A 57,671-nucleotide genomic window follows, 5' to 3' on the forward strand; every position below is an offset into this window, starting at 1 on the left:
GCCGCTATAGAGAACGAAGGCGCCGAAGGCTTAAAGTGGAAAATAGTTCCGGCGAAAGGCAGTTTATATAAACATCAAAGAAGATGAGGGCTCTAGGGCCCTCATCTAATTCCAGAAGCACTTATTTCCATTAAAATTTGAATCCCAATGACAGGTATATTCTCCAGGGATTGCGTTCAAATCCATTGGTTCTAGCAACAGCAAAATTAACTGGTCCCAGAAAGGACATGTAACCCAGTTTCGCACCATAACCCAACAGATAATCTTTAGAGCTCATATTAAAAGGATTAAAAGCTTTATTCTGCCAACCGATGTTGATATGCGGGGCAAGAAAAAAGTTCCAGCTTAGGTTGTATTGTAAAGCCAGGCCAAAAGAAGTGACATTCGCAATGGCAAACTCACCACTTTTTAATCCTATAAAATTTGATTGGCCCAACTCCTGACGAGCTTCTATTCCACCTATAGCGAATTTTGCATTTTCATAAGTGTAGGCTGAGTCTATACCGTGTTTGGCAGAATAGCTAAATCCCCAGAACACAGAAGAATTCAAAGAAAGCTTTGAACTGATCTTTTTGACAAAATTCTCATTCACGGAGAACTTGAGAATATTTCCCGGAAGTCCCTGTGATGGATTTAGATATTGATAAACAGCTTGTCCTTTATCATCATTGGGATCGGGAGCTATTGTTCTTAGGCTATTATTCACCATATATTTAACCTGCAGTGCCAAGGCATTTCCAGACCTTGGGAAATAGATGTTATCAAGGTTATTTTGTTTAAAAAGAAAGGTAAAAGCCTCGTTGTTGTGTTTATAGAGTGTACGGACATCGACTCCTTCATCAAAAATCCGTTTAAAGATATTTGGTCCCCGTTTCACTACCTCATTTTCTTTACTTAGCCCAATAGAAACGAAGCTCGATCTCCCCAGACTGTACCCGAGAGAAATCTCGGTAGCCATGGTATTGTTGAAATAATTTTCATCAGAAATTATTTTGTAAAGAACTGAATGATTCTGCAAGGCCTGATAATTAAAGTTCATCTTAAGCCAAAAGCGATTGGTTTCACTGAAAAACTTATAATAATCGATCCTTGCCTTGAAGCGTTCGGAAAGATCTACTGTAGCCAATATTCTGGATTTACTGAACAAAACGTTCCTATATGTATAATTAAGGATCAAACCTGCTGATTGCTCAGTATCATAGTGTACTGCAGCCTTAAACATTCCTGGCTTTCCTTGTTTCAACCTCACATTCATTGTTAGTGCTGAATCTCCTTTATTCTCAAAAGTATAAAATACCTTATCAAAAAACTGCGTTCCATAGATATCTCTAATGCCCTCCTTTACCGCTTCTACTTTCAGTTCCTCCCCTGAATGAAGACCTAAGCGAGAAGCAGCAAATTGTTCCAATACTGGAACGTCTAAAGGCTGGCCTTTATCATTTTGATAAGTGATCTTTGTGACTGGTAAATGTGGATCCTTTAAATCAAAGTTATTTTTTTCCAATGGATACTTTTTCTGCTCTTCTGCAATACGGATCAGTTCAGGCAGATATTTTCGGGCCTGTTTTTCACCGATTTCCAGGATCTCTTTATTCTGAAAAAAATCTGCAGTGGAATAGTTCAACAATGCCTGGGTGAAGTCTACAAACACATCGGTCATTTGTTGCTGCTTTTTTGAATCATCGACAGATCGAAAGGCGTGTGTCTGATAGATCAGCTTCATTGGGTTTTCTATCTCCTTTTCAGTAAATAAGCGAAATCCTGTATAGCCTCCAATAACAACTTCAGCCCCCATATCTTTCACTTCCTGAACCGGAAAATTACGGTCAAGTCCCCCATCTACCAAGAGTCGTCCGTCAATGTAAACGGGAGCAAAAGCAGCAGGAATTGCCAGAGTAGCTCTAATGGCCAAAGGCAGAGATCCCTTATTTTGCAATATCAGTCCTCCATTTACAATATCTGAAGAAGTAATCGTGATTGGAATCGGAAGTTTATTAAAATCAGTAATGTGCTTTGCCGAAAAAGTCAAAGTATTGAGTACCTCAGAAATGTATTGTCCATCAATTAGAGCCCCTGGCAGTCGTGGCATCACGCCCAAAACCGGAAATTCAATCATGTAATTACCATACTCCTGTTTTTCTTCAATATTGATTTGGTTTAATGGCACTTTATTACTCAATACCCTGCGCCAGTTTATTCCCAATGCAATTTTTTTCAGGGTGTCAGGGGAATAGCCCATTGCGTACAATCCCCCGAAGATTCCCCCTGCGCTGGTTCCTGAAATATAGTCAATCTTGATTCCTAATGAATCAATCAATCTTAAAAGCCCAATATGAGCCATCCCTTTTGCTCCTCCCCCACTAAGCGCTAAGCCCACCTTAGGACGGCGTCCCTGCCCCTCCTTTATTTTAGTTTGAGCGTAACAGTTGCCATTTATCATCAATAACAGCACTATGATAGAAAATAAGTAGCAGGCATCTTTTTTGTGTAACATCTGTGTATAGAATCTATTTTTAATTGTTTGTATTTGTCTTTCATCTTTCCGATCCAGTCATTACTAGTGGATCAGTAATGGTAAAGCTGTTCAAATCATGAGTTTTATTTTGATCGGGATACGTTTTACTTCATTGTTAGGGAATCATCAGTTGTAATCAGGTTATAGTAATTCTGTTCTTCGTCTATTAATGTTGCCAGCCTGCACCCACTTACTGAGGGGCTTATCATATAAATTCGGAATTGAGTATGGGGTCTGATTAATATTTTAGAAGTAAAACCCTCCAAAGCTGTACAGCCGGAGCATAAAATCAGTAGTAATGGAAGAGAATAAATTTTCATTAATACGTGCCAATATCACCTGATTAAAAACCTGTTAAGCATTAAGGCTAGAAGCAAGGACGAAAGTAACCAAACCCATAAACAGAGATGAAATCATCGCAGTTCTATCCTTTCTGCGGCCTTTGATGCTTATTCAGGTGGCGCAAATTAATACAATAAACATGCGGGTACGGAAAAAGTAACGCCAACTGACTAAAATTAATCTTGAACCCTCAATTTTAAGCCGTCGAAATCACCACCATTTCCAATTTAATGACAACATTCATTTCACGAAAGCAAAAAGACAGTTGAGGTATAATTTTGGAAAGCTGAATTAATTTTCACGAATACCATTTCCGGATTGATCTAACTTTACTTCTACAAGCTCAAGAAGCAAATAGACAGATAACTTTAACATCATGAAAAGATTCACCAGATTTAGGATGTTTTACATTAATAAAGCACTACCACTGGTTGCAAGTTTTTTCATTCTTGCTATGGTCAGCTCCTGCAAAAAAAGTCAACCTCAATATACACAAATTTTCTTCCAGATTACCGCTGAGGTAAAATCCCTGGCCGGGGTCAGTAAGGAGACATTTTTTAAAGCCACTTATACTAAGCACGACAAAAAGTTTGCTTATAGCTTTCGTCTGGATAAAATGGAATTAATTGAACAGGTTAATCTTCAGCATGGGTACTCCAGGCAACCAGGAAGCGCAACTATCAACTTATTCAAGAAGTCCAGCGTTCACGCCAATTTAGTTGAAGGTGAGGTTCTACTCAGTCCCGAATCGGAAGATGCTTTAATTAATGGAAATTTATATGTTAATTTTTCACCTTCAAAACTCACTGAAGGTGAAAGTCTGGGAAAGCTTATCTATTATACCAATGAACAAATTGACATGATTAGAAAGAAATTCAATTGGTAAGCCGATCTGATTTTCAGTTCGATACCTTAATGTGTCTTACCAGATCATGAAAATATACTGGCGTCCAAATATCTAATACTGATGGATTGGCAATAAATCTGGTGATATCTGCCTTTACTCTATCCATATTCACCGCATCTATTTTAGCATGCAGGAGTTCCATTAATTCGGGAACAGTCATACTCTCTTTGTTCCAATCCCCACTGTCCTGCGCCCTTAACACAAAATGGTTTCTGTTCAATGGGATTCCCTTTTTGATATACCATTCCATGTCATACCAATCTCTACCTTTTACATTGTCTACCCATTTTCTAAAAAGCAGGGCGTGCATTTTTCCCGCAAAGAGATCAGGAGCAGTAAAGCATTTGACATAAAAAGAGAAAGGATTTAAAAGTAATTTTTCTTCAGTTTCAAATCCCAACGATGGTTCTTTATCCACTTCCAGCTTAATCTTAATATTGGCCACCTCATCAATTCCTTTTTGCGGCAAGATTCCTTCCAATACCAGCTCTTTCCAAATGGTTTCTGATTTTAAAAAAGCGGAATCGATATTACTTTCTTTAGTTTTCTTCTTCTCCTTAACGGAGACCTTCATCCCCTGGGATTCAAATTCGTTCAGAATAGAATCCAGGTATTTTTCCAGAGAAAAATCAGGAGCTACCTTCAAAAGTGAAAAATCCAGGTCTTCAGAAAAACGATCCAAACCGTAGAATATCCGAAGCGCTGTTCCTCCATAAAATGCCGCTTTTTCAAAAAAGCCAGCGCGTTGCAGCCCTGCTAATGCAATTTCCTGCATAATTTCCCGCAACGCCTGTGCGGCTTCCTCCCTATTTGAAGGACGATACGATTCCAGCCACTCTTTTATCATAAGTTTTCAATCATTTTTATTACCATCAATATACTCTCTTTTTTAGGCGCCTCATCGCCCCACAGGCTCATCAAGCTCAGATTCAGGTTTCTCAAATTTTCTTCATCCATTCGCAAGTCTCCAATAAGATAATTTTCTACGGCTTTAACACTTCTTAAGATGAGCCCTGTGGTCGTTACGATTTTATCCAGCAACGCTTTTTCCGGCGAAGCGACCATTGCAAATTGGTCTGTAGCTAATTCCAATCTTTGGACACCAAAAGTATAATAAGGAAGAGGCAAGCGGTTGTAGCTGAATGTCCCCAGTGGAGTTTTAAAGCTTCGTGCTGCTTTAGTCGTCATGGAGGCATAGGCAAAAACCCGTTCAGGAATCAACCCATAATAGGATAATGCCGAATCTACAGAAATATAGCTTGGTCCTAAAAGGTGATTGGCCACCAGGAAAGGTTCTGGTTTTAGGTTGGTGCGTAACTTTGGTCCAATCATATACATCCCCCTTTTCAAAGCGATCAATACCCCAGAACTCAATAACTCATGAATCTTGTCATTCGGTCTTTTATAGCCCGGCAATAAAGACAGCAGTAGCTGATGTGTTATTGGTTGTGTAGCATAAGACCTTATTGCTTCTATTGCGCCCATACACAAATGTAGTATTTAAATAGGATAATCGGCAAATATCCGATTATCCTATTTAAATTAAACAATAAGCATACCTGTTATATAAAAAGAGAGAAACCTATTCGGAAGAATAGTCAAACATGTACAAATACAATAAGATAATCGGTTTATTTCCGATTATCCTATAAATATTAAACAAAAAAAAGAATTATTTTAACTCCCCAGTATAAAAATGCGAGGTCAACTTGAGTCAGAAGATCCACGAGGAAGTCCAAAATTAAAAACTGCTATGTAATAAAACTATTGGGTCTTTCCAGGAGATTACAGATCCTCAGTCATCACTGTAATAACATCTATGTGAAAAATAACACGAACCTTCAAAAGGGTAGATAACAGATAATCTTGACGGGCATTTTCAATTCGATCTATTTGTTCCCAATCAATGTCACACTTATTTGCCAATTGCAATTGTGTCCATTTATGTTTCAGCCGTAGTGTTTTAACATTTCTCCCTATTTTATGGTATCTGCTATAGAACTGTTCTTTCATTTTGAGCGTTAAAATCGGATAAATAAAATATTAGTTTACATCAAATTTATCACAAATAAGAAAACAACCTATGTCGACACCAGTTGAATAACAGAAAAATCTGGCACATCTATGCCCCAGAAGGCATCCACCTTGCTCCCCAACATCCAAAATTAAAACATCCCATTTTCCTGGAAAACATCAACTACTACTTTAATTATAAAGCCCCTCTTAATGGTTTATGGCAGATTAGTTAAAATACGCCCTACCGTCTCAAAGGTGAGCTAGGATAAAGGGCTACAAATATTTACTTCAAACCTACAGTTCATAGTTTCGAAGAGACTAATGTCGATTTAGATGGAAGAATAGCTTTACTAACTGATAAAATTCATTTTCGTGTATTACATACAAAAAAATCAAATAATCTACATTGGAGATAGATATTCATTCTCGGGAGCTGGTGCGAATTAAGACTCTAATCTCCAGGAATAATAACGAATCTATAATTGGATAAAAAGGCAAAACACTCTAAACAAACATGATCGAGTATTTTACATAAATTCAAGCCCTGGCTTTTTTTCTATTCTCCATCCATCGTCAAATAATGAAAAATACGCCTTAACGGTATCGGTTTGATCTAATTTTCCGCGAATGAACTCAACAAATGGTGTTATATTTTTATACTGAATGGTGTATTCAGCGATAGCACTTTTATTTTCATTCAGCATTTTAATGCCAGTTACTTCTCCTAAAACTATATCTGCAATTTTAACTCTCTGAACTTGATGCTCACGATCTTTTGCCGATGTTTCAAGTAGAAATGGTTTAGATTTTTCTGTGAATACAATTATTGGTCTATCATCAATTAGCGTAAGCTTCCGATTTAAAGTGATGTAGCCGTTTTTTTCCAGATTAGTCGCCATGATTTTTCTAGCATGTGCAGGATCACCGGCATAAATGTCCTCATCATATATCTTAGGATATTTTTTTTCTTTTTGGATCAGTTCAAAGGCCTTTTCTCTGTCAAGTTCTTTTGAGGAACAACCAACAAAAACAACGCAGAGTACTATTAGAAAAAGATTCTTCATAAAAGAGCGTTTTAGTTATCAATCTTAATGCGAATTGATAATTCACATAGTTTTGTAAAGGAAGCAATAAGAAATACTAGTTTTTATCCCAAATAAAGCACCTTGATTCAAATTTACTAAAACTCTCTTAATATTTCACCACCACATACAGCTGATAATAAATAACTTAAAAAACATAGACTAGATCTATTAATATAGAATCTACCTTTAAACTCCTTAGATATATAATATGAATTATTGCTATTTGATTGCAGATTTCTTTAGTCTTTCTGCTTTCTGCTTTTTATCATATTCCAACTGAGCAGTTTCAGCTATTGAAGGGCCCTCAGGCCACTTAATTGTAGGAATCAAAAAATCTTGCAGATTAGTTTTTGTCAATTCAGCAATCTTGTAAAGATTTTCAGTTTTGGGCTGAATTTCATTAGTTACCCATCTAGATACAGTTTCAGCTTTAACTCCCATTAGTTTTGCCAAGACTTTATTATCTATTCCCTTATCAGCCAGGATAGCACCTATTCTATAAATTTTTACCTTCTTTTCCCCCATGATGAATACAATCAAAGATAAAAAAAATTAATCCTTTGACTATCAGTATTTTACAAAATCATTTTAAATCATTTAAATGATCTATTAAAATATTTAATTGATTTATTAAATCATTTTATTATATTTGATTTTATAAAAAAATTTAAGAATATGATGTTTTAAATCAAAAAAATGATTTATAGCAGACATGTAAAATGAATTTAATAGATTTGCGATTACTTCAACAAAAAGAAATTTGAAGCAATTCGCTTTGAGTCTTGTTCTGGAAACTAGCACTTTCAAATGGACGCAAGATAAGAAGCCGGAATGCCCATACTATAGGTGTGGGGTTCCCTTCTTGTTGTGTCCAGGGTGTGCTAGCCCTCCAGAACGATAGGTTGGGACCCACGCCTATATTACCTAATCCCTCTTATATAGACTCCTTTTTTCAAAACTAAAGAAATGGAGTATTTAAATGACATTTTAATCTCGAGAAATTCTGTCACAAATATTGTGATGGGAAGCCCTATCTGTTTTTTGATTTGTGCCTTTTCTATAGATCTATTGTTTAAATGCCACAAATATTGAACAATGGAAAAAAAACAATCATGCATACTTACAGGATCAACTTACTTTATTAAAAAGCGAGCAAATTTAGGCGAGATTAATATTTGTCTATCGATACACAGTTCTCTATTCAATAGCGCTAAACTCCTTAAACCCAAAGCACCAACCTAACCAAACTGGCAAAGCAGGCGGTTATCTAGTTTTGAGGGGATTAGATGCCGTCTGACTTTGTAAATCACAAGTAACAAACCAGACTCAACTAACCATTATTCAAATGCATAAAAAAACGACTATAATTATCGTTGTGGCAGCGCTGTGCTTTTTTTTTAGCACAAAAGCGCAGCATACCAAGCTAACCGGACAGGTAAACACTTCATTGGACAACAAGTCATTGCCTGGCGCTTCTATCAGAATCAGATCAACTCATATCAGCAGTTATACAAATCAAGACGGAAGATTTATATTAAGTACCACAGAAAACTCAGGTACGATCGTAATTAGCCACGTAGGCTATAAGACAAAAGAACTTAGCTGGAACAGTACCAATACAATCTTTAAAATCAGTCTTGAAGAAGACAATAGTGAGCTTAAAGAAGTTGAAATCAACGCTGGTTATTATACAGTTAAGAATAAATTACGTACGGGATCTATTTCACGGGTCAACTCAGAAACCATCAGTAGTCAACCTGTGAGCAATCCACTTGCTGCTCTAATAGGAAGAGTCCCCGGTCTGGAGGTCACTCAACAAACCGGTATTCCCGGCGGGGGTTTTGGAATTCAAATAAGAGGAGTCAATAGTATTACCTCAGGATCACAACCGTTATACCTAATAGATGGAGTTCCCTTTGGATCTCATTCATTGGCATCATCTCTTTCCAACTCGATCACTCCACAATCCAGTCCATTCAACAGCCTAAGTCCGTCCGACATAGAAAGTATCGAAATATTAAAGGATGCTGATGCTACGGCCATCTATGGCTCGAGGGGTGCAAACGGTGTAATTCTAATTACCACAAAAAAGGGAAAATCAGGACGGACAACTACTGAATTCAATTATTACCACGGAATAGGCAAGGTAAGCAGAAAGATGGACCTACTCAACACCAGTCAATACTTGATAATGCGGAATGAGGCCTTTAAAAATGATGTTAGAATACCGACCACAGTAAGTGCTCCCGATCTTTTAGTATGGGATCAGCAAAAATCAACGGACTGGCAAAATATTCTCATCGGCGGAACTGCTATCAACAATAATATGCAGGGCTCTCTTTCAGGCGGTAACGGGCAAATTTCTTTTTCCATTAGAGGAGTGTATGGAGAAGAAGGTACAGTCTTCCCCGGAGAATTCAAAGAAAGTAAAGGATCAGGTGCACTTAATCTGAATTACCAAAGCATCGATAGTAAATTTAAGACGAATTTCTCCACGCAATATGCTGTTAACAGCAACAATCTGTTCAGTTATGATCTCACCAGCATTGCGCTAACCACTCCGCCCAATTCTCCAGACTTCTTAGATACTGAAGGAAAACTGGTATTTACCCCATCCTTAAGTAATCCTTATCAGGACCTCTACCGTAAATATAATGCAGGTACCAGGAATCTTATAGGAAATCTCAATATTTCCTACCAGCTTCTTCCACAACTTATGGTGAAGTTGACCGGTGGCTACACTAAAACTGAACGTAATGAAATCAGAACCTTGCCATCTACGACCATTGGCCCAACCAGTTCTTCAGTTCCATCAGCTGATTTTGGAACGAACAGCTCAGATAGCTGGATAGCAGAACCACAGGTCAACTATCAAAATAAAATTGGAAAAAGCACGTTTTCAGCACTTCTGGGATCAAGTTTTCAACAAAGTATCCGTAAATCTCAACTCATTAATGCCAGCGGTTATCAAAATGATCAGTTACTGGAAAACATACAGGCCGCGACTAATCTAAAATTGAGCAATTCTGACTATTTTAATTATCGTTACCAAGCTATTTTTGGAAGACTAAATTACAATCTTTCAGACACCTACCTTCTCAACTTCACCATGAGAAGAGATGGATCCAGCCGATTCGGTAAAGACCGGCAATTTGCCAATTTTTATGCATTAGGTGCAGCATGGATATTTTCAAATGAAGATTTCATCAAACAAAAGTTACCTTTTTTAAGCTTTGGAAAGCTCCGTGCAAGTTATGGAACCACCGGAAATGACCAGATTGGAGACTATCAATTTTTAGAATTATGGAAGTCTACCGCCTCTCCATATGGAGGCACCTCAGGGCTTTACCCCGTGAGAATTGCCAATCCAAACTACGCCTGGGAAATCAGCAGAAAACTAGAAACAGGAATAGAACTCGGCTTGATAAAAGACAGAATCAGGTTATCAGTTGCGTTTTATCAAAATAGAAGCTCCAATCAACTAGTTGGTTATTCTTTACCTCCCAGTTCAGGAGCAATCAGTGTCCAAAGCAACCTTCCTGCATTAGTAGAGAACCGGGGCTTGGAATTTGAGATTAGTACTACAAATATACAATCCGGAGAATTTAAATGGGAAAGCACCCTGAATCTTACCCTACCAAGAAATAAGCTTCTTGCTTATCCTGATATAGAAAAATCCGCCTATGCGAGTACCTACACAATTGGAAAATCACTACAAACACCAATGCTTTTTCACCTGACAGGTGTAGATCCCAAAACGGGAATCTACTTATTTCAGGACCTTGATCAAAATGGTAAAGGAGCTACATTCCCCACTGACCTTCTGGCCATTTATGACCTCAATAAAAAAGCATATGGAGGGATTGGCAATACGTTCAGTTATAAGGGATTCCAATTGGATGTATTTCTTCAATTTACCCGTCAACTTGGCACCAACTATATGAAAGGATTCGTTTCCCCAGGGTTGCTTTCCAATCAACCTGAGGTCGTGCAGAGCAGATGGCAAAATGAAGGCAGCAGCAGCACCATCCAGAAATTCTCCTCTCAAGCGGGTAGTGAAGCTTCAAGAGCTTACCTGTTAAATGGAGATCATAAGATCTCCGATGCCTCCTACTTACGGTTAAAAAACGTTTCCCTCTCCTACTATTTAAGTCGCAAGATCCTCGAAAAAATTAAACTGCAAAATGTAAAAATTTACTTTCAAGGGCAGAACCTATTCACTATCACCAAATACAGAGGCCTTGATCCGGAGAATCAAAACACCGGAAGTCTTCCTCCTCTGAGCATCTATAGTTTCGGAATCCAACTCACCTTATAAATATACTAGTTATGAAACTTATCATTCAACTCAAAACACTACCTATTATCCTTTGCATACTTCATTCTTCCTGCAAGAAATTCATCAATATTGATCCTCCCAACACCCAGATACTCAGTAATCTTGTTTTCACTTCTGATGCCACAGCAACCGCAGCAGTGACCGGTATATACAGCCGTCTAGCAGGCAGTGAAAGAGAAGGATTTGCAAGCGGCGGGCTTTCCAGTATTACTTACCTTACTGCACTGAGTTCGGATGAGCTCATCAGCTATTCTACCAGTAATGATTTTTACAAAAATGCCATTAATCCAAATAATACTACTCTTGTGAATGCACTTTGGCAAGAACCATACAATTGCATTTATTCAGCCAACTTAGTACTGGAGGGTTTAGATAAGTACCAAGGCGTCAGCCCTGCAGTTAAAAGACAATTGCAAGGAGAAGTAAAATTTATCAGAGCTTTCTGTTACTTCCACTTACTCAATTTATTTGAGAACATTCCTCTTCACCTCAGCACTGATTTCCGCATCAACTCCGTTTCACCTGCAGCTCCAAAGGCCGAAGTTTATGATCAGATTACTGAAGACCTTAAGCAATCAGTAACATTACTCACCGGGAATTATTCCCCAAAGGCAGAAGTAATCAGGGCCAACCAGTGGGCCGCGATGGCATTACTCGCCAGAGTATACCTTTATACATCTCAATGGCAAAAAGCAGAGCAGACAGCTACAAGTATCATTGAAAGTGGTTACTACAGTCTAAGCACAGATCTAAACAGTGTCTTTCTAAAGAATAGCATTGAGGCCATCTGGCAACTTAAACCGATTGATCCTCTATACAATACCAATGAAGGAAAATACTTTCGTTTACAAAATAGTCCCCTGTCTACCGGTGCTGCCGCCTTAAACTCAGCATTGGTCTTGGATTTTGATTCAAAAGACAAAAGAAGAAGACTCTGGATAGACAGTATCAGCATTTCAGGTCAGAAATTCTATTTCTCTTCAAAATACAAGATTTCAGGAGGTCACCAGGAACCATTAGTTGAATATTCGATGATCTTAAGACTTGCAGAACAATATCTAATCCGGGCTGAAGCCAGAGCGATGCAGGGCAATTCTTACGGAGCCAAAGCAGACTTGAATCAGGTGCGGCATCGTTCAGCACTCCCAGAGCTGACAACAGATTCCCAGACAGAAATATTACAGGCCATTACTACAGAACGCCGTCATGAGCTTTTTATGGAGTGGGGGCAACGGTGGTACGATTTAAAACGGCTTCAACTTACCGACCAAATCCTAACGCCCGCAAAGCCTCAGGACTGGCAGTCCAGCGATGCGCTGTATCCTATTCCACAAAAAGAGCTCAGCAACAACCACAATTTAAAACAAAATACAGGATACCAATAGACAAAGAATACATAAACCATACAACTTATGCTTAAATCAATTCAACTCTCCTACTGCTCACTATTAGTTAGCTTAATATTCAGACAAACTGAGATCTCTGGCATGATAACAAATCAGGTTGTAGACAAAGATTCTATGGCTAATTTTCAAGTTCATGTAATCGACAAATCTGATCCTATTGATAGCGTTGTAGTATCCTATAAAAAATCCTATATGTTTAACACTTTTGATAGATATTCCTTAAACATTGTGTTAAAACCAAACCATTCTGGAAATTTTCAATTCTCCCTCCCCATCACCAGCGGGGCGGGAAAAATCACTCAGTTACAAATATTTACTGGAAAAGAATATCTTATCTCAAAAGAATATCTGATAGAAACCGAAGACAGAATTAACTTAACAATCTGCAAGAAAGGAGATCAACTAACCCTAAATTTCAGTGGTAAAGGATCAGATAAATATACCTGCCGTAGAAACATTGAGCTGACCTACGACAAACTTAGGGAGGGATATTTCAGGTATAATGCAAATACACGTATGACTGATTTCAAATTCATGGACTCTATAAGCAATGCCTGGAAACTTGAAACGACTAAAATTATCAATCAAAACAAGAAACGAATCGGGATACTAGCCTACCAGGTTATGCAAGCGGATGCCCAAAATCAGGTACCTCTCAGGCGCGAACAGTTTTACCGGATTGCTTTTAATAAAAGTAAGAAGCCAGAAGAGAGAGAAAAAATCAGGCAGCACTATCTTTCCAGCCCCCAGAAACCTATTACTTTTTCAGATCAAACCTATACCTTAAGCTATCAGTATCTGCAAGATCTGATACGACAGGTGCAAACTTATCTCTATTTGAGTCATAACGGTTCTCAATATAGCATTGCTGAAGTATACAAATACATAGATGTCAAATATCAGGGAGTACTCAAAGAACGGCTGCTAATGCAGTTACTTATCAATCCAATGTTTGGTGGAATCGAAATGGAAGAACATACTGAAGATTACGAAAACTGCCTTCAAAAAGCTCTACTCATTTCCAAGTCTACTCAAGTGAGATACGAAATCAGCAAAAAGCTTAGTTCAATAAAAAAAGGCCTAAATGTCTATAATTTTTCTTTGCTTGATCAAAACGGCAACTTCGTCAGACTTGAAGATTTTCGTGGAAAAGTAATTTTGTTAGATATATGGTTCACCGGCTGTACTGCCTGCAAACAATTCTCAGAGAAAATGCAAAAAGAAATCACTCCGGTTCTTAAAGAAAATGATTCTTTTGTTGTGGTCAGCATTTCCACTGATAAGAACAAAGCTGTCTGGCTAAAAAGTCTCAGTCAAAACACATACACGACAAACGATCATATTAATCTTTACACTAACGGATTAGGAGCAGACCATCCACTATTATTATATTATGAGGCCAGGTCATTCCCATTTTTACTACTCATAGATAAAGATGGTAAACTATTTTCCAGATTTAATGCCAGCATAAATGCGAAAGACTTGATCAAGCTTGTCCAAAGTGCGATAGCTTCAGATTAAACTTATAAATAAAACTACCATAACACACATACAAGAAGTCGCGATATATATACAAATCTGAGATCCTTTTAAACCCAAATTTTGGTAGATAAAGACTATGCAGATATTTTCCTGTATTTAAATTATAAATATCCATCACAAAATTCTGCTTAAAATCTTTATCTGCTTCATTATCCGCCTTTAGTTTAGAGGATACCAAGAGCTTGTGTTGATAAATACAGCCCCTGGAATTGACCAGTAATGGTGGGCTTGCAAGGCTTGTCTTTTTTCGTGATGTGACTTCTGTAAGATTAAGCCTCGCCCTGGAAACCGTATCCAGGGTTCTGGCTTTTAACAGCACTTTAAGGTTACTGTCCAGAACAGTAAATGCATTTCGATAATAATAAAGATAAACCATTTTCCCAGATGGCCGATCATAAAGCAACTCTCCATCGGTACAAAAAAAACCATCTACTTGTTTCTCCAACATATGTGTTACGTCATTTCCTGGTTTATCTACCCTTAATTTCTTTAATACATTTTGATTACTTTTTTTATCAGGTGTGCGAAACACAAGAGAAGTTCCTGATAGTGCGATAACCTTGTCAAAACTCCGTAAAGGCATGGGGATTTCTCTAACGGAGTTGTCAGGCAAAACTCCCGAAAAATGATGTGGGGAACTTCCTTCTGTAAGATAAAAATGGGGATAATCTACACTAAGTTTCATTGAACGCCATGCAATCATTCTATCACTTCGCACCAATAGTTTCAAACTATCAGTTAAAGTTAATGCGGTATCGATGACTAGGACAGAGCGTGGAGCAACACTATTTCCTAGAAAAAATCTGTCACGATCAAAGCCAGAGAAGTACCAGGAATCAAATCCCACATTTATAAAACCAGCAGGTGATAATGTATCAACAGGAGTCTTACGGACAAAACCGTTATTGCGCTTTGTTTTGAAGGAGCTACGAAGAAACAACAAATACATAAAACCCACACAAAAAATCAGAATAATGCATATTAAAGCTATCGAACGTCTCATTTGGAAAAAAATAAAGAATCAAATGGAAAGGAACTTAAAGCCCTTCCCATATTGATAGAGGCGCTAATTAATCAGCACGGTAAATAAAATCATCATTTGCAGGATCGGTACAAACTCCGTCTAAACTATTTAGATAAAGCTGTGAAGAAGTACTACAAAGCTGAGCCTTTTCGATATCACTGCAAGTAACCTCAGTACATTGAGCTGGATTGTCCAGCTCCTGATAACGGGTTAAGTTATGTTCATTCTTCGATGAATAAGATGCAAATGCACTGCCTACAGCAACCATTGCGATGGCAGATAATAAGATTGTTCTTATCATTGTAATTGATTTTAATTAAATGCCTACTCTATTGGTTACAGGTTTTCGGCTTCGCCTGATTTTATTGCAATAAAATATTTTTTTATAAGTACAGATGAAATGGTATAGACTCTAAGTATAAGTACAATTGAAAGATTACGTCTTATCCAACACTAACACACCTCTGGTTTCCAGAAGGATACCAGCTATTCCCAATACAGCAAAAACTCCGTTAAAAATTAAATGACCTTTCCAACTCAGCCGCTCTAAAATTCCACCACAAGCACAAGGAATGTAGTCGCTATACCCCAGAATCGTTATGATATATGCAATAAACATAAGCATCAGTGTCAAGGCAGCATATAGTGCTTTTAATCTTAAGTCTGGAATTATTAAACAACACCCAATAACAATTTCCGATACCGGTATCAACCAAGATAGAATTCCTGAAAAATCAGTCAACAACGGAGATTGGCCTATTTGCATTCGAAATTGATCCACATCAAATAATTTAAAAGCCGCTGCATAGAAAAAAAGGAAAACATACAACATCACAATAATTAGTACTACAAAACGATCTTTGTTAATTTTTTTAAGGTTTCTTTCCGGCATATACTAATATTTTTAATATACTAAAGTTCATCAGGAAAATAATTCAAGAAATATCCTTCTGGATATTTTATTCCTAAAAGTTTTACTCATGATACTCCAGGCGGATTTCTATGCATTTAAAAATTATTATAGTTAAATCTACTTCCGTCAATAAAAAAGCACCAACCATATTGGTCAGTGCTTTTATAGCTTATTTTATACTTATAATATAGAACAGTTAAGAAATTAATGGATAACAGTCTCTTATTCAAAGGTGTTCGATCATTTTATAAAATCATATTCATCCTATTAATTCTCTATTTAGACTAAACCGGGTTGTCTTTCAAAAGTACCGTAAATAGTATTTATTTTAATTACCCTCTTTTAACCTAGTATCTGAACTTGGACTTGCTTTAGCCTCTAGATGATCAAGCAAATATTTGACTTTTGCACCATAATAACCGGCTTTAACCTCGGAACTTAACTCCGCATAAGCCTCCCGCATCTCATCTCTATCAAGGAGTGTCATAAACCATGGCGCCACCAGTGATTCCCGGTGGCTTGCAAACCAAGACTTCCTGAAGTCCAACTGCCGTTGCTTGTCATTAATTTTACTGATGTCTTCAATAAATTGTCGGTACTGCTGGTGGGCAGCGCTACCCTTAACCAGAACATCTGCTTCTCCAACGGCCCCTTCAATATGAATGATTTGGTTTTCGATAAAAATCGCTTTGGTACTTTTTTTGGATAATACAGTATCCATTTTAATGAAATGGAACCTACCGTTTAGCCGTAATTGTCCATTAAAGACAAATCGATCTCCACTAGAAATAGTTTTGACTACTGTATCCCCCTCCTGAGTGCAAAGGTACACTTTGCTGCTATTGGGCAGATTTTTAAAATGGCATATTAACTGGAAGCCGTTCTTTTGCTGAGCCATAATCGGCCCGCCATAATTTAGGAAGAATAAAAATATTAAAATTTTAATTTTCATGTTTGTTAGTTTAAATCTATAATGCATATACCGCGCAAATACATTACAGCATTGCTTTACGATAATGCAGCACAACTGAAATGATTCTAGTCATATTAAGCTTTGAAATCATGACTTCTTTTTCAGAGCATTATTAATCGCGGCAATGAGAAACTCTTTGCTTCTTAGCCCGGTGCCATTATTCTCAAATATTTTACCATCTTTATCAATGAGAAGAGGAAATGGATAACCTCGAACATTATAGTGTTTAATCACAGCAGCATTATAACCATCCTCCCCCGTGTTAAGATTAATCACATTAGCCTCATCTTTTGAAGTGAATTCACCAAGCCCCTTTTTGAGCCACTCATCCTTTTTAGTAGGGCTAATGGTTACAAATAGCACATTTTTATTACCATTAAACTGCCTTTCTACATCTTTAAGGACTAAATCATAATAGTTTTTACATGCGCCGCAGCCGACATACCAAAAATCAATAAGAACCACTTTTCCCTTCATCTTCACCATACTATGCATTTTTCCATTTTCATCCTGCAAGCTAAAATTATAGGCAGTCATCCCCCGCCCTGTGTTCTCAAAGCCAGAAAACACCTTTAAATTTTCCGGATTCTTAATCATCGGTCTTGCCAGATTTACTAATGTCTCCGGCTTCTCCAAGGATCCATTATACCGCGTAAAAAAACATATAAACACTTTCTCTCTTAGGGAGAATGGTCTTATTTTAGCAACCGTGTAGAAACTATCATCCTTTGAAATTCCCGAGAATATACGGTCTATATTAATTAGGGATAAAAGACTTTGATCAGCACCAATTGATAATTTCAACCCCTCTTCAGAAATACCAAAGTTATTAAAATCAATTCTGCTAGTAGCAACTAGTAGTTTTAATGCATCCAATTCTGCGTCTACATTTTTCAAACTTTCAGTAGATAAATCACCTTGTTTTTTTAGCATCATTAAGTCTATTAAATCAAAGAGCAATCCTCTTTCAAATGTTGCATAAACATATTCACCTAAAACATTTGCCTTAAGAATATCATAACTTATCGGGCTCAAAGCAGATTTTAAATGTTCTAGTATTGATAAGCAGGTGTCTAACTTTCTCTTATTTTGAGTTACTTGATTAAATTTAATGTTTGCCACCGTAGCCCGCTTTATTTCCTTAACCCCCGGCTCCATTATTTTATTTTTTGATCCTAATTTAAAAGTAACTGAGGATGTTTCTTTATAAGTACCACTTTTCTTAAGAACAAGAGTGTCTGTTATGGCAGTAAAATTATACTTGGCACTACCTTTCCCCGTTATCATCTTGTTTTTTTTACTGACATTATTCTTATTGATACCCGAAAAAATGATCTGTACATCATCACCAGGTTCGATTAATTGATCCATCAAACCAGACGGAACTCCTTCTTTTGGCGCTAAATACAAATTACAATAGGCAGATCTAGTCAAATCTTTTATAGAAAAAGTAAAATGACCGTTTTTTACCGTGGCCTTAAAAATTCGGATTTTATTAAAGTCAGCATAATCTCTTGGTTTACGAAAGAAAAAATTTGAAGCATAGATTGCATCACAAACTTTGAGTTCTACAGTATCCCCATCTTTCAGGTCTGCATAAAAACCTTTTAACGAAAAAAAAGCAGGGTTGTTTACTTTATTGTCTGTACGATTTTGTGTATATCCTACTACGCACCAAAGCAGTGTAAGACATATCGTCATGTATTTTTTCATAATTTTTAATTATTTTTAACGAATATTTTGAGGGATCCCACTTAAGCTAATCTCCAGATCCGGAATGGGAAATACATACTTTGGATCATTTGGGGCTAACTCATATACCTTGCCATTCAGTGTTCTTTTTAGTTTTTTTGCAGTGGAAGGATCTCGGTTTAATCTCCGTAAATCCATCCAACGGGTGCCCCTAAAAAGAAGTTCCTTCCGTCTCTCCACTAAAATAATAGCCAATGCTTCATCAATATTACTTGGCATTCTTCGAAATAGTGTCCCGGATTTGTATCGTTTATCCAACAGAACATTTAACACATTCATCGCAGATTGAATTTCACCTAGCCTAGCTAAACACTCACTCTTTGTCAAAAGAAGTTCATCTGTTGCAATACCGTTAAATATGGACGTTGTTCCCGAATAGGATCCTTTAAACGTCTGCTTTCCAACTGACTTATTTAAATAAAAAAAAGCAATTTTTCTCAGATCATTGTCTTCGTATAATTTATACAAGTCCTCATCAACTATAGACTGACGAAATATAGTTGAGAATGTAGTGTAGTGTAAAACCTCGTTTAACAGAAAATTAAAAGGACTTACATCAACACTTAGATCCAAGGTATTGTAATCTGTAAGTGCGCTGTAAATCCGTAAACTTTTATCAGCATAATCACCGGCCTTTTTATAATCCCCAATGGATAAATATACCCTGGACAATAAGGCATAAGCAGTTGCTTTACTTGGCTTAAACCGACTATTTAGGTTAACAGTCACAGGTAAAAATAAAGCTGCTTTTTCCAAATCCCGAATAATCTGATCATAAGTTTGCGCTACACTCGCTCTGGTATACTTTTCTGTAAAATCAGTGCTTAATTTCAAGGGAATACCTAGAGCGACTTCTGCATTTTCTATATGATATACTTGTCCAAAAAGTTCCTGTAGATTATAAAAAGCATTTGCTCTTAAAAACAGTGCCTGGCCCGTCAAATCATCATGTTCAACATTGTTCTTTTCCGTCGTTGCAATCTTTGCAACCCCTTCCAATACTACATTTGCATAGGCAATGTTACGATACAAATTATCCCATTCGAAGGAAGCGGTTCCTTCATATATATCCGACTCCCAAATATAAGCGTTTCTTTCCGCTCGACCTAAACTTTCATAAGCAGAAGTGGTTAAGCTTAAATCATCTGTACATGTTAATTGTATAGGCGACATTGCCATTGTAATCAGATCCGAATTATTTAGTAACTTTTGAAAATCTCCCAAAGTATTGGGGATCGATAAAGTCTTGTCCGAAATCTCTTCCAAATACTTTTTACAGGACAAGAGAGAACTGGCCAGAAAGACCAGTATTATAATAGTTTTTTTCATAATATTAAATGGTTAGCTTAAATCCAAATGAAATGGTTTTTGGTCGAACAAAAGAGCCCCCAAAACTAGCAAAGAGTTTTTCATCAGGATCGATTCCTCTTCTATTTGAACTCCAGATAACTCCAAGATTTGCTATATGAAAGAATAGATTTACATTCCGAAAAGGTAGATGCGGAAATCTGGACCTCAAAAAGGAATAATTTAGGCGTAAATCCTGTAAACGGATGTGATCTGCCTTTTCTACCAAAATTTCTGAATTTTTATAAAATAAAGCCCTGCTGTAATCTGCAGGAAAAACCATAGAAGGCACATTTGTTTGTTTCTCATCGCCGATTTTTTGCCAGCGTAACGCAAAGTCAATTTCCCCCATTCCAGATCCACCGTTTGAAAGTAAACTATAATAATCTATAGAATTTCGACGAAAGTAGTATCCAAATTTTCCACTCAGATTAAAAGAAAACTCAAAGCCCTTATAGGAAAAAGCATTCATCAAATTTCCAGTGACGACAGGAACAGCAGAACCATGATAAATCAACGATCCTGGATCTAATGTAGATGCGATTTTGGCATAATCTTTACTGAAGCTCTCTTTTAGATATCCAATAGGATCCCCAGTCTGCGAATCTAGCCCCGCCCATTTATAACTGTAGAATCCTTGCAAGGGCCTCCCTTCTACAAATCTTCCTCTAACATAATCAGAATTTGAATTTAATGGATCGGTAGTCGATGAAACAATATTAGTTGTATAGCTTAGATTAAGGGAACTAGTCCAACTAAAATTTCCCCTAAGATTCTCGGACCGGAGCTGCAAATCCCAGCCCTGTCCTTTTATTTTTCCTGAATTTAAATTCGGTGAATTTCCTGATACACCAACAACCGGAGGCAATACTACAGGCTGGATTAAATCTACCATGTTTTTATAGAACCACTCAATCCCCCCTGAAATTCTGTTTCTTTCAGTTGAAAAATTCACCCCTGCGTTAAACATACCCACTTTTTCCCATCGAAGTTCTGGATTTGGAAAATTACGAATTCCAGACGATGGTTCCCTAAATAGAGAATTTTGGCCTAAATCACTTGTAACAAGGTATGCGGTTAAATCCGTCCGTACATTACCCGTATAACCAAAACTTGTTTTCACTTTTAATTCAGGCAACCAATTGATACGGTAAAAGGCTTCTTTACTTAAATTCCAGTTTAATCCTACAGACCAAAGGGGTAGCCATTTTTGGTTAGTTTTAACCCCGAAAATATTTGCTGCATCATTTCTGACACTACCAAATATTACATATTTATTTTGATAGCTATAAGTCATAGCGCTATAAAAAGAGATATTACGTTGTGAAGTAACGGCAAGCAAAGAAGTTGCATCGAAAGGAATACGACGAGTTCCCCCTAAAATAGTGGGGTAGTAATTAATCGGATCTATTGAATTACTTGTCTCATGTATAGGATCGTAACCTGCGAAGGTATTGGTATAACCGCCAGTTTTCTTTTGTAGCAATTCAGCGCCAGCTATAAAATTCAGCTGATGGCCATCAATCCAATCGTTATTGTAATTAAGTTGTGCCCGAAAGTTTTTGCTGTTATAGTCATTGTTCGAATTTCTCAAAATTCCCCCAAAAGGTATAACTCTTTTAACACTACCCGTTACAGGATCAATTTGGCTAAAAGTGTTAATTAAATCACGTGCATAAAAACTATCCTGATCGTATTCCTTCTGATTTAGTGTATTACCAGATCCCAAAACTGTATTAAGGTTAACATTCAATTGTTTAGAGAAGTTAATTTTGGCTCCTAAGCTAAATTGATAATCCTTTGTGATACTGATATCCTTTACCTTTCCAATTTCATCCAAAGGACGATAATTCCAGTCCAACAATTTTTCATTCCATTTATCCAAAAAAGCTTTTTTATAAAGGCTATTTACTATTGCATTACTGCCATCTTCTTCTTTCAAACGCACGTAAGGGTACAATGCAGACGATGCTGAATTCGGGGTAAAAGCGTCAAATGGCAAGCTATTTTTATGATTCAAAGCATAACTAATTGCAGTATTGATTTCCAACAAACGATTAAAAAAACTATAGTTATAATTCGCCTTTAACGTTAAGCGATTGTAACTATCCCCTTTAGTACGATATAGATTTTTATCCCAACCTGCTGAAACAAAATAATTTTGCTGTTCACTACCTCCACTGACATTAATATGATATCGCTGGGCCACCTCCTTTTGAAATCGATATTTACTTAAATCGTCGCGAATATCATTTTTGCTTAATTCGTTTAACCTGGTTTCCAAGTCAGAATCATTAATTTTTCCCTTTTTATGATCTACCAGTGCTTGTATCGCTGGTGTCAAACTATTATAAGTGCCCGAATCTCCTATAAATAAATCAAACACCCCCTTATTAAATAAAAACCTTTCTTTTTCGATATAGTCGGAAATAGACATCCTCGGCCATTCGAACAGATCCGGCTTCTGGCTAACATCAATATCCACCCCGGCGGAAACCTGAGTAGCCTGAAGGTAGGCACCTTTTTTACTAGTGATCACAATAACCCCGTTTCCAGCCTTTGCACCCCAGATAGCGGCAGCGGCGGCGTCTTTTAATACAGTTACGCTTTCGATATCATTAGGATTAATATTATAAATATTTCCTTCATATGGGAAATTATCCAAAATAATTAGCGGACTATAGAGCCCATAACTAAAAGAACTCGCACCTCTTATTTTAATCGACTGTCTAGCAGATTTATCGTCACCAAAAACACTTGATTTTTCAAAAACGATTCCACTGGAAATGTTTTTGATCCTGTTTAATATATCCGGCCCAGGCGTTTGTTCCAATGCTTTATTATCTATATAATCAAACGAGCCCGTCATTTGACCTCGCTTAACTTTCTGATATCCTGTATTTACCTCAACCTCTTTTAGTTCTCCACTGAGGGGTTCCATACGGAGTTCTTTTATTTTTAACAACTCTTTTACCTGAATATCCTTTGTTTTATAACCTACATAGGAAATGAGTAATTCCGACTGTTCATCTATTTTCTGCAAAGAAAACTCTCCTTTATTATCTGTACTGGCTGATTTACCTCCTCCTTTTACCCGGATATTTGCTCCAACTAGAGGAATTCCTTTTTCGTCGACTACTTTACAATGCACATCGATCTCTGTCAATATCGCAACAACGCTCCTCAAAAAGGAAGAATTTTCTTTTGATTTTCTTCTCACCATGACGGTTTTGTCCTCGATCATATAAATCAAAGGCTGGTTTTCAAGGCATGTTTTAAGTGCAATTTCAAGGCTTACATGTTCCAATTTAACGTTGATTGGTGCTAGGTTCTCAAAAGCAATATCTGAGTAGATAAAATCATAGCCACTTTGTATACTTATTGATTTTAGAATTTTTTTTAGCGGTGATTGCCTTTCGTTTAAAGTAATTTGAGCTGCGGCGACCTCGAAGGTCAACGTAAGAAAAATTGCAACTAAGAGCATGAATAATCTCATAATCTTGGGTGTTGACAAAAGGTTGCTATTATGCCTGTCAGGCTCATTTTTTTCATTAATTTTCATTAATTTCGATTGTTTGGTTAATTGTTATTTTGTTCCTTCAGAGAATTTATTCTAACAGTACCGGACAAAAAAACGGGGATAGGTCGAATGATCCCCGTTTACCTTCCAGACTCATTTACGATAGTTATGGCATTACAATAACCCTCCTTCCTTCGATTTTAAAGTGGACATCTCCCGTAAATGAAAGTTTATCCAGGATTTTGGAAATATTAATATGTTTATTAATTGATCCTGTAAATGGTCTATTTTTCACCTTGCCCTGGTAAACTATCTCAATATTATACCAGCGAGCCAGCTTACGCATTATGCTTTCAAGATCTTCGCTTTCGAAAATGAATTTCCCATCTTTCCAGGCAATGGACGCTTTAACATCCGAATCCTGAACGTGGATTTCCCCTGATTTGGTGAACGATGCCTGTTCACCAGGTCTAAGTATTTGTCTATTGTTCAACATTATAGATCCTTCCAGTAAGTTAGTATGAATGGCGGGTTCCTCAGAATAACTGTTAATGTTAAAATGTGTACCCAAAACCCTCACCACCTGATTCCCGGTTGTTACTATAAAAGGACGTTTTTTATCTTTGGCGATTTCAAAATATGCTTCTCCCAGCAATTTAACAGCACGAATGCCGTGCCGATTAAGTCCGGCATCATAAGTCAGGCTTGAAGCCGCATTTAACCAAACTTTAGATCCGTCTGGCAAACGTAATTGAAAGGTTTCACCCCTTCCTGTTGAAAGGGTATTGATATTAACTGTGCTACTGGTATTTGTGTTATTTTCATAGGTCAAAAGACTATCGTTTGTTTTAGAAATCTTAATTCCAGATTCACTCACTAACAGTCCATTTGCTTCATCTGACAATATGATTTTCTTGCCGTCTGGTAAAGTAAGACTTGCTCTGTGTACCCCAGGTGCGATATCATATGATAATCTATTACTGATAGGAAGTTCTGTAGAGGACTTCCTAAAGACGAAAAACGCAATATTACCTATAAGAAGGAGCGATGCTGCGATCGCCGTGAATCTATATGACCTACTTCTTGAGACTTGATCGGCAGCAGGAGTACTTTCCAAAATACGCGCCCATAGTCTATTCCTCTTCTCTTCCAGCTGCTGATCCGTAAAAATTAACCCTTGATCTCGTCCAAACTGCAAATACCAGGCGTCGAGTATCATCTGTTCCTTTTGCGTAAGTTTCCCTTCTTTACATTTAAATAATAGCTCTTGTGCTTTATCTGTATTCATGGCTGTAAAAGGATATTATTTTCCCATTATACCAACACTACAGTTCAAAGCTATTCTGGTAGTAGATTTAATTTAAAAAAGATTAAAGTGGCATAAATACAATAAGGAATCGGATCTTCAATCGCAGTATTTTTATTGCATTATTGATCTGTTTTTTAACAGTTTTATCTGAAATTCCCAACTGATCTGCGATTTCCTTATGAGATTTATGATATATCCGACTCAGTTGAAAAACTTCACGCATTTTACGTGGCAAGTGCGTAACCTCTTTTTTTATTATTGATGCAAGTTCCTGTTCTCTGACGGTCTCTTCAGTAGACCAACTACCCTTGGTTAGAAAATCTTCCAATGACTCCAGATAAGATTGTTTTATTTTCCGGTGTGCGAGTGCATTCAACACTCTGTTTTTTATCGCTCGATAAAGATAAGCTGCCAAATTATCTTTTAACACCAGCTCTGGAGCTTTAATCCACAATGAAGTAAAAATTTCATGCAAAATATCTTCGGTCTCATCTTCGTCCATAAGAATCTTGTAAGCGTGGAGGTAAAGTAACCCCATGTACCGATTGTAGATTTCAGTAAATGCTGCATGATCCCGGGTCTTTAATAGGCTCGTTAACTGCTCATCGCTTAGTCTCGAATAAGTATACATTTTCTAATAAAAAAAATTGTCCCCGGAGTAATTCAGTAAATAAAGCTATACCTTCTATATGTAAGAAACAAAGTTTTTTTATCATTCAGCAAATCATCAACTGTTTTTTATTTCATCTTATTTGACTTTAATCAATTGACATCAAACATACTACAGTTCAGGTCTGATTTTCGCAAGTTCACGAGATCACACCCGATTTCACTTTTTTTTTCAATTTTATTCATTTTGCACGATGTGAATTGAGAATAAATTTCATTTATAGGTTGATCCAAATAGAAATGTCCATATCAAGTGGAGCTAAAAAAATTATGCTACCAATCTAAATGATCAGTGAATAACACCAGAGACTCATGAGTTCTAATTTTACGATGATGGTACATGTAGAGAGATCAACTTAGTAATGCGATTAAGCCTTTAGGGAATAATCAGTCTTTTTTATAGCCGTAGTTAGGAGTTCTTTATTCCTTAAATCCACAAATTACTTTCAAAAATGTTACCCTCTTTATCAATGGAAAGAGGTACCCCAGAACACTGTAATGTTTAATCAATGTACCATCATAACCATTCACATCTGTGTATAGATATATTCACATAAAACATCTGCCTTAAGAATATCGCAACTTATAGGACTAAAAGCAGATTTTAAATGTTCCAGTATTGATAAACAGGTATATGTCAGTATTGTCCCTGGTAACAACTGGACATAAATTTAATGGGTACAATCATAGGCATTAAACCCCTATCCTATTAAAATTGTACTCTTTAACAGATCTAGGCTTCTCTTTTGTGGCGGCTGATGACTTTCAGAGAAGCCCCCTTGAATAGTTAATTGAGTCGTTTTTGTTTATTCTTTATAACAGGAGTAATAGAAGAAATACCTAATTTGGCCTTAACTTCGGAGGTAATATCAATACCCTCATCCCAAATCCGTGACATACCAAAACCTTGTTGAGAGGAATCAAGTACATAAGCTAAGCCCCTTTGTTTTGCAACAGCTTTAACAGCAGCAATAAATTTATCGGCACAGGGAGTAAGTAATTCTGCCTGCTTTGTTCCAACTTCCTTTTTTGCAAGTAGTGTGGCTTGTTCCGCCCGATTTTTCAAGGTATCTAGTTCGGCATCCATTATTTGATTTAGCTTCATAAAAGCATCTTTTTTTTCGGCATTCAAGGCATTTCTTTTGGCAAAGGTCTCCTCATCCTTCATTTTTAGTTCCTTCTGCATTTTGTCAATCTCTACACGTTTCATTTTAATGAAAGTATTTAAACTAGATTGAGCTGCAATTACTTCGGGCATTATTGCCAATACAGACTCAGCGTTTACGTGCCCAATTTTTTGCTGACCCAAAATAGATTGCGCAGTGCATAGCCAAAGGATAAGTAGCAAGGAGTTTTTTAAGATTACATTTTTCATGGCTTTATACTTCACTATTATTAATTAAGAAACTATATCACTTTAATGTATATTTTTCACCCATACTAAAGACATATGCCATACAAAGACATTGCACGGTAAGTCTGTACAATATGGTTTTCTGAGAATAATATTCTATTCGTTACTCGCTTTTGGAACTATTACTTTCCCCAAAGCATTTTTGATTGCAGCAACAAGAGCTTCTTTATTCTTTAAAAGCATTTGATTATTTTCAATTATCTTACCTTGTTTATCAATAAGAAGAGGAAATGGATAACTACTAATATTATAATGTCTGATTACCGCTGCATTGTAACCCTCCTCCCCCGCATTTAAGTTAATGACGTTAGGTTCTTGCTTTGAAGTGAATTTCCCAAGTCCTTCTGTCAACCATTCTCTCCTCTTGGTAGGACTAATAGTTATAAATACTACATCTTTATTATCTCTGAACTGTCTTTCTACATCTTTAAGAGTTAAATCGTAGTAATTTTTACACGCGCCACAGCCAACATACCAAAAGTCCATTAACACGATTTTCCCCTTTAAACTCTCCATACTCACCAGTTTTCCGTTTTCATCCTGTAAGTTAAAATTGTAAGCTGACATCCCCTTTCCAGTTTTCTCTATAGCTGAAAACACTTTAATATTGTCAGGATTCTTTATCATTGGCCTAGCAAGATTTATTAACATTTCAGGTTGCTTCAAATATCCATTGTTGTTCAGAAAAAAACAGATAAAGACCTTTTCACGAAATGATAGTGGTGTTATTTTTGCAATTGCATCAAAACGTTCATCCATTGAAATTCCCGATAATAAACCGTCTATATCAATCATGGATAAAAGGCCTTGATCAGCACTTATTGACAAATTCAAACCCTTTTCAGAAACACCATATTTATCAAAATCCACCCGGCTGACAGCAAACAGTTTTTTTAATTCTTCCAATTCGACATCTATAATTTTTAAACTTTCAGTTGATAGATCACCTCGCAATCTTAGACGCAATAAATCGATTACATCAAACAATAAGCCTCTCTCAAATGTCGTATAAATATATTCACCTAAAACATCAGCCTTGAGAACATTATAAATCAAAGGGCTCAACTCAGATTTGAAATGCTCAAGTATCGACAAACAAGTATCTAATCGTATTTTTTTTTGAATTACGCCAAATTTAATGTTCGCTGCCGAGCGTCTCGTCCATTCCTCAACACCTTGCTTCATTATGCTGTTTTTTGGTCCTACTTTAAATGTAATTTGAGGTGTTCCTTCCCAAACTCCATGTTTTTTAAGAACTAGAGTGTCTACGATGGCTCTAAAATTATACTTGGGACTGCCTTTTCCTGTTATAAGCCTATTTCTTTTAGTTATGCCATTCCTGGTAGAATTAGAGAAAATAATATTTATATCATCTCCAGGCTCAATTAATTCAATATCCGAATAACCTAAATTTTCAGGGTGGAATACCAATTTACAATAGGCTACCCTAGTTAATTCTTTTTTCGAAAAAGCAAAATGACCATTCTTTGCCACGGCTTTAAAAATGCGTTTATACTGGTCAACGCTTCTTTCATCAAGAAAAAAAATGCGTGAAGCGTGAGCTGCATCACAAATTTTAAGTTCAACGGTATCTCCATCTTTCAAGCCCGCATTAAAGCCGCTTAAAGAAAAAGTTTTAGATTTGTTTAACTCACCATCTTCTTCTTTTTGTGTATAACCCTTTATACTTAAGCAGAGCAAAAGGATTGACAATACATATATTTTCATAATTTAATTATTAAATTAAACACAAACAAACACTCCTCGCAGATTTAAACCGCTGTAAATCAAAACACTTAAACCTATTTATTATCCAAATCGGAAGCTTATTTTAGGGCAGCAACTCCTTTAATTTTCTAAAAAGTTTCGATCCTCTTAAACCTTTTGCAATAATTTTTCCGTCGGGACCAATAAGTAAAGTTGCCGGAATACTTTCAATTGCATAATAGGAAGAAATTTCATTTTCCCATCCTTTGAGATCTGAGAGTTGTGTCCATTGCAACTGATCTTTCTTAATTGCAGCTAGCCAACTATCCTTGTCAGCATCCAGAGAGATTCCGATTATCGCGAAATTTTTATTTTTATACATATCATAAGCCTTTATTAAGGCCGGGTTGGCTTTCCTGCAAGGATCACACCAGCTGGCCCAAAAATCTATCAGTACATATTTGCCGTTAAAATCGGAAAAACGAACGGGTTTACCTTCAGCATCATTCTGTGTAAAATCTAGCATCTGAGCTCCTATTGCACTTCTTTTTAATATGTTAAGTTCGGCCACTAAGCGCCTGCCCTGACCTGTATTTTTAAAAGATTCATCCAACTGGTCGGCTAATTTTTTCACTTCACTATATTCTCCATATTTAATTCTCTCAAAAATAAGATCTATGCTAATTGTACTTTTGGGATACCGAACTATATAATCATCTACCTTCGTTTCTCTATATTTTATGACTTGGGCAACTCTTTTAAGTATAGATAAAGTGTCTTCACGACTCGCCCTTGCAGCTAAAAATTTTTCCTGGAGCTTTACCTGCTCATCATAAAGTTCTTTAATTGGTTTGCTATATTCTTCATATTCATCCTGAGTCTTTGAACCGGTTATTTTACATTCGCCTTCATTCTTCATTAAACCAACATATCTTTTTAATCCATTCACTCCACTTATATTAATACTGCTATTCTCGGCAAAAAACTGCAACACCATACATTTGGTATACTCCATATACTTTTCATCGATATCTCGCTTTAGAATGGAACTTATATATATTTTTTGGGGGTGTGTTAATTTTTTACTCCATTTAAAAGTTTCATTAAAAACAGTAACAGTATCTACTTTAGGGAACTCCCCATCGTAATAATTTATGGTAATCTGCTTGCATTTAATACCTCTAATTGTTCCGGAGATATTACACATTTCAGAATGTGCAGATTCATAATTTGGTTTTGATGCGTCTTGAAACTGCGACATGCCAATTAATTGCAAATAAGTGCACAGGGCTAATGACATGATAAAAAATCTCTTAATTTTAATTTTCATTGTTTTATTTTTTGTACTGATATATTTTGTTATTTGTTTCCAAGAATAATATCCAATATTCCTTCATTCTCAATGATCATCATTCCGTGACGATCCGTTGTAATACCATCTTCCAGCAAGTAGGTGTAAACAGGTTTTGATCCATTCATCGACGTAGGCAAATAGCGAAATTGAAAATTGTTACACCTCTCTCTTAATACTGTTCCTACTTCGATAATATGAGTAGAAATTATAAAAAGGCAATTTCTATTCTCTGAAAATGCTTGGGAAACTGCTAGTGTAGCATCATAAGCATCCTTTACATTCGTTCCTTTAAAGAGCTCATCAAAAATCACGATGAGATTCTTTGGTTCGCTTACTTGCTGCGCTACCGTTTTAATACGAAGCACCTCGGCATAAAAATGACTATAACCCTGGCTAAGATTATCGGGCACATTAATAGAAGTAAAAAGTCCTTCCTTTACAGAAAAAATCATATTCCCGGCTGCAATTGGAAAACCCATATGAGCCAGATATATGGCTATCCCAAAAGACTTCATTAGCGTAGATTTTCCAGCCATATTCGCACCGGTTAAAAAAAGCATATTACTTTGATGATTGAGAGATAAACAATTTCTTACTCCTTTTTCAAACCATGGGTGATAGAATTGCTCAATATTAAGTGTATTTGTCTTCCCAGTTAAAGCGGAAGCGTAGCAAAATCCTTTTTTCTTACAAACCTGTGAAACCGCAACATAAACATCCAGATGATAGATCAACTGAAAAAAAGCTTCTATCTGCATTTTTAGACGATTTTTTAACAAAAAACCATACCAGGCCATTTTAAATGCGGATATTACTTTTGCATTTTTTTCAGTAGAAAGGAAGCCAAGTTTTTTTTCTAAAAAAAAACTTTTTGCGACCTTCATTTCCCCCAAACAGGGACAGTCATCAGCTGATAGCTGATTAAGAAAATCTGAAAGCTTGTTTAATACACTAATGGCTTTACAAAGACCATCATGAAGCATTTGATATCCACTGTCTTTGTATATAAAATAGAGTGTTTTTTTCCAGTACACCCTAGTTAGTACTGTGATAAAATGATCATCTCCCTTTGTCTTGAGATAATCTTCTGCAATGTTAAATTCCTCTTTTTCAAAGGGAAAATGGGCATTTTGCTTCTGGAAGTATTGAAAACTACCACTCCGTTTATTGATTTGCTCTGCATCCGACATCGGATGATTAAACATATTCTCCAGCAACTTCTCAGCTCCTTTTGTTACAACCTGGTTAAAAAGACTGTGGATAGAATCATGTTTATATTTTCCAAGAATATTTAAATCATCCAGTGTTTGTTTGTCTACAATAAATGCCATAGCTAGGAACCTTTCGTTTGTTTCTTTTTTAAAATATCGATAACACCTTCGTTTTGCAGGATAATCATTCCATGCCTATCTGCTGTAATCCCAAATTCCAGCGTGTAAGTATATTCCGGAATATTTTGATTCATCCTAGTTGGCAAATACTGGAAATCTATGTTATCAAATTGCTCTTTCAGAACTTCAGCTGCTTCAACAATGTGGGTGGATACGACAAACATTGAGTTTCTCTTTTGTGCAAATGCTCCAGTAATAGCAATGGTTGCGTCATAAGCATCTTTCACATTAGTTCCTCTAAAGAGCTCATCAAAAATTACCAGCAAGCTCTTGTTCTTATTAAGTTCCAAAGCAATTTTTTTTAACCGCAGCACCTCAACGTAAAAGTGGCTGGCTCCCATACTCAGACTATCGGGAAGGTTGATAGTTGTATAAATCCCATTAAGCACAGAAAATTCCATTCTCCTGGCAGGCACAGGGAATCCCATATGAGCAAGAAAAAGTGCAATACCCAGCGATTTCATGAAAGTTGATTTACCAGCCATGTTCGCTCCTGTAAGAAAAATCACGTTACCTTCTGGCGCAATTATCAGGTTGTTTGGAACAGCATTGTTAAGTTCAGGGTGAAAGACTCCTTCCAAAATAATGCAACTATATTCGGCTTGCAGAGCCTTTGCAAAGACAAACCCGCGCTTTAAAGCTATATTGGCTACTGAAATATAGACATCCAGCTGATAAATATGTTTTAAAATACTTTTAACCTTACTTATCTGACTGTACCTCAATAAGCCATCCAATTTCACCATCATCGAATATTGAATCTTATTTTTCCATTCCAACCTAAAAAGCACAGCAAACTCCTGATCCTCCAGCAGCTTTTGAATTTCGATTCGCTCCTTATAGTATGGATTCATTTCATTTTCTGGTATTTCCTTCAGAAAATGACGAAGTATATTAAACATCTCAATCAGAGCGACAATACCTGTATAAATAACCTTATAATCGTTATTTATAGAAATAAGGTTATTAAATTTTGAACCCAAATTATTGTTCTGAAGAGAAAGTCGACTTCTTTGATCAGTATGACTAAGGTAATGTTCTGCTGCTTCAAACACACTTCCTGAAAAGGGAAAAACTGCCGCTACAGACTGGAAATATTGAATGATGCTACTTCTGGTATTAATGCCTTGGACATTAGACAACGGATACCGGAACATTTCTTCTAGTAAATCGGCTCCACCTCTGGTATGGGTTTGATTAAATAATGTGTAAATTGAATTTCTCCCATGCTGCCCAAATATATTCAGATCATTGAGCGTCTGTTTATCAGTTGTAAAGCTCATTTGCTATTTTCTTTTACGTCTGATCAGTAAAACTGACCCTGAAATCAATAATAAACCAGGAAAAAAAACAAGAAAAATAATTTTTAGGATACTGATATAAAAATCATTTGTGAGAACGTGATTATCCATCGATGCTGTTGTGCTAACATCGACCGGAAATCGCCCGTAATTAAACCAACTGAATAAAGCTATATTGAATTTAAAATTTCCTGTCTTTACCTTAGTATCTTTCAGCAACACTCCATTGGCCATCAGATCCGCATCTCCGATCACAGCAATACGCTGTTCTTTTTCTTTGATTTTTCTGGTAAGTGATAGTGCAACAGGGAATGACCCTTTTTCATCACCTTCTACCGAATTGTAGAAAACCTCCGTGGAATCCAACACCAATCTTCCTTTTTTATTCCAGCTTTTGTTAGCATCACTCATTAATAATGATTCAACCTTAAAATTGCCATCTTTAGAATAATCTAGTGCAGCCACACCAGATGTTGATACAGGTACACTATCTTTATAACTTTTTACAAAGTCTCTACCCCACTTACCAGAAGCCGGTGTCAGATAGGGTAAAACAAAATCTATTGTGTATTCCTTAGTAGGTTGTACAAGCGTCCCCTCTTTTATCTGAATTCCAACATCTTTCAAAATCGGGCTCAATATCACCTGTTTCCCTGGTTCAGCAGTAACCAAAAGATTTCCACCTTCTTTTATATAATTCCGAATCTTACTTTCCACTTCAGGGGTAAATTCTTTTCTTGGGTCTGCAATAACAAGTGCTATGATATCGGAAGGAATATCTTTGACCTGTAAATTGAGTTGCTCTACATCAAATCCTTGATTAATCATCGCAAAGCGAAATTCCTTATCAATGGTGAACCTATTGTATCCTCTATCACCAAGCTTGTCTATCCCCCGTTCATACTCTCCATCTAAAAAGGCGATTTTTGAAAGGCCACTATCTGTCAACACCTTAAATGCAGCAGCAATTTCAGATGAGCCTGGCCAAAACATATTGTCGTCAAATGTTCTTAAAAAGGTGCTTTTCCTCTTATATTTCAATTGCATTACCAGTCTGTTCCGTTCTGGTTTTAGATCGATAAGGGTCCTTATTTCTTCTGGTGTTTTAAAGTAACTCAGGTCCAACTTATAAGCTTTGGCTTTGGTTTCTGCCATTTGTTTTAATGTCTTTCCAGGGTTTGACTTATACAGATAACTGGATTTCCCTGCTGGCTCATCGTAATAATAAACATATTTAAATTCCAGATCAGGCTTAAACCTGGTATATCTTTCCCACCGGTCCATGTCAGAGTTTCTAAATTTTGACTGACCTTGCATATAAGTCTCATCGAGTAGATTGACATACATAGTAATTTCCAACGGACCAGGAAGCTCTTTCAGTATTTTTTGAACATCTTTCGAAATAGTCAGGGAGCTATTCCGTGTCGTATCAAAATATCCGACAAAAGCTGGCCTGGATGTAAAATAGCCGATGAATAAAGCCAGGAAAAGAACAAAGAAATATCTGCTAAGCTTTAAAATAATCGGTTTTGAATTTCTTTCATCCTGAAGCTTTATGATGCTTGCGGAAAGAAAAACTGCCATGATCACCAAAAAGTAAATTACATCCTTTGTAGAAATCAGGCCAAAAATAATCATTGTTGATCGTCCGGAAATAGACAAAAAATAAGTGAGGTCTCTGACAAAATCTATATCCTGCCATAGATATCCGATATAGTTTAAAAAGGCAAAGACTACGAAAGTACCTATGGCAGCAACAACTTGGTAAGAAGTCAAGCACGACATAAATAATCCAATAGATGCATAAGCACCGAGCAGGAGAAAAATCCCGAACAACCCGGAAAGCAACAATAAAACGTCTACGTATTCAATAGTAAAATAAGCGGCAAAGACAAATAAACCCAGCCCTGCTACCAACAAAAAGTTAAAGCATATTATTGCAAAAAACTTACCAAAAATAATTTCGCTGATTTTCACAGGTGAAGAATACAACAATTTGATTGAATTGCTACTGATCTCTCTACTAATCAAGCCCATAGTGAGCAGGGGAAGGTATAAATATAAATTTTCAGCTACTTGTTGGAAAAGCCCATAAATAGGGATAGAAAATAGCGACATTGTGATTGACATCATTGGGGCCTTCAATTCTTGGGCTCTATCATAGCTTTCCATTTTAGAGACATAAGGTATTGCCGTTTGAATCAAAAATGCAATCAACATAAACCAGGCAATTGGTGAATAAAACAATAGTCTAACCTCTGTTATTGCAATTCTTAAAGTAGTTCTCATAAGCTGTTTTTATTTTGAGTCTTTTTAGACAATTGAGCAAATATTTCATCTATAGAATTCTTTTCTACACTGATCTCCCGAAGTTTCCAATCCTTCTCCACACTAATCTTGATAATTTCCTCGGTAATTCCTTCATCCCCATCAAAGGACAACCTAAAGCGCTTTTCAGTAAGCATCTCAATCTTGGTAATTCCTTTAATACTTATTAGATCTTCTTCCTTTGGAGGATTATCCATCATCATTAATATACAATGGGGAGCAACATAATTATTAAAAGCATCTATGCTATCTGAAAAAACCAGTTGCCCTTCTTCTATCATCTTGATTTCTTTGCACAAAGCCTGTACTTCAGACAAAATGTGCGTTGAAAAAATAACAGTACGATCCCTCGCTATTTCGCGAATCAGTGTTCTGATCTCCATAATCTGGTTGGGGTCCAATCCATTTGTTGGTTCATCAAGGACTACAAGTTTCGGGTAATGAATAATTGCCTGGGCAATCCCAACCCGTTGGCGATAACCACCAGAAAGATTCCGAATCAACCTTTTACCAAAATGAGCAATAGCACACTTTTCCTTTACTTCTTCTATAGCTCTTTTGATCTTATCTTTGTCCATTAATCTTAAGAAGGCACAATGATTCAAATATTCGTCAACACTGAGATCCTGATGCAATGGTGCCGTTTGTGGTAAAAAACCGATTTGCCGTTTTGCTAACAAAGGATCCTTATGTAAATCAATACCGTCTATATAAACATTGCCCTCTGTTTGATTCAGCACTCCACAAAGAATGTTCATCGTGGTTGATTTCCCGGCTCCGTTAGAGCCCAATAAGCCAACAATGCCAGTATGATCGATTTCAAAATTAATGTCTCTAATTGCCCAAGAAGAGTGATATCTATGGGAAAGGTTTTCAATCTTTACAATATTTCTTTTCATAATAAACGTATGTTTTTTTAATTAACGAGGATTTTGGACTATACCGCTCAACTCAATCTCTTCTTTTGGAATGGGGAATACATATTTTGGATCGTTGGGTTTTAATTCGTACACATTATCGCCCAATATTCTTTTTAAAGTCTTCTGAGTTAAAGGGCCCTTATTTAGTCTACGCAGGTCTGTCCATCTTATACCTCCCCTTAAGACCAGTTCCTTCCTCCTTTCGCTTAAAATCATTAATAAAGCTTGATCCTTATGCTCTGAAGTCCTGGGAACAAAGGTGCCAGCTTTAAAACGTTTCACTAAAAGATGATTCAATACGGACATCGCACGCTGAAGCTGTCCTGTCCTGGCTAAGCATTCACTTTGAATTAGCATCAACTCGTCTGTTGCAAAACCATTAAAGTTTCGAGCTATCAGACCGGAATAATTACCAAAAAAATAAGGATCACCTAATTTGTTGACTTTAAAAAAGAATTTCTTTCTTAAATCAGTCTCCTCATAAGTATTATATAAATCCGGATCCACTCCTAAATCAGAATCCTGAACAGGATTACCAGAACCATCTAAGGAAAAATAAAAAACTTCATTCACAGGGAATTTAAACGGATTACTATCACCCAAAGAGAGTGTTAGCGTATTATAATCCAGAATCTCATTGTATAACTTCAAACCTTCAGAGGCACATTCTTCTGCTTTTTCATAATTACCAATAGTTAAATAAATCCTGGATAGAAGAGCAAAAACTGCTACTTTGGATGGGCGAAACCGGTGAGTCAAATCAATCTTTTCTGGCAAAAGTACCAACGCTTTGCTTAGATCACCGATAATTTGATCATATGTTTCTTCTACTGTCGCTCTAACATATTTTCCGTTAAAACTACTACTTAGCTTCAACGGAATTCCTAGCTTGGTTGAAGCATTTTCACTGTGATAAACCTGTCCAAATGTTTCCTGCAAGTTATAAAAATTATTCGCTCTTATAAAAAGGGCTTGCCCCAGAAGATAATTACGTTCAGATAGATTCTCTGATGTAGCTTTAATATTGGCTATCCCTTCCAGAACATTATTTGCATAAAAAACATTTTGATAGGCTAAGTTCCAATCCAAGCCCACTCTATCAAAAATGGACGGACTCCATATATAAAGTGCTTTATATGTTGGTTCTAGACCTGAGAATACAGAAGGGCTAAAGATTATATCATCAGAACTGTAATCACTCAACCTTCTAAAAATCCCTAGTCTAGGATTATCAAGCATTTTTTGAAAATCGCCAATCTCAGATGGTACAACCCAATCTTTTTGGGCAACTCCCGCTAAGTATTTCTTGCAGGACACCAGGCTCAACAGCATTATTGCCACAGCCAATACATTAATCATTGCTCTCATGCCTATTTAATTAAAGGTTTACTTTTGCACCGAATACAACCTCTGTCGGTTGAGGAAACTCAGAATTGAGTTGAACTTCAGGATCAATTTTTGTACGATCCGCTCTCCATAAAAAGCCAATATTATTAATCGAACACAAAAATTGTAGCTGCTTAAAAGGGAGCTTACTGCGACTGGTTCTGTTCAAGGTATATCCAATCCTCAAATCCCTCAACCTGATATGATCTCCTTTTTCAATCAGAATATTAGAGTTCAGGTAAGGAATTTCTCTGGACGAATCGAAAGGGTACACCATTGAGATTACATTTGTTATTTTTTCATCTCCTGGATTTTGCCATCTTTTAGAAAAGTCGCCATGTTGTCGATATGAACTATAGTTCAGCAATCCCGAATAATTGATTGAACTTCTTCTATAAGAATATCCAAACTGACCTGTAATATTAAAAGAGAAGTGGAATTGCCTCCAATTAAAAGTGTTGAATAAACTCAAAGAGCTGGTGGGTACAGAAGAACCATGATAAACCAAATCATCCTGATTTGTGTTATTTAGAATACTATTAAGATTTGAACTAGGCTCTCCGTTCACAAATACTCTAGCATTTCCCGTTAAAGGGTCCAGACCGGCCCACCTATAACTAAATAAAAGGTTATACGGCTTTCCGATTATTTGTTGACCGTTTACATAGGCTGAGTTGTATTCGGAAGGTATAATGCCATATTTTGTCACTTGATTTGAAGTAAAACTGAATAGTATATTGCTGCTCCAATTAAATTGCCCTGAAATATTAGTTGAATTTATTTTTATGTCACATCCACTTGTCGTCAAACCTGCTGTATTTCCACTAAAATCACTCCAGCCAAAGACTGGCGCTAACCTGATTGCACCAATTAAATCAGAGGTGCTCTTGCGATAATATTCCAGACTACCAGATAATCTGGAATTAAATGCCGAAAAATCTATCCCGACATTTAAGTGTCCTACTTTTTCCCACTTCAAATAGGGGTTAGGGGCGTTTCTAATCGTCGCATAAGATTGACGCTTAAATAGATCATCAATATCATTAGATATCAAATATGTAATCAGATGACCTGTAATGGTCTTATTAACATTTCCATTATAACCATACCCTGCACGTAACTTTAAAGAAGGCAACCATTTTACTTGGTAAAAAAAATCTTGGTTGATATCCCATGAAAGACCAATAGACCAAATCGGATTCCATTGGTTATTGGTGTAAACACCAAATAAGTTAGAACCATCATTCCTTACACTAGTTGATAAAACATATTTCTTCAAATAATCATAAGTTACCAAAAGAAAAGCAGACAAATTTCTATCTAATTTCTTCATAGACACTTGTCCATCAGAGAGCCTTAGCATTCCAATAGGTTTCACAGGATATAAATTCGCAAAATCTACAGAGGTACTGCTCCCAGATACACTATTGTAACCATAGAGGTTATTTCCTGTTTTATGGCTAACGGTTTCACTCATTTCTGCTCCTGCCAGGAAAGAAAATCCATGTTTTTGATTATTATAGTTATAAGAGGACGATATTCTTACATTTTTGTTGTCGTATTCATCATTTTTACTGTATATAATTCCACCTAAAGGGACAGGTCTTTTTATTGTTTCAGTAATCGGATCAATTTGAGTAAATTGATTGATCAGATTTCTTACATAAAAACTTCTTTCATCATATTCATTTGTGTTCTTCTTGGTACCCTGTCCAGAAGAATACTCAATTTTAACATCAAGAGTTCTGGATAAACGATACCTTAAGCCAACGTTAAACTGATGATCAACCACTCTGACTTTAGAGTTGTTAAGTTTCCAGTCATCAAGTGGGGAGAAACTCCAGTCCAATAACTTACCAGCAGGAAAACCTTCGACATAATTTGAGTCATATTGATCGACTACGGAATTTGTACCATCTTCTCGTTTCAGTTTGAGATATGTAAACCCGGATCTTGGACCGGAATTAAAGTAAGAAGATTGATTGTTTTTCTGAGTATATAGAATTCCGGCATCAATTTCAAGATTTTTATCAAAAAAAGAATAGGTATGGCTAGCCTTTATGGTCAGGTGATCAGCCAACGATTGTTTATAATCGACTCCTTTATTCCAGCCAACAGAAACTCCGTACTTCTGTTGTTCTGTTCCCCCATTTACCCCGACATGATATTGCTGATTTAATGTATTCCGGTAGATATATTGATTGTAATCATTGCGTAAATCATTTTTCCCTATCTCCCGGAGACCAGACTCTAAAGCCTCATCAGAAAGTTGACCTTTTTTGTTATCTACCAGCAATTGTAACACCGGTGTTAAAGGCATTTTCGACCTATCTTCTCCTCTAATCCGGGCATCAAAATAACCTTTATCATATAAAAATCTTTCCACATCGATGTAGTCCTTACTGGACATCACCGGAAAATGAAAAAGATCGGGCTTGCCCGCGAAGTGGAATTTTGTATCGAAAACCACATCTACCGGTTGATTATATCTTCCTTTTTTTGAAGTAAGCACAATAACACCATTTCCAGACTTGACACCCCATATCGCTGAAGCTACCGCATCTTTTAAAATAGTTACGCTTTCTATATCATTAGGATTAATATTATTAATATCTCCCAGATAAGGGAAATTATCTAAAACAATAAGTGGCTCGGTTCCTGCTGTCATAGTACTTAAGCCTCTGATGAGGATTCTATTTCTTGAATTTTCATCTGATGCGACTGCATTTCCCGGTAATTCCTTAAAAGAAAAACCAGCAGTCATTCCTTCCAGACGGCTAATGATATCCTGGCCAGTTCGTCTTTCCAAAGCTTTAATATCCAAATATTCAAAGGCCCCCACCGTCTTCTGCTTACTTAAGCTTTGGTAGCCTGTGTTTATTTTCACTTCATTTAACTCTGCGCTAACAGGTTCCATTTTCAAAACAGACATATTTCGCAGATCCTTCACCAAAATCTCTTTGGTTTTATAAGCCAAATAAGAAATCAAAATAATATCCTTATCGGTGATATTGTTAAGTACAAATTCACCCTTGCTGTTTGTGCTCGTAATTTTTAAAGTCCCTTTTACCTTTACAGTTGCTCCTTCGAGTGGCTTTTCATTTTCATCAACGACTTTACAATGCAATTCAACCTCAGTTAGAAAACTGATTATTTTGTCTTTAATGGAAATCTTTTTTTCTGTAATCACTATTGCGTAGTCTTCAATTACAAAATCAAGGCTTTGTCCCTTTAAGCAACATTTCAAAACCGTTTCGATAGAAGCATCTACCAGATCCACATTAATTAGCCTTATTCCTTCAATCATTTCAGATCTGTATAATACTGTGTATCCAGTTTGTTTTCTAATCTCTGTGAAAACCTCTTTAAGACCAATATTATTTCTCCTGATGGTAATCAACTTGACTGGAACTGAAGCGTTGACCTGAAAGATGCCAATTATCATTATGATGACAGTAAATTTTATTCTCCTTTGCAAGTGAGGGGCAAGCGGTACTTTAAGTTGAAACAAAAAATATGAATTCATGGTATGGTTTGATTTGGTTCATATGAAGATCTAGTATTGCAAAGATTCCAGATCCCCAGATTTAGTTTGTTAGAAATCGCTTCTAATATCAGAATGGCCAATAAACTGCTCTAAGAATGAAAAACATCAGAGATTTTGGCAGCGGAATGACAACCACTCTAAAAGCCTTAGTACTAATCATATGGATTATTTCATCGCGGTGACCCTCCTTCCCTCTATTTTAAAATGTATTCCTCCTGCTAGTTCAAGCTTTTTTAAGACTTTGGAGACATGGTCATAGCGGGAAATGCTACCACCAAATTTCTCATTTAGGTTTACTCCATCATATTCCACCTGCAGGTCGTACCACCTTTCAAGTTTCCGCATAATGCTCTGTAAAGGCTCATCCTGAAAGATAAATAGTCCATTTTTCCAACCAAGTGCTGTCTCAGTATCCACTTGGCTTACAACTAAAATTTCATCAGACAAAGCAGCCTGTTGCCCTGGTTCTAATTGTCGGGTATTGTACTTTGAGTCAATTATGATCGAGCCTTCAATCAATGTTGTAATAACTCCCGATTCATTCTCATAATCAGATATGTTAAAACGTGTCCCCAGGACCGTTATTTGCTGAGATTTCGTTTTTACAATGAATGGTTGCTTCTTATTTTTAGTGACCTCAAAGTAGGCTTCGCCGCTCAATTCAACTTTTCGTTGATTTGAGATCAGAAAAGTCGGGGAAAATTTAAGAGAGGAAGCGGCGTTAAGCCATACTTTGGTACCATCCGGTAAAGTCATCTGATACTGTTCACCTCTAGCGGTGTACAGTGTATTTACTCCCACTCTTGTAAATCTAGGGGAAGATTGCATGTGATATATTAATTTTCCATCGCTAGATTTAGATATGATAACTCCTGGCTGTTCTGCGACAGGTCCATTTAGGGCTTTTGAAAGCAGAATTTTACGTCCATCCATCAAGACAAGTGTTGCCTCATTTTTTCCAGGTGCAACATCTTCAGCGGAGGAAACATTAACATCCAGAACTTTATTATGATTACTTGGGATAAAATAAAATGAGATCCATCCAAAAATCAATAAGGCTGCGGCAGCTTCTCTGTATCCTATTGAAAAAAAACGCTTCTTATATACCCGGAATAACTTCCGGTAAACCTTATTAAGGTCCTCCTCTATCTCTTCAACAGAAAGATCAAGCTCCTTTTCCGGCAAACTTTCATACCACAGGTCCACCATCACTTTTTCCTCGGCGCTACAAGTACCCTGAAGATAATGTGTTATTAATTCGGAAGATTTAAGGTCTCTACGTTTCATCAATAGCCAGTAATTCTGTTTAATTACTAGATAGTCAAGTTGATGGCCCTAATGGGGGTATTTTTTTTTTATTTTTTTTAAGCTCACCATTTAAGATGCGCTCTGGTGGAAAAAAGACGAAGGTTATCAAACACTAAAGGAATATATCTAAACGATCGTGCTGCCACTCTCAACTGATAGACATATCAAAACGCATAAAAACCCCATTAATGATAGTAAGTTATGATGTATTTCAAAAGATAACTTTCCTTTCAATCTGCTAATTTATATGTTTATGGAAAAATTTGACGCACCTCATCTCAGATACGATTTTTTAATTGCCACCAATGTGGAAACTACGAAGTTAGCGGCGCAGGTTATATCTTACCTGTCCAATGCTGGATAAAATCTTCTGATGTCAGTCTATTAGACGAGCACGAAATCCAGAAACTTTAGAAATCAGTTGGGTCTGCATTTGAAAAACCTTTTCCAACTTCTTGATTTCCTTTTCTCATATCAAATTTTGGCAAAAGTTGGGTGCCTGGTTTTTGAATACTTTTGGATGAGACGCCGCATCTTCATTCACAAAATATTACCGTTTATTGCTAACTTAGCTTAGCAAGTGTGAAAATTAGATTTAGCTTGAATAGAAATTCAATATGCCAAACGATGTTGTAAGGAATAAATTATCTAAGAAGATAGGGGCATTAAGTCTTGATAAAGATGACTTGAGAAAGCTTTTGGATATTTTGCAACAGCGAGCCAAAACTGCCAGCGAAATCGAGTATAAGCGATTTGAAGAAACAAAAGTTGAAAATTTAGAACAGTTTAAACATAATATGGAGATATGTTCTATGTTAAAAATCACCGTTGTTGGCTTCAAAAGCGAGGAATTATTTGGAACTATTGAAGATGTATTCGGTTCTGTTTCTTTTCCAGACAGCGTAAAAACCATTTACGTGAACAGTGATGTTGTTTACCGAGCCAATTTCAACTACTACCCGAGTAATCATTTTCAATTATACATCGATTTTTCAAAACCTAAAGTCTTTGATTTTTCCTTTCAACCAAGCGACCGAACACCAAACGATTCAGAATTTATTGTTCAGGGAGACGATAGCATGTGGGTAAATGGGGTATTCCACGAAATTGATGCATTTGTGAAAGACCGGCCATCTAAGGCCCCCAAAATTCATCGAGGTAGTGTGTATGATCTTTTGGTTTGGCTGGTTGGACTTCCATTAGGTTTTTATATCTGCAATAAGTACCAGCAGTCGCCTTTTGTTGCTTCTCTGGAAAGCTCATTTCTGAATAATCTGGCAATGACTTATTTTTTCTTCTTAAGCTTATTCCTGTTGAGAGTCTTATTCCATTATTTCAGATGGGTATACCCAATGATTGAATATAAGTGTAAAAGGGACCGGTCTGCAGCGCATCAGGCTGCCGTATTGTCCATAACTTTAGGTATTGTTGGAAAAGTCTTGTATGACGTTTTTCAAAATATCCTAAGGTAACTCGAGCGTGGCAAAGGCATGATTTCTTCTTTTCTAAATCAGGCTTTCCAAAATGGATTGTTTTAAGTTCGCCTCATGAAGCGCACAAACAAAGCTAAAAGCATAACACAATTACCTTGAATTTCCCCTGATTTTATTTATCTTACCTATTAGAAGTTAAAATCTGAACAAAAAAGCTAGTAAAAGATAAATTCCAAGCTTTAAGCGAAGAATTCTTAACGCATTTTTGATATGACTACGGACACTCTGCTCGGAAAGGTTGAGCATACAGGCAATTTGCTTATGGGTCAGTCCTTCATTTCTGCTAAGCTCAAATACATGTCTCATTTTTGCAGGAAGACGTTCAATTTCTTTTTCAATAAGGCCTTTGAGCATATTTTCTCTCATCATGTAATCTGTAGTTGAGGAATAAGCTGCAGAAAAGGTGGTCAATGAGTCCAGGTACTGCTGCGCAAGTTTGGCTTTATTAAAGTGATTAATGATTTTATATCTAACGGATTGGTATAAATAGGCAGACAAGTTATTGGTGATTTCAAGAACTTCCCTTTTCTCCCAAAAATCGAGAAATACTTCATGAATCATATCCTTTACCTCTTCTCTTGATTGAAGTCTTTTGTAAGCATGCAAATATAAAAGTCCCTTATATCTGTGATATAAAAGTTCATAAGCGTCAACGTCTCCGGTCTTCAGACGAAGCAGCAGCTGACGATCATCAATTCCAAGAGTAGTACTCATCAATAATCATATTTACAAAAAAACAACCCGTAAAGAACAGGACTATTAAAAAGTCTATTTTTTTCACATTTGTCGAACATCATTCCGATTTCGGCCACCGTCACGTCAAGTACTTATCTTAACTCCTTAAACAAGATAATCTCCTGTGTTTGCTCAGGCAAAACCACACTGTCTACATCTTTACAACCGATCTTCGGATAGAAATGTTGTGTCCGCTCGTTTGAAAATGCAGAAATAAATAGCTTGTCAAATCCTGACGAAATCGTTTCTTTTCCCCAGAATCCGACCATAGCCTTTCCAATAGCTATATTCCGAGAAAATAAATAAAGAATTGATAAAAGGAATATGGTCCAAAAAAAGCCAAGCCCTAGAAATCTTAATGAATTTTCTTTAGGTGAGGCCAGGATGATTTCAGAATTTATTATTTTCCGATTAAGAGTCATTTTGGTAACCTGATTATCGTATCCGGTTAGCCAGACCAGATCGAGAAGACTTGCATATGCAATATTGAAAGCAATTTTCATTTTCTATATGGTTTTGTCTATCGATACTCTATCCTTACTTCTGAATTGATCAAAACCAACACGTATAAGATATATGGAAAGGAAAACTAGAAATAATAACATGCACCCAATTCCACAGAAGTGAACAAACCGAAGAATAATCGTATCAATAAAACTATGCTCCAATGGGAATGCTAAAAAATAAATAAATAAGATGCCCACCAATACAACCAAGACACTAGAGAGAAAAAAAATACTAAATTTTAGAAACTTATTCATATGCTCATTTTTTTGCTTCATTTTTTATATTCTTTGCGACATAATCGCCTTGTCCCAGATGATGATTGAAATATCTGGGGTTATTTTTTTTCCTTATCTGTTCAAGAGCAATGCAAATGAGAAATAAAGAAATCATAGTCAGAATTAATAAAATGCAAGTAACGCCAATAAAATGAACCAGTTTTTGAAAGACTGCTCCTATTAAGCTCTCCTTCAGTGGAAGGCATAAAAAAATGATAAACAACATCGTGATTATACCCATAACCACGCCCGGGGTAAAATAGACTACCAATTTTATAATTTTACTCATGTCTAAAAAATGAATCCTCAAATGAGATTTTATTCCTACAAATAGATGTATTAAGAGATATAAGCATAAATATTTCAATTTTACATTTCAGATAAATTTTCCTTCAGCAAAACTTATTAATAAAAGCGATGTATGAATTTAAATATGAAAAGGGTGCAACTTTATGAAAGCACCCCTTGCATTCACATGCTTACTTTTTACATCTGCATAAAAACAAAGCAGTACACAAACTAATTATGGTTATAAAAGTAAAGTAATAAGCAACTAACTTTAGTTGCAAACTGACTCAACTATCTAAATTTATACGCTAACTGTTACTGGCGTCGCCTGAATTGACACAACCTAATCCACACAAATACAAACAATTACTTCATTTTGAATTGATGTCTTTCATCCGGTTAAATTTTGCTTTGGCTATACTAAACCTTGATTCAGTCATTTTTAAGAAAGAAGCACAAACCTTGTTGGGCAATTTGTTAATCGGATACACCGAAGCAAATTCAATTACTTTGCTCTGATCAGTTAAGGTCATCAGACGCGTTCTAAAGATCTCAATTTTCTGTTCCTCCCACATGATATTACTAAACAAATCCTGAGTTTCAGGATATATTTTTAGTGTTTCATAATCACTGCGTTGAATAACCAACAAAGTGCATTTAGTAATGACGCTGAACTTTAGTGTCGATGGTCTAGATTTCAAGAAACTAAACATATCGGTAAAGATTTGCCAAGGCTGATAAATTCTGATCACGCGCTCTGTTCCATTCTCCTCTACCAAACTTGCAATGACAAAACCATCCACATTAAACCAAGCTCTATTCACGTATGTACCAGGATTAACCAAAAGATGTTTACCAATAAAAGAATGTTGGGTTAACATCGATCTGATTTCCCTTCTAAAAGACGGGGATATAGGAACCATAAGATTAAGATACTCCAGCAGCGTATCTATTTGAATACTCCATTCTATCTTTTTCATACCTACAAGATTTGTTTTAGTCCTTATCATTAAGTACTAGCATACCCTAGTACCCGAACCAGCTCCATTCGCTTTTTCACGCCAGTCTTACCAAAAATGTTGTGCGCATGAGCATCTACCGTCTTGGGAGAAATAAACAATAAGGATCCGATTTCTTTATAAGTCCTGCCCTGACATAGCAGTTCCGCAATTTCTATTTCCCTGCGAGTCAATTGAAATCTGAGACAACTCTTTTGAAAACAACTAGCAGGCTGGCTAAAAAGAACATCTGCTTTTTTATAGTCCGATCTCGACCTGCTCACCTCGGTAACCATTAGCCCCAACATTGTAAGTACAAAACCGCCATTGCCAAGAAATACCCAAACCCAACTGGCAAAATCTAACCAATAAGCAAACAAGGAAAGTAACATCGATAGCAATAGCAAACCATAAATCACATGAATACGTCTTTCAACTGTATGCTGCCGCTGAGCGAGAGCTACAGGGATGTATGATGATAATAAAAAGCCACTCCCATAAACAAGATTCAATATGATTTTTGATGTACCTAAATCTGAATCCGCAAAAAAACCGACAATAAGATTACCACCGATCATCAATAAACACCAGTACAAATACCAGAACCGGCGTTTATCATCGGGACAGGAATAACAAAAGCAGATTAGATAAGGAAGCATCATCAGTTCCAGTATAATAAAAACCATCGCCGGCAAGTGAACTGGGGAATTACAAACACACATATATATAAATTATTTTTAAGCATCATAAAAAACAGGGATTCTGATTGATCCTGTTAAAGAATAGAATCACAACGACCATCTGATAGGCCTTGATGACCGCCATCCAACTGCACTCTAAACAATACGAGAGTGCCGGACAACTACAGTAGTTTATTTTTCATATCACACTAGTCAACTCCAATAGGTTCGACTATGAAATCTCATTTTAAACCACATCAACTACCTTACGCGGTAATATTGCAGAACTTTATTACTCAAGGCAAATTGTTTCCATATCATTTCTTTCAGTACTACACTTCAATTAAATGTTCACATCATAAATCATCTACCAAATAAAAGCCGTAAGACCGATTCCAAAAGCAAAATGGTCAAAATCAGCCTTACGCCCTTCATTTTTAATAGCTTGGTAAGTATATTGACCACCTTTAGTCACATAATTTAATAGCTCCATTTCAAATTCATGAGTAGAACCAAAGTAGGTTGCATAAGCCTTGATCGCTGTATTACGTCCGATTCTCTTCTGAATCCCAACGCCCATGGAGTAACTAGAGGCTGTTTTAGGTTTGTATTTCATATAAGGAAGTTCAACAACGGGATAATCCTTCTGGTATTTTTCTTTGAGCCTCAAAATAAAGTTCCCCTTGCTTCCCGAGGAAACTCCTGCATTTATCTTACCTGTTATAAACCAGTTATTAGGGAGTGGCAGACTAAAATATGCACCAATATTAAAGTACTTAATCACAAGTGCCTGAATATAGAGTTCTGTACTCCTCCTGGAACTCTCCGGATCAAGTGGTACTCTTCTTGAATTCAATGGAAAGCTACTAAAGGCATACTCCCCCCCTACTCCAAAATTTTTATTTATAAACCATGCTCCTTCAAGGCCGAAATTAAATCCATCTGTAGCATACACCTCATCACTGTTTACTGGTTTAAGGTCTTTGCTGGTCGGGGTAGTATATCCCAAATGTAATTCCACAAAACTAGGATTGTTGGATACCGACACAGGTTTGCTCTTTATCGGTGCATTCATACCCCGGTCTTTAAAAATCTGATCTGCCAGCTGGTATCCCAATTCAGTGGAAACCAAACCTATTGCGGCCTCTGTCACCCAATATCTGTTGTTCAGGCCCCTGCTTAAAGGTGTATTGGTCGCCACGTTGTATCCTACAAGGTCAATAAGTGGATTTCGGTATTGTCCAAATTCTTTATCCAAAGCTGCCGCGTTCACAAGTGCCATGGCAGTATGGCCAGAAGGAAAGAAGTCTTTTGAGTTTGTATCCGGACGCACAGTTTTGGCCGTATATTTAATTTCAGTGGTTAATGGCCCCATGATTCTCATTGAAAAAGCATAGGAAACAAAAGCGCTTTTCGATGAATGTTTTCGTTTAATGTTCAAAGCATTTAAAGCTACTATTGTCGCAGCAGGAGTATATTGTAGGTAGTCATCATATTTATACCCGAAAGTAGGGATAAAGCTGTTTGCGACCTCTCTCACATCTTTAAGGTGAGGCCAGCACAACGCTGTGTCTTCCAGCAAAACTGCCGGGATAGTTGGCTTTTCAACAAAAGTACTTGTCCAAAAAGTGTTTATTGGTGGCTGCCGATAAGCAGTATCCGCGCATTGAGCCAGAGATTCTGCAGACGGCACACTCAACAAGATCAAAAACAGAACTTTTTCACTTTTATTAAGGAAATTTTGAAAACATTTATATTTAAAAAACATGATTAATTTTAATGTACTTTAACAGGTGACTACAATAACAAGCTTTAATGTAGTTTTTTACTTCGCACCATTCTTTCGATCAAAGGGACTCCAGACTGGTTCACATTTTTCCACTTATAGACGGAAATTTTGGAATGTGTATGCTATTGAAAGCTCTTGATTTGTTGCTCTACTAATTCCCTTTCTTTATCCTCCAATTCAGGGTGAGTTTGAATCGGTTTTGCTTCTGTAAAAGCTGCTGAGGCCTGAATTAACTTGATTTTTTGATCAGGCAAAAATCCGATACGTGCCATTGATCTCCCCCCCAACCAGAAAAGTGAGCTGAAAATCGGCGCGACCAGAATATCCATTGTATAATGGACATGCTGAATAAGAAGCAGAATAGACATTAATCCAGAAGCAATAAGTGCTATAGCTTTCTCTCTTTGTTCGGGAAGACATAAGGCGATCAGGAATAAAGTAGATACATGTCCTGAAAAGAAAAGATCTTTGGTAATTACTTCGGCATGATAAAAGAGAAAAGAGAAAGGATCTTTCAGATCAATTATTCCATGAGGTGGTTCAAGCGGTACAAGGCTAATAGAAATGGCTCTTGTAAGGCATAAAAAGATATAGCCCCAGATCATCGTCAGACAAGTTAAGGGACATTTTACCACACGAACCAGCAATAATCCAATCACTCCATACAACACAATGAACACCAATAGGGACACATCATGTGCGGGAATCAAACCTAAAACTGCATCAGAAATGACTTTGCCCTCCCGCCGCTGAATATTGGCCAGTAACAGCGGAAACAAGATGGCAATCATTATCATTATCCCTGCTCCCAAGTATATCATTCTTCGAAATGAAAGTACCTTCCATTGATTCACCCATAAATTTTGTGGTTTATACATATTTTTATTGTTTAAAAGTCAATTTTTAGTTTGGCCCTGATTCCCCATTTTGCAACCCGGGGATGATCCAGATAAGTAAATCTTCGGACCAGGTCTACTCTGAATATTTTAAAAATATTAGAGAGCCCGACACTCCCTTCGACATAGGGAGTTTGTCCCAAGCTAAAGGAAACCTCCTGCCCTTGCTTATCTACTGGAAAAGGATATAAGTCAGCATTTTTTTTTGGATCATTCCCGATAGACAATCCTCCCTGAAGAACTTTAACAGCAACAATCTCTCTTAACTGAAGTCGCTTGATTAATGGAATCTTATTAAGAAAAAAACCGTTAAATGAATGCTCAATATTTACACTGGCATACCTATCACTCATGAATTCCATAAAATTCATAAGGTTATAAGAAGGGAGTTGATAGGCAAAAGATTGATTTGCCCGATGTATAGCGAGTAAAGGAAAAGGGACTTTCCCAAAAACCCCACCTGCCTCCATTATGACGTCAGAATAGCCAAACTGGGATAAGTAGAGTCGTTTAAATATATTCAGGGTAAGAGTTTGATAATTATAATCTCCATTTAACAATCCTTTTATGCCCACAGATCCACGTAGGGTAAATACCGGGTATTCATTCCTGATCAGCCTTCTGAATCGCTTACCCTGGTAGAATTGTTCATGAGGTGCCCACCTAATTTCAGTAAAAAACTCCGATACACCAAGGTCATGAATCCCTGTCTGCTCAGAGAACCTTCCACGAACAAACCGAAGTCCTCCGGCTGGATTTAACACCTGATTTTTATATCCAAATTTAAAAGAGAAGTGAGATTTAGTTTCATGCAGGAATTCAAGCAACCACTTTCTATTGTATAGCCATTTATCGTTAATTCCTCTTTTAAAGGAAAGCAAGAAGCTATCTTCTTCCAAAAAGGTCAGGTCCTGCCCTGGAATTTGTGTTTCATAGCTATGCCGCAAAGTAACTGAACTCACCGGGAACTGATAGATAGAGCGTGGGGAAAGGGAAAGGGTCGTTCCTAAAGAATATTTCCATTTACGGTCACGGGTACCATAAGCTAAATGGCTATCGAAAAAAATCCTCTTGCTAAATGTGTCTGTCGTTCTACCGCCAAAACGGAAACGGGACCCTTCCACAGGATTAAAACTATAGAAGGAATTAAAAGGACCTACTTCCAAGATCCCTTTACCAATATAACCGGAAAGAAAAAAAGAAGCGATTCCCATCACCCTTTGAAAGGATTCAGATTTTTTCAGGCTGTCAATGTTGCGATAGGACATTGCATCAGAGAGGGACAATTTTTCTGGTCTTAATTTATCTAACAATTCAGCCTTTGATCTGCGCAAATCGTTTTCAGATCTATGAAGTTTTAAAGGTTGATCCAATCCTGCCAGCCCGGTAATAAAGTTGGTCAACATCAAAGTTTTCTCGCCATATACACCTAGACCTTCCTTAAAAATCCCAAGGTCCATTCCAAGGGTGCTCCTTTTCAAATAATAGCGTCCTGAGTCATCTCTATTATACTCAAGAGATATCTTCATATCTTTTACCCAATTTAGATTAATCTGTGGGCTAACAGACAGCTTAGCTTGCTCAACAGCATATTTTCCATCAAGAGATATATATAAATATCCTTGGAAAAGCACATCTTCCTTGTTCCTTGGAGAAACCAAAAGCTTGATTTGCCAGGGAGATACCTCTTTAATTGTATCGGTAATAAAGTACCTGTAAAACTGCGGAGCCAGTTGAGCGATGGGGCTCATAAAACTCTGATTTCCCATTCCCACATCATCCTGATAAATATCTACCCTTTGGTAAATTTTGTCCAGATATTCATTAATTCCATCCTCATCTATATATTGGTCGATACGTGATTGCTTCTCGGCAAGAATGCCAGACCTCTGTTTTGAAGTTGATTTCTCGATGATATGCTGTGTTAACTTTTCCGTGATGTAAATTGGTGTGAGACTTTTCCCTGGCAGGCTAACCGAATCCGAATTTTCCTTAAGAAAGGACAATTTATTAAGCAAGGACGAAGTTTTGACTTTTTCAGTTGCCATACTTAGGCAAATGTTTAATTTTTCGTACTCCTGATAAGCCAATGGCCCATTAAGCATCGCTTTATTAGCTTCCTTATGTTCAATCACTTTTCGGATCAATTCTACTGCCGGATTACCCTTATTCCTATATCCAGACACTTTAACAGCGGAAACATTTACTTCTGCCAGGTTGAGACTCTCGGGTATCATACGAACGTTCAATTTATGATCCTGACCAGGGATCACCGTAAATGCTAACCTTTTATATCCCATTCCCTGAAAATAAACTACGCTTACTTTCTCCCTGCAAGTAATACTATACTCTCCCTTAGCATTACTCGAAACCTTAATTGTGGAGTTTTCAAAGCCAATTGTAATTGCTCCTATAGGCAGCCCTGTCACCTTATCAAAAACCTGGCCCTTGACGGCAGTCTTTTGGGCTTCCGAAGCAAGAAAAGAGAACAAGCAAAATATAAGGGTCGAGAATTTCATTTAAATTGAGATATGCGGATTTTAAAAAAGAATAAATTGACAACACCTTCTGGAAACTCCTGAAAGCTCCCAGAGGTTGTTGTCATCTTAACTAATTATAGAGCGACTAGCCTTGTAGATTCACCAAAAAGCGATCCTGTGATACTCGATTCGGTGTTGTAGGAAATTTGTTATTTACGGTTTTTTAGGTTTTAATAATTGATTGGATTTACCCGAAGGCAAACGATCCTCATCTTTTGTATCCATTTTATTTTCATCCGTTTTTGATTTTTTCTTTCCGAAATTCCATGTAAGACTTAGTTTTACCATTCTCGAATCAGTACGGGAATCAAGATTAAAAATCTGCGCATTATTTGAAAGTACTGCAGCCTTAAAAATTCCATTATAAAAAACATCTGATGCGGTTACACCAATATTTAATTGATCATTATAAAACTTCTTGCTTAAACCTATATTGATCTCAGCGAGTGGTTTGTACCTAAAGTTTCCCTGCAGACCACCACTTTGATACCAAGCAGTAACTTCCAGATTAAACTTTTCAGGAAGTTTAAAGGAGTTCCAAGATAGAAATCCATAGCTGTTGGCCCTTTCCTTAAATGTTTTATTTTCCAATTTGGCATTAAACTGAGAGCTAAAAAAATAAGCACTTTGGTAGTTTTCCCACCAGTCAATTCCTGGTATCGGGAAAGATAAGGAAGCCTGCAAAGACTGCTGACGTCCGGCATTAAAGGTGGTATAGTACGAATTTATACCTGGTGTGGTGATGAAACTGTAAGTCATCGGATCTTTTATTCTGGTATAGCCCACTGTAACATCAACAAAGCTTAAAAACTTTTGACTCAATTCGATATTGTCAGAAAACTGGGCTTTAAGTCTCGGGTTCCCAGTCTGAGTGGTATATAAATCAAGATAACGAACCGAAGGATTCAAACGGTCATAGTCAGGACGTTCAATCCTCCTGAAATAGCTTAGAGAAAGGTCATAGTTTTCAGACATCTTATATCCTAGTCGCACATTTGGGAACAGAGAGAAATAACGCTGATTCACCACATCTTTATTTATCCCGCTGAAACCTGTAGAATCTCCCTTTACCCGGGTGTACTCTCCACGCAGTCCAGCACTTACACTCCATTTACCGAGGGTTAGATCGAGGGAGGTATAAGCTGCTTGAATTGCTTCCATATAGTGAAATCTATTCGTATTTGATAGGCCACCATCCTGCCATTTATTCCCAATCAGATTGTCGGTCCGTTGACTATTAAAGACATTAGTAATTGTACTTTTAAGCCCTGCTTCAAATGTTCCTATTTTCTCACCGTTCTCAATAATTCCAGAGGAATAATCGACTCTGGCTACACCTTTTTTGATCTCTGAGGGGTAGATATTCCGATAGCGAATGGAAGAAAGTCCCATTACCGAAGGAATCATTTTCAAAATACTATAATCCTCAGAACTACTGGAATTTAAATTGTTAAACTGCAAGGAAGCGGATAGGCTCTTTAAATCATTAAACTTATGTTTGTATTTCATCCCATATTCCCAGTTTCGAAGTTTGCTATTGAGATTATTTTCTTGATTAAGTAAAGAATCCAGAACAGATCCAGATTTGAATCTGGTTAACGTATTACCGGTAACCGGGTTTCGTATATCATTAAAAGACAAATTGAGTCCTAAAGAATTTTTCTCATCAAACCTATGATTAACACCAATTTTAACCAGATGTCCTTGTGATTTTTGGGGATTGGTTTGAATCTGAGTCATGGAAATTGGCTTACCTTCAATTGTACTTAAACGAAAAAGGCTGTCACGTTGCCAGCTACGGTCATGATCGTAAGCATAAAGAAAATTTAAATCCCAACTTTCCAAACCATGGCTGAGGGCAAACGAATTGTTAGTGCGGTAATAACGACCTTTACCAATGCTAGAATTAAGGGAACCATTGAAGCCCTTGTCCATCTTTCTCTTAAAAACCAGATTGATTACGCCACCACTCCCAGCCGCATCCATACTTGAAGGAGGGTTATTCATGACCTCAATAGAGCGTAATGTAGTACCAGGTGTAGCCTTAAGAATACTTTTAAGCTGACTGGCTCCCATTTCGGCTGGCTCACCATCAATCATTACAGTTACACCTGATTTCCCTTTGATGCGGATATCCCCATCTTTAGAAATATTAACTCCAGGCAGGCTTTTGAGTAAATCATAAGCAGACTGACTTTGCGCAAGATCACTTTGCTCAACATTCATAGTCGTTTTACCTGCTGCTATTGTAATTGACTTTTTATTTGCCTGTATACTCACTTCCTTAAGCGAGTGTTCGCTAGGTTGCATTTTAAAAATCACAGGCTGCAATGGTTTATCGCCAATAATCACCTGTTTGAACATGTTACCATAAGTCACATAAGTTGCTTCCAATATGTAACTCCCCTTTTTCACTTGTTTGAAGCTAAACTTCCCACCATTATCAGAAATAGAATAGGCAGTGATTGTCGAGTCGATTGACTGCTTGAGAGTAACAGTAGCACCAGGTAATGCCATATTATTCTCATCAGTAATTTTCCCAGTAATTTCCTGCTGGGCAAAGACATTTGCTGCGCTTAGCAGAAAGAAGATAAAACTAATATAACGCATATATTAAAATACTTTTAATCAATTAATAATGGGGCAAAATTATCTCAACATACCTTGGCTTTTATTGACAAACTGACCCAACTTTCCAAATTCATACGTCAACCGTCGTTCCTCTTTCGCGAAATGAATTTTAGGCATATCCTGAAAAAGGTTAAAAATTGCATCAAGGTGCCACACTTATCAACACAGGTAAATAAAAAGCTATTTCAGACTCTATTTTAGACAGTTAACGCTATTTTTTTATCGTTAGTTAGGTTTATAGGCTAGCTTTGGGCGATGCAAATCCTTGACTAGGCACATTTCTTCAGATTAAAAACAAATCATAAAATGGTTGAAGTCTAGGATTAAGCAATACGCAAATGAAACGCTCAGCACGACATAATCTGGAAAGGATTACTAGAGGATTAGTGCAGAGATAAAATACTTATTGAATACGAACATACGAATCTATTCCTAGGACTTATCCTTGAATAACTCTATTGAAACAAACTGAAGAATTGTATAGATCATAAATGTCCCATCTCAATAAACCAAGAATGCAACTGGAAATATCCGAATGACATTCGCGACCCGGGCACTTTCTCCCCCCATCCGGAAGTTCCGGGTCTGGTTTCTCCAATAAGCCGCCTCGCAAAATTTCATTGATTTTTTCCCAGGATCAGCTTCAAAAGCTGAACCAAACTGGAGTAGAAGAACCAAGTATATTTACTTATAGCCAGTACTGGGACAGAAAATTTTCAGATTTCCGGATTTGTATTCTTAGCCAGTCAAAATAGTAGTTTCACGTACCAATTATGTCAGTTCAGTCAGTTTCTATAACTGAAGAAAAAGAATTAGCTTAAATTTGTTTTGTCAGAAGACTGAAAAACAGACACATAAACTAAACTACGATTAATGACTTCAGGTAATGTACCCATTTTGCTTAACCACAGACTATACAAGTTTATTCTAATTGTAGTAGTAACTTTTGTATTGATTTTCTCTATGATGATCATTAATCCCTTAAACGAGTTCGATAACATTCTGAAACTGGAATTGACTTGGGATACGATAATGGATATCATCTGGTTTATGGCTATGGGCTGGAGTATTACCGAGTGTAGTCTGTTCATATCTTATCACCTTGACCGCTTATTGCCTTGGGAATTATTTTCCGGAAAGAGATTTTTCATACAATTGTTTGCTCAGTGTATCTGCGTCATGGGGATGATGACTCTGTTAATGGCTCTAACCAATATATTAATCGCTCTTGACAATAAACCTGTAGAAGATGATTGGGTTGCTTTTCGGCAAATGTTATTGATAAGTGTAATTTTATCACTGATTATTTCTGCGATTCACACTGGGAATCACCTGATTGAAAACTGGAAAAATTCCATCATAGAAGCTGCAGATCTAAAACAAGCAACTTTACAATCACAATTACAAACGCTGAAACTTCAATTGGACCCGCATTTTATGTTCAACAATTTTAGCACACTTTCCAGCTTAATTTCTGAAAACCAAAAAGACGCACAAAGATTTCTTGAACGTCTTTCGGAGGTGCACAGATATATGCTTGCCAACCTCGATAAAAATATTATTCCGCTAAAAGACGAGCTTAGCTTTATTGAGTCCTACATCTATCTGATTAAAATCAGATTCTCTGAAAACCTGCAGATTCAAGTGAATGATGTAAAACAGTATTTTTATACTGGTATTCCTCCAACCACACTTCAATTACTTGTTGAAAACGCAGTTAAACACAATATTGCTTCCCGCCACACCCCACTGTACATCCGAATTTATCCTGAAGATGATTACCTGGTGGTTGCCAATAATATACAGCCTATCCCACATCCTATTTTTTCCTCCAAGATCGGCCTAAAGAATATCAACAATCGTTATAAGTTATTATCCCAAAAACTTCCTGTGGTGATCGAAACCGAATTTGATTTCGTAGTTAAAGTACCACTATTACCATTAAACAGTTTAGAAGATGAAAGTATTAATTATAGAAGACGAACAACATAATGCCAAAAGGTTGAGCGCTTTGCTTAAGGAAATTGATTCAGATATTGAGATTCTGGCAATTTTAGAGAGTGTCGCTGAAAGCGTTGATTGGTTTAAATACCAACGTCAACCCGATCTGACATTTATGGACGTACGTCTAACCGATGGCCTATCTTTCGATATTTTTTCACAGATTAAAGTAAAATGTTCCGTCATATTCACCTCGGCATTTGATGAATATGCCATTCGGGCCTTCAAGGTAAACAGTGTTGATTATCTGTTAAAGCCGGTCAAGATAGAGGAACTTAAAGAAAGTTTAGAAAAATTTAAGACCAATATGGCTCCACCATATGTCGCTCAAATGATGGATGATGTATCAGGTATTTTACGTCAACAACAAAAGAATTATAGATCAAGATTCCTACTCCCAAGTAAAGATATACTTTATACCGTACTGATCAAAGATGTGATTTACTTCTACACTGAATACCGAATCACCAGAGCTGTAATGGCTGATAACCAAAGTCACATTGTTCCCTTTACAATGGAAGAA

General features: G+C 36.8%; 39 protein-coding genes and 1 pseudogene (1 of these 40 only partly in view). 7 read left to right on the plus strand and 33 right to left on the minus strand.

Going from position 1 to position 57,671, the window contains the following annotated elements; genetic code table 11:
- Positions 1–130: 130 nt before the first annotated feature.
- Positions 131–2,494 carry a patatin-like phospholipase family protein gene (locus DBR43_RS09665; RefSeq protein WP_124580144.1) on the minus strand — a complete coding sequence of 788 codons (2,364 nt, stop codon included), beginning with the start codon at positions 2,492–2,494 and terminating at the stop codon, positions 131–133.
- Between the two features lie 739 nt (positions 2,495–3,233).
- Between DBR43_RS09665 and DBR43_RS09670 the strand changes: the two genes are divergently transcribed.
- Positions 3,234–3,743 (plus strand): hypothetical protein, encoded by a 510-nt coding sequence (locus DBR43_RS09670; RefSeq protein WP_124580146.1) that lies wholly within the window; start codon positions 3,234–3,236, stop codon positions 3,741–3,743.
- Between the two features lie 13 nt (positions 3,744–3,756).
- Here DBR43_RS09670 and DBR43_RS09675 read toward each other — a convergent pair whose 3' ends face one another.
- The 4 genes from DBR43_RS09675 to DBR43_RS09695 all read right to left on the minus strand — a co-directional run bounded on the left by DBR43_RS09675 (position 3,757) and on the right by DBR43_RS09695 (position 7,405).
- Positions 3,757–4,611, minus strand: a complete 855-nt coding sequence (locus DBR43_RS09675) for a nucleotidyl transferase AbiEii/AbiGii toxin family protein (RefSeq protein WP_124580147.1) — start codon at positions 4,609–4,611, stop codon at positions 3,757–3,759.
- Positions 4,608–5,249: a hypothetical protein gene (locus DBR43_RS09680; RefSeq protein ID WP_124580149.1), complete on the minus strand. Its 642-nt coding sequence runs from the start codon at positions 5,247–5,249 to the stop codon at positions 4,608–4,610. The genes DBR43_RS09675 and DBR43_RS09680 overlap by 4 nt, the downstream gene beginning before the upstream one ends.
- Positions 5,250–6,307: 1,058 nt before the next feature.
- Positions 6,308–6,844, minus strand: coding sequence for a hypothetical protein (locus tag DBR43_RS09690; protein WP_124580153.1), 537 nt, complete (start codon positions 6,842–6,844; stop codon positions 6,308–6,310).
- Between the two features lie 240 nt (positions 6,845–7,084).
- Complete coding sequence (locus tag DBR43_RS09695) at positions 7,085–7,405, minus strand: helix-turn-helix domain-containing protein (RefSeq protein ID WP_148090760.1); 321 nt, start codon at positions 7,403–7,405, stop codon at positions 7,085–7,087.
- 805 nt (positions 7,406–8,210) lie between these two features.
- Between DBR43_RS09695 and DBR43_RS09700 the strand changes: the two genes are divergently transcribed.
- Genes DBR43_RS09700 through DBR43_RS09710 form a run of 3 tightly spaced genes read left to right on the plus strand, consistent with a single transcriptional unit; the run spans position 8,211 to position 14,131 of the window.
- Positions 8,211–11,183, plus strand: coding sequence for a SusC/RagA family TonB-linked outer membrane protein (locus DBR43_RS09700; RefSeq protein WP_124580157.1), 2,973 nt, complete (start codon positions 8,211–8,213; stop codon positions 11,181–11,183).
- Between the two features lie 11 nt (positions 11,184–11,194).
- The gene (locus DBR43_RS09705; protein ID WP_124580159.1) at positions 11,195–12,589 is read left to right on the plus strand and encodes a RagB/SusD family nutrient uptake outer membrane protein; all 1,395 of its coding nucleotides are present in this window, start codon (positions 11,195–11,197) and stop codon (positions 12,587–12,589) included.
- 27 nt (positions 12,590–12,616) lie between these two features.
- On the plus strand, positions 12,617–14,131 hold the full coding sequence (locus tag DBR43_RS09710) for a TlpA family protein disulfide reductase (RefSeq protein WP_124580161.1): 1,515 nt from the start codon (positions 12,617–12,619) through the stop codon (positions 14,129–14,131).
- On the opposite strand, the gene DBR43_RS09715 is transcribed toward DBR43_RS09710, so the two are convergent.
- The 19 genes from DBR43_RS09715 to DBR43_RS09805 all read right to left on the minus strand — a co-directional run bounded on the left by DBR43_RS09715 (position 14,097) and on the right by DBR43_RS09805 (position 42,294).
- On the minus strand, positions 14,097–15,155 hold the full coding sequence (locus DBR43_RS09715; RefSeq protein WP_124580163.1) for a hypothetical protein: 1,059 nt from the start codon (positions 15,153–15,155) through the stop codon (positions 14,097–14,099). The two genes, DBR43_RS09710 and DBR43_RS09715, sit on opposite strands and share 35 nt — an antisense overlap.
- Positions 15,156–15,222: 67 nt before the next feature.
- Positions 15,223–15,477: a DUF6520 family protein gene (locus DBR43_RS09720; protein WP_124580165.1), complete on the minus strand. Its 255-nt coding sequence runs from the start codon at positions 15,475–15,477 to the stop codon at positions 15,223–15,225.
- A 135-nt stretch (positions 15,478–15,612) separates the two neighbouring features.
- Positions 15,613–16,068, minus strand: a complete 456-nt coding sequence (locus tag DBR43_RS09725) for a MauE/DoxX family redox-associated membrane protein (protein ID WP_124580167.1) — start codon at positions 16,066–16,068, stop codon at positions 15,613–15,615.
- Positions 16,069–16,417: 349 nt separating this feature from the next.
- Positions 16,418–17,041, minus strand: a complete 624-nt coding sequence (locus DBR43_RS09730; protein ID WP_158622470.1) for a DUF4369 domain-containing protein — start codon at positions 17,039–17,041, stop codon at positions 16,418–16,420.
- Positions 17,042–17,149: 108 nt separating this feature from the next.
- On the minus strand, positions 17,150–18,775 hold the full coding sequence (locus DBR43_RS09735) for a TlpA family protein disulfide reductase (RefSeq protein ID WP_124580169.1): 1,626 nt from the start codon (positions 18,773–18,775) through the stop codon (positions 17,150–17,152).
- A 15-nt stretch (positions 18,776–18,790) separates the two neighbouring features.
- Positions 18,791–20,143, minus strand: coding sequence for a RagB/SusD family nutrient uptake outer membrane protein (locus DBR43_RS09740; RefSeq protein ID WP_124580171.1), 1,353 nt, complete (start codon positions 20,141–20,143; stop codon positions 18,791–18,793).
- A gap of 4 nt (positions 20,144–20,147) precedes the next feature.
- Positions 20,148–23,723 (minus strand): SusC/RagA family TonB-linked outer membrane protein, encoded by a 3,576-nt coding sequence (locus DBR43_RS09745; protein ID WP_124580173.1) that lies wholly within the window; start codon positions 23,721–23,723, stop codon positions 20,148–20,150.
- A gap of 124 nt (positions 23,724–23,847) precedes the next feature.
- On the minus strand, positions 23,848–24,969 hold the full coding sequence (locus DBR43_RS09750; protein WP_124580175.1) for a FecR family protein: 1,122 nt from the start codon (positions 24,967–24,969) through the stop codon (positions 23,848–23,850).
- 82 nt (positions 24,970–25,051) lie between these two features.
- Positions 25,052–25,621, minus strand: a complete 570-nt coding sequence (locus tag DBR43_RS09755; protein WP_124580177.1) for an RNA polymerase sigma factor — start codon at positions 25,619–25,621, stop codon at positions 25,052–25,054.
- Positions 25,622–26,446: 825 nt separating this feature from the next.
- The gene (locus DBR43_RS09760; RefSeq protein WP_124580179.1) at positions 26,447–27,034 is read right to left on the minus strand and encodes an OmpH family outer membrane protein; all 588 of its coding nucleotides are present in this window, start codon (positions 27,032–27,034) and stop codon (positions 26,447–26,449) included.
- Positions 27,035–27,169: 135 nt separating this feature from the next.
- On the minus strand, positions 27,170–28,801 hold the full coding sequence (locus DBR43_RS09765; protein WP_124580181.1) for a TlpA family protein disulfide reductase: 1,632 nt from the start codon (positions 28,799–28,801) through the stop codon (positions 27,170–27,172).
- Positions 28,802–28,904: 103 nt separating this feature from the next.
- Positions 28,905–30,110, minus strand: a complete 1,206-nt coding sequence (locus tag DBR43_RS09770; protein WP_233602922.1) for a TlpA disulfide reductase family protein — start codon at positions 30,108–30,110, stop codon at positions 28,905–28,907.
- Between the two features lie 29 nt (positions 30,111–30,139).
- Entirely contained in the window at positions 30,140–31,465 is a 1,326-nt protein-coding gene (locus DBR43_RS09775) for a MutS-related protein (protein ID WP_124580183.1), read from the minus strand.
- A 2-nt stretch (positions 31,466–31,467) separates the two neighbouring features.
- Complete coding sequence (locus DBR43_RS09780; protein WP_124580185.1) at positions 31,468–32,808, minus strand: MutS-related protein; 1,341 nt, start codon at positions 32,806–32,808, stop codon at positions 31,468–31,470.
- Between the two features lie 3 nt (positions 32,809–32,811).
- Positions 32,812–35,115 carry a Gldg family protein gene (locus DBR43_RS09785; RefSeq protein WP_124580187.1) on the minus strand — a complete coding sequence of 768 codons (2,304 nt, stop codon included), beginning with the start codon at positions 35,113–35,115 and terminating at the stop codon, positions 32,812–32,814.
- Entirely contained in the window at positions 35,112–36,053 is a 942-nt protein-coding gene (locus tag DBR43_RS09790) for an ABC transporter ATP-binding protein (protein ID WP_124580189.1), read from the minus strand. Before DBR43_RS09790 ends, DBR43_RS09785 begins: the two co-directional genes overlap by 4 nt.
- 21 nt (positions 36,054–36,074) lie before the next feature.
- Positions 36,075–37,442 (minus strand): RagB/SusD family nutrient uptake outer membrane protein, encoded by a 1,368-nt coding sequence (locus tag DBR43_RS09795; protein ID WP_124580191.1) that lies wholly within the window; start codon positions 37,440–37,442, stop codon positions 36,075–36,077.
- Between the two features lie 10 nt (positions 37,443–37,452).
- Positions 37,453–40,986, minus strand: coding sequence for a SusC/RagA family TonB-linked outer membrane protein (locus DBR43_RS09800; RefSeq protein ID WP_124580193.1), 3,534 nt, complete (start codon positions 40,984–40,986; stop codon positions 37,453–37,455).
- A gap of 186 nt (positions 40,987–41,172) precedes the next feature.
- Positions 41,173–42,294 carry a FecR family protein gene (locus DBR43_RS09805; protein ID WP_124580195.1) on the minus strand — a complete coding sequence of 374 codons (1,122 nt, stop codon included), beginning with the start codon at positions 42,292–42,294 and terminating at the stop codon, positions 41,173–41,175.
- 638 nt (positions 42,295–42,932) lie between these two features.
- Here DBR43_RS09805 and DBR43_RS09810 point away from each other — a divergent pair.
- Entirely contained in the window at positions 42,933–43,787 is an 855-nt protein-coding gene (locus DBR43_RS09810) for a hypothetical protein (protein ID WP_124580196.1), read from the plus strand.
- A gap of 156 nt (positions 43,788–43,943) precedes the next feature.
- Here the strand turns inward: DBR43_RS09810 and DBR43_RS09815 are convergent, their stop codons facing one another.
- From DBR43_RS09815 to DBR43_RS09850, 9 genes and pseudogenes are all read right to left on the minus strand, one after another.
- Positions 43,944–44,522: an RNA polymerase sigma factor gene (locus DBR43_RS09815; RefSeq protein ID WP_124580198.1), complete on the minus strand. Its 579-nt coding sequence runs from the start codon at positions 44,520–44,522 to the stop codon at positions 43,944–43,946.
- A 113-nt stretch (positions 44,523–44,635) separates the two neighbouring features.
- Entirely contained in the window at positions 44,636–45,046 is a 411-nt protein-coding gene (locus DBR43_RS09820) for a hypothetical protein (RefSeq protein ID WP_124580200.1), read from the minus strand.
- A 938-nt stretch (positions 45,047–45,984) separates the two neighbouring features.
- Positions 45,985–46,593: a Crp/Fnr family transcriptional regulator gene (locus DBR43_RS09825; RefSeq protein ID WP_124580202.1), complete on the minus strand. Its 609-nt coding sequence runs from the start codon at positions 46,591–46,593 to the stop codon at positions 45,985–45,987.
- Positions 46,594–46,622: 29 nt separating this feature from the next.
- Positions 46,623–47,273 carry a response regulator transcription factor gene (locus DBR43_RS33485; RefSeq protein WP_199756993.1) on the minus strand — a complete coding sequence of 217 codons (651 nt, stop codon included), beginning with the start codon at positions 47,271–47,273 and terminating at the stop codon, positions 46,623–46,625.
- A gap of 385 nt (positions 47,274–47,658) precedes the next feature.
- Positions 47,659–48,873, minus strand: a complete 1,215-nt coding sequence (locus tag DBR43_RS09835) for an outer membrane beta-barrel protein (protein WP_158622471.1) — start codon at positions 48,871–48,873, stop codon at positions 47,659–47,661.
- A 329-nt stretch (positions 48,874–49,202) separates the two neighbouring features.
- Positions 49,203–49,958, minus strand: coding sequence for a phosphatase PAP2-related protein (locus tag DBR43_RS09840; protein ID WP_124580208.1), 756 nt, complete (start codon positions 49,956–49,958; stop codon positions 49,203–49,205).
- An 11-nt stretch (positions 49,959–49,969) separates the two neighbouring features.
- Positions 49,970–52,024: a DUF5686 family protein gene (locus tag DBR43_RS09845; protein ID WP_410522651.1), complete on the minus strand. Its 2,055-nt coding sequence runs from the start codon at positions 52,022–52,024 to the stop codon at positions 49,970–49,972.
- 162 nt (positions 52,025–52,186) lie between these two features.
- Positions 52,187–52,495, minus strand: a pseudogene (locus DBR43_RS33520) (carboxypeptidase-like regulatory domain-containing protein); the annotation flags it as partial.
- Between the two features lie 174 nt (positions 52,496–52,669).
- A complete protein-coding gene (locus DBR43_RS09850; protein ID WP_124580212.1) occupies positions 52,670–55,126 on the minus strand; it encodes an outer membrane beta-barrel family protein in 2,457 nt (818 codons plus the stop codon).
- A gap of 894 nt (positions 55,127–56,020) precedes the next feature.
- On the opposite strand from DBR43_RS09850, the gene DBR43_RS09855 reads away from it, so the two are divergent.
- Positions 56,021–57,139 carry a sensor histidine kinase gene (locus tag DBR43_RS09855; RefSeq protein ID WP_124580214.1) on the plus strand — a complete coding sequence of 373 codons (1,119 nt, stop codon included), beginning with the start codon at positions 56,021–56,023 and terminating at the stop codon, positions 57,137–57,139.
- Positions 57,105–57,671: the 5' portion of a LytR/AlgR family response regulator transcription factor gene (locus DBR43_RS09860; protein WP_124580216.1), read on the plus strand. Its footprint extends 192 nt past the window's final position; only the first 567 of its 759 coding nucleotides appear in the window; its start codon is at positions 57,105–57,107; its stop codon lies off the right edge, out of view. The genes DBR43_RS09855 and DBR43_RS09860 overlap by 35 nt, the downstream gene beginning before the upstream one ends.

The sequence above is a fragment of the Pedobacter sp. KBW06 genome, from assembly GCF_003852525.1.
Taxonomy (GTDB): Bacteria; Bacteroidota; Bacteroidia; order Sphingobacteriales; family Sphingobacteriaceae; genus Pedobacter.

What these genes read in the sequence shown, in the direction of transcription:
- DBR43_RS09735 (WP_124580169.1), bottom strand. Translation starts at nt 18,775, where the DNA reads ATGAAAAAATACATGACGATATGTCTTACACTGCTTTGGTGCGTAGTA.
- DBR43_RS09790 (WP_124580189.1), bottom strand. Translation starts at nt 36,053, where the DNA reads ATGAAAAGAAATATTGTAAAGATTGAAAACCTTTCCCATAGATATCAC.
- DBR43_RS09750 (WP_124580175.1), bottom strand. Translation starts at nt 24,969, where the DNA reads ATGAATACAGATAAAGCACAAGAGCTATTATTTAAATGTAAAGAAGGG.
- DBR43_RS09820 (WP_124580200.1), bottom strand. Translation starts at nt 45,046, where the DNA reads ATGAAAATTGCTTTCAATATTGCATATGCAAGTCTTCTCGATCTGGTC.
- DBR43_RS09845 (WP_410522651.1), bottom strand. Translation starts at nt 52,024, where the DNA reads ATGGCAACTGAAAAAGTCAAAACTTCGTCCTTGCTTAATAAATTGTCC.
- DBR43_RS09810 (WP_124580196.1), top strand. Translation starts at nt 42,933, where the DNA reads ATGCCAAACGATGTTGTAAGGAATAAATTATCTAAGAAGATAGGGGCA.
- DBR43_RS09745 (WP_124580173.1), bottom strand. Translation starts at nt 23,723, where the DNA reads ATGAAAATTAATGAAAAAAATGAGCCTGACAGGCATAATAGCAACCTT.
- DBR43_RS09805 (WP_124580195.1), bottom strand. Translation starts at nt 42,294, where the DNA reads ATGAAACGTAGAGACCTTAAATCTTCCGAATTAATAACACATTATCTT.
- DBR43_RS09785 (WP_124580187.1), bottom strand. Translation starts at nt 35,115, where the DNA reads ATGAGAACTACTTTAAGAATTGCAATAACAGAGGTTAGACTATTGTTT.
- DBR43_RS09775 (WP_124580183.1), bottom strand. Translation starts at nt 31,465, where the DNA reads ATGGCATTTATTGTAGACAAACAAACACTGGATGATTTAAATATTCTT.
- DBR43_RS09825 (WP_124580202.1), bottom strand. Translation starts at nt 46,593, where the DNA reads ATGAAAAAGATAGAATGGAGTATTCAAATAGATACGCTGCTGGAGTAT.
- DBR43_RS09720 (WP_124580165.1), bottom strand. Translation starts at nt 15,477, where the DNA reads ATGATAAGAACAATCTTATTATCTGCCATCGCAATGGTTGCTGTAGGC.
- DBR43_RS09850 (WP_124580212.1), bottom strand. Translation starts at nt 55,126, where the DNA reads ATGCGTTATATTAGTTTTATCTTCTTTCTGCTAAGCGCAGCAAATGTC.
- DBR43_RS09815 (WP_124580198.1), bottom strand. Translation starts at nt 44,522, where the DNA reads ATGAGTACTACTCTTGGAATTGATGATCGTCAGCTGCTGCTTCGTCTG.
- DBR43_RS09675 (WP_124580147.1), bottom strand. Translation starts at nt 4,611, where the DNA reads ATGATAAAAGAGTGGCTGGAATCGTATCGTCCTTCAAATAGGGAGGAA.
- DBR43_RS09780 (WP_124580185.1), bottom strand. Translation starts at nt 32,808, where the DNA reads ATGAGCTTTACAACTGATAAACAGACGCTCAATGATCTGAATATATTT.
- DBR43_RS09700 (WP_124580157.1), top strand. Translation starts at nt 8,211, where the DNA reads ATGCATAAAAAAACGACTATAATTATCGTTGTGGCAGCGCTGTGCTTT.
- DBR43_RS09760 (WP_124580179.1), bottom strand. Translation starts at nt 27,034, where the DNA reads ATGAAAAATGTAATCTTAAAAAACTCCTTGCTACTTATCCTTTGGCTA.
- DBR43_RS09710 (WP_124580161.1), top strand. Translation starts at nt 12,617, where the DNA reads ATGCTTAAATCAATTCAACTCTCCTACTGCTCACTATTAGTTAGCTTA.
- DBR43_RS09690 (WP_124580153.1), bottom strand. Translation starts at nt 6,844, where the DNA reads ATGAAGAATCTTTTTCTAATAGTACTCTGCGTTGTTTTTGTTGGTTGT.
- DBR43_RS09795 (WP_124580191.1), bottom strand. Translation starts at nt 37,442, where the DNA reads ATGAGAGCAATGATTAATGTATTGGCTGTGGCAATAATGCTGTTGAGC.
- DBR43_RS09740 (WP_124580171.1), bottom strand. Translation starts at nt 20,143, where the DNA reads ATGAAAAAAACTATTATAATACTGGTCTTTCTGGCCAGTTCTCTCTTG.
- DBR43_RS09670 (WP_124580146.1), top strand. Translation starts at nt 3,234, where the DNA reads ATGAAAAGATTCACCAGATTTAGGATGTTTTACATTAATAAAGCACTA.
- DBR43_RS09730 (WP_158622470.1), bottom strand. Translation starts at nt 17,041, where the DNA reads ATGAAAATTAAAATTTTAATATTTTTATTCTTCCTAAATTATGGCGGG.
- DBR43_RS09855 (WP_124580214.1), top strand. Translation starts at nt 56,021, where the DNA reads ATGACTTCAGGTAATGTACCCATTTTGCTTAACCACAGACTATACAAG.
- DBR43_RS09840 (WP_124580208.1), bottom strand. Translation starts at nt 49,958, where the DNA reads ATGTATAAACCACAAAATTTATGGGTGAATCAATGGAAGGTACTTTCA.
- DBR43_RS09800 (WP_124580193.1), bottom strand. Translation starts at nt 40,986, where the DNA reads ATGAATTCATATTTTTTGTTTCAACTTAAAGTACCGCTTGCCCCTCAC.
- DBR43_RS33485 (WP_199756993.1), bottom strand. Translation starts at nt 47,273, where the DNA reads ATGATGCTTCCTTATCTAATCTGCTTTTGTTATTCCTGTCCCGATGAT.
- DBR43_RS09765 (WP_124580181.1), bottom strand. Translation starts at nt 28,801, where the DNA reads ATGAAAATATATGTATTGTCAATCCTTTTGCTCTGCTTAAGTATAAAG.
- DBR43_RS09770 (WP_233602922.1), bottom strand. Translation starts at nt 30,110, where the DNA reads ATGAAAATTAAAATTAAGAGATTTTTTATCATGTCATTAGCCCTGTGC.
- DBR43_RS09680 (WP_124580149.1), bottom strand. Translation starts at nt 5,249, where the DNA reads ATGGGCGCAATAGAAGCAATAAGGTCTTATGCTACACAACCAATAACA.
- DBR43_RS09715 (WP_124580163.1), bottom strand. Translation starts at nt 15,155, where the DNA reads ATGAGACGTTCGATAGCTTTAATATGCATTATTCTGATTTTTTGTGTG.
- DBR43_RS09665 (WP_124580144.1), bottom strand. Translation starts at nt 2,494, where the DNA reads ATGTTACACAAAAAAGATGCCTGCTACTTATTTTCTATCATAGTGCTG.
- DBR43_RS09705 (WP_124580159.1), top strand. Translation starts at nt 11,195, where the DNA reads ATGAAACTTATCATTCAACTCAAAACACTACCTATTATCCTTTGCATA.
- DBR43_RS09725 (WP_124580167.1), bottom strand. Translation starts at nt 16,068, where the DNA reads ATGCCGGAAAGAAACCTTAAAAAAATTAACAAAGATCGTTTTGTAGTA.
- DBR43_RS09755 (WP_124580177.1), bottom strand. Translation starts at nt 25,621, where the DNA reads ATGTATACTTATTCGAGACTAAGCGATGAGCAGTTAACGAGCCTATTA.